Genomic DNA, 54,869 nt, shown 5'->3' on the forward strand with positions numbered 1-54,869 from the left:
GACGATGGAAAAGAACGTCCGCCGCTGCATGCACAAGATGAAGGCCTTCGTCCGCTTCCGCGACCTGCGCCGGGACGGCCCGCGCCGCAGCTTCGCTGCCTGGTTCGAGCCGACACACCACAGCCTCGAGCCCACCGCGCCCTTCTTTGCCCGCCGCTTCGCCGACATGGACTGGATGATCGCCACGCCCGAGGTCACGGCGGTCTTCGAGGATGGCCGCCTGAGCTTCCGCGAGGGCGCCCCCCGCCCCGACCTGCCGGAGGACGCGACGGAGGACCTCTGGGGCACCTATTTCCGCAACATCTTCAACCCTACCCGGGTCAAGGTGCAGGCAATGACCTCCGAGATGCCGCGAAAATACTGGAAAAACATGCCCGAGGCGCGGCACATCCCCGATCTTCTCGCCACCGCCGAGGCCCGCGTGCGCGAGATGGCCGAGGCGGCTCCGACTCTGCCGCCCCTGCGGTCGGAGCGGATCCGGGAACGGCTCGCGGCCCCCCGCGTTCAGGCGAGGATGACCTTCGAGGAGCTTCACGCCCGCGCCGCCGAGGAGAACGCCCAGGACCTGCCGGGTTACGGCCGCCTCGTGATGGGCGAGGGCCCGCCGGACGCCCGGCTCATGGTGGTGGGCGAACAGCCCGGCGACGTCGAGGACCGCATCGGCCGCCCCTTCGTCGGCCCCGCGGGCCAGATGTTCGACGCCTGCGCCGCCGCCGCCGGCATGGATCGTGGCACTGTCTACGTCACCAACGCGGTCAAGCGCTTCAAGTACGAGATGCGCGGCAAGCGCCGCCTCCACCAGAGCCCCTCGGCCGGCGATATCGAGCACGCCCGCTGGTGGCTCACCCGCGAGATCGAGCTGATCCGCCCCCGGCTGATCCTCGCCCTCGGCGGGACCGCAGCCGAGACGCTGACGGGCGCCCGCAAGAACCTGCTGAAGCGGCGCGGCACAGTGGAGGACACCGCGGCGGGACCGGTCTTCGTCTCCGTCCATCCTGCCTTCATCCTGCGGCTTCCCGATGCCGCCGCGAAGGAGTGCGAGCGGCTTCGGTTCACCGCCGATCTCGCCGCCGCACGGGAGATGGCAGAGGGCGACTAGGACACCGACACATAAACCCGCACCCAGATGCGTGTCGCTGCCAGTTTGACGAGGGCGAGGAAGTTGGCGTCGTGTTTCTCGTATCGGGTACCGATGGCTCTGTAGTGTTTGAGCTTCGAGAAGAACCGCTCGATCCGATTTTGGCGTCTGTAGTCCTCCCGATCCAGCGGCGGCGGGTCAGTCCGGCGGGGGATCGGGCGGATGACGGCCCGGGCGCCGAAGTCGGCGAGGTGTCGCGCAGGCGGTTGCTGTCGTAGGCTGGCATCCGCCAGCAAGGTCTGGCCCGGTCCGAGGGTGCCGAACATATCGTCGACCGAGCGCCCGTCATGGGCCTGCCCGGCGGTGAGCTTCAGCGTGATCGGCAGGCCCTTCGCATCGGTGACTGCGTGGATCATCGTCGTCCGGCCGCCCCGCGAGCGCCCCATGCAGACGGCTCGAAGGTCAGCCAGACCGGCGGTGCCGGCGGGCGCGCCGCCACCCTTTTCGCGTTGGCACCGTGCTGGTGGACACGGATGGACGAGCTGTCTACCGACTGCTCCGATCCCTCGTAAGCCGCTGAGACTGCGTCGAATATCCGATCCCAAACCCCTAGGCGAGCCCACCGCACGAAGCGGATGTAGCAGGTCGTATAGGGGCCGTAGCGCTCGGGGATATCGGCCCAGGGCGACCCGGTCCTCAGGCGCCAGTAAATGCCGTTCAACACCCGCCGGTCATCGACCCGCGGCACCCCGCGCGGCTTGTTCGGCAGAAGCGGTTCGATGATCGACCACTCGAAGTCGGTCAGCTCGTAGCGACGATGGGACATGCTGCTCTCCTCTTTGCAGGAAGTGAATCAGCAACCCGATCCACCAGATGCCGGGACTGAACACCTAGACCGCCGCTGCCCTTCCCCGCCCTGCCCGTTTATCTCCTTGGCCGGCACTAATCACGGGGGAGGTGTACCCTCCTGATCCGACAAGGTCTCACGGGCACTAAAGCCCCAACGCCCGAGGGAGGTCAGTTCGTCGTAACGCCAAGGGGTCAGTTCCTGATGTCGCTGGAAAGGGCTCAGGGCTGCCCCGATCAAACTAGGCCATTCCTATACGCCCGTTAAACCTCGGCCTGCGAGTATCCGGTCATCCGCAAGCGCGGAAATCATGCAACACGGAGACTTTCATGGACGACGATCTACCCCTTGGCACCCAGGCCAGACACAAGTTCGCATTGGCGCTGGAAGCCTACCGCATTCTCGGACGCGACCCGGACCTTCAGACGAACGTCATCGATATCCTGAGCGACCTGCTGCATACGCTGCACCGTCATCAGATCGATTTCGAAGAGGTGCTCTGGTCCGCTCGGATGCACTTCGAGGAAGAGTGCCAGATGGACGCCGACGGAGGGCCGGACGGGCTCTGAGCATCGAGGTCGTCCACGCAAGGGTCTGCGAACAGGAGGAGCGCCGGCGGCCACCCGCGCCTGCTTCATCGCCGGGTATCGAGCGTCGCTCGGAAGAGGCATCCTCCGTTCGGCGGACGCGGCGGGATCGAGATCGGCGCGTGACGCTCCAGCACCTTCGTGGCTCTTCGCGAATCCGCCATGCCGTCAACGTTCAAGGCGGCCTGCGACCCTGTCCGTGCCGCGTCGCATCCCGGCGGGGGCGGGGCTGCCGTGGCGCCTCGACCTCGAGGAGGGCCTCGGCTCGCCGACCGGGACGTCCCGGGCCGCGGGTGCCGTAGCGGCTCTGGGAGCGTATGCCGAGATGGCCGAATGCGCGCGCGATCTCGTCCGGTTCGAAGCGACCGGAGGCTCGCATGTCGGTCGCGACGGCATGACGAAAGACATTCGGCGTGATCGCTGCGTCGAGTGTCGGAAAGGCGGCCTTGCCGATCCGTCGGACGATCTTGCCGAGTGCGACGACGGCGCGGCGGCGGCGTGCCGCGGGATGCAGCCAGTGGTCCGGCGACGCCTCGGCGGCGCGCCCGATGTCCAGAGGGACCGGCGGTCCTCGGTCGGATCCAGCGGGGCGAGAGCTTACTTCCCTGATGTGCCGGTGCAGCCAGAGGGCCTCCGGTGCCACGCAGTCGAGCGTCAGCATCCGCCACGGCTGCCAGCGGTCCGCTTCCAAGGCCGTGTCTAGGTCCGACGGCTGCATGACCGGGAGTTCAGCCGCCTGCGCGTCCCTCGGTCGGAAGACCTTGCTTCCGCCGATACGACAGCGGAGCCGCTGTTACGACAGCGGAGCCGCTGTTGCGCGCCCTCAGAGCCGTGATCTGGTGGTCATGGTCCTGTCTCCGTCTGTCATGACGCAGCAGTCTACAGGTTCATGGTTTAGCCGCGGTTCAGCCTGACGGCCCTGCGGGACCGGCGACGTGTGCGGGTGCTTCAAAAACCGCGGCTGGGTGCGACCCGGCCGCCCGACAACGGCCTTGACACGGCTCCGCCTGCTGGTCGCTCCGGCGCATCAGGCCGGTCTCACCCGGTCGTCCGCGCAGGGCGTTCGGACGCCGATCCGGGACCAGGTCCTTTCCCCATCGACGCAGGCTCAAGGGAACGAGAGCGCATCCCTGGGTCGGAGCAACTCGAGCAGCACCACAAGCTCGTCGTGTGTCGCGCCCGCCTTGCGCGCGACAAGCTCTTCGAGCTTGTCCGCGACATCCGGCGCAGCCCACACGAGCGCCCCTTCGACGATGTCGAGGACCTCGCCGCCGACCTGCTCCGGCGGATCTTCCGCGAAGAGCTCCGGCTCGGCGCGCGCCATGTCCTTGCGACACTGAAGTTCCGCGTCGGTTCTGTCTTCTGCCCAGCCAGCCCAGCCATATTGGCCAGCATCCCGGTACTGAAACTCCCATTCCATCAGGATCGAGTAGATGTTCATGATAGATTCCTTCTTTGTAAAATAGTGTTCTTCGTCAGAGCGTTGGTCGGGCCCTGCCTGGCGTCGTGTCCTGTTCGACATGCGGTTGGGCCGGATCCCCGCGGCCGATGGCATGCTGCAAAGGCGTTGACCCGTCACGTGTCCCTTAGCGGCCGATAAGACTTCTCCACGCGCACTTCCTCGGGTGACCGGGACACGTGACGAAGGAGTTCTGGCGTAAAGTCGAAGGGGAACTCCGGCACCGTCACGCGGCCTGCTCGTGCAATTTCGTTGAGGAGTTTCGGTCTGTCGGGATAACCGCCAGCGCCGTCGCATCCGAACAGCGTGTGGCATTCAGGTCGATCGCCTTGCTCACGGCTGCGCCACGACCTCCAGATCGGAGGGCCGTTAATGATGACGTGTTCGTATAGCCAGCCCGAAGAACTCGTCCGCGGTTCGATCTGGCTTACGCGACCCGAGCGTGGATGTGTCGCCGCGGACCACCGCGGGAACGCGACCGTGAGTTCGCGCGCCTCGGCCCTGATCGCGATCTGCCCGGTGAGATCCTCGATGCGACATCCCGTGCCGAGCATCAGCGCGATCGCGACGCAGATCGGCTCGTCCTTCTCTTGGGCAGCCATCACCGCGCGCCAGAAAGCATCCGCGAGGAACAAGAACCTGTTCTTACGCCGTGCGATGCACCGAACCCAGTCCAACCGTCCTTCCCGCGTGTCGCTGCCGGGTTCGCGCAGAAGGGTCCGACCGAACACCCCGAGCACCGGATCCACGGGTCGTCGCGGCCGCTGGTCGAGGAGGAAGCGGGTACTCCGCGCGAGCATGACTGCGTCGTCGATAGAAAGAGCCGTTCCGCCACTGTCGAGCCACCTCGCTGCGAGACACCGAACCTTATGGCGCGCGTGTTTCAGGAGCGCCACGCGAAGCGCCTCACGATCGTCGACAATGGACCGCCGAGGCGGATCGCTCTCCTGGAAGGCTTCGTAGATGTCTCTCGATCCGTTTCGAACGACGACCGTTGCGATCAGGCGACGGTCTTCCTTCGTCACCTCACTGCCGATCTCGTCGCGGAGATCGAGGCTTTCGGCATAATCAAGTGCCGCCGCGATGGAGGCTGGTGCCAGCATCGACCGATCGACGGGAGCGAGGGCGGGGTTGTGTATCATGGAACTGTCTCCTTCGTGATGGAGCAATCTACAGGCCCATGGTTAAACCGCGGTTCAGCTTCACGACCGGAGCCGCGAAGGCGTGGATCACGTGGTCGTGCCCCCATCTCACCGAACACCCCGGCAGTTGCGGTTTGAGCAGCAATTTTTCTGAGTCAGACATGTGCCGAGATCAAACACCTAGCATGGTGTGGTCCAAGTGCTCTGACCCCCAAACCGCACCATGGATACAAACGTGGGCTGCCACCTTGGCTGGATGTAAAGAATTGGGTTTTTGCCTTGACTATATCCCGGGGGAGTCCGGCGCAGCCGGACGGGGGCAGCGCCCCCTCCCGCCCGGGGCCGCCCGGGGGGCGGCGCCGGGCTCAGGGCAGCGCGCCGAAGGCGCACCGCAACCTTGCCCCGCTCAGGTGTTGAAGAGGAAATGCAGGACGTCCCCGTCCTTCACCGTGTAGGCCTTGCCCTCGGCCCGCATCTTTCCTGCATCCTTCGCCGCCTGCTCGCCGCCCAGGGTGACGAAATCCTCGTAGGCGATGGTCTCGGCGCGGATGAAGCCCTTCTCGAAATCGCCGTGGATCACGCCGGCCGCCTGCGGCGCGAGCGTGCCCGCCGGGATCGTCCAGGCCCGTGCCTCCTTGGGACCCACGGTGAAATAGGTCTGCAGGTGCAGAAGCGCGTAGCCCGCGCGGATCAGCCGGTCGAGGCCGGGCTCCTCGAGCCCCATCTCCGAGAGGAACATCTCTTGCTCCTCGGGTTCGAGCTGGCTGATCTCCTCCTCGATCCGGGCGGAGATCACGACGTGGGAGTTGCCCTCGGCCGCGGCCATCTCGGCCACCCGGGCCGATTGCGCGTTGCCTGCGCCTGCCGCCTCCTCCTCGACGTTGCAGACGTAGAGCACCGGCTTCGTCGTCAGAAGCTGCAGCATCCGCCAGGCCTTCGCGTCCTCGGCCTCGACCTCCACCACCCGCGCCGGACGGCCCTCCTCAAGCACCGCCCGGGCGGCGTTCAGAAGCCGCTCCTGCTGGACCGCCTCCTTGTCGCCGCCGCGCACCTTGCGGACGATGTTCTGCAGCCGCTTCTCGATGCTCTCCAGATCGGCCAGCATCAGCTCCGTCTCGATGGTCGCGGCATCCGCGACCGGGTCCACGCGGCCCTCCACATGGGTCACGTCGCCGTCCTCGAAACAGCGCAGGACATGGGCGATGGCGTCCACCTCGCGGATGTTGGCGAGGAACTGGTTGCCGAGCCCCTCGCCCTTCGAGGCGCCCTTCACAAGCCCCGCGATGTCGACGAAGGTCATCCGCGTCGGGATCACCTGTTTCGACTTCGCGATCGCGGCCAGCCGGTCGAGCCGCGCATCGGGCACGGCGACCTCGCCCACGTTGGGCTCGATGGTGCAGAACGGAAAGTTCGCCGCCTGCGCCGCGGCGGTGCGCGTCAGCGCGTTGAACAGCGTCGACTTGCCCACGTTGGGCAGGCCCACGATCCCCATGCGAAAGCCCATGCGCCTCTCCCGGTGCTCAAGACGCGCCTCGCTTACGGGCGCGGCGGGCCGGGTGCAAGGCCGGTTGACCCGGGGCGCCGGCGCGCCACCCTCAGGCCGGGACAGCTACAGGAGTGACCCATGCCCGATCTCGCCATCGTCATCGGCGCAGGCCCCGGCCTCGGCGCCGCGATCACGCGCCGCTTCGCGCAAGGCGGCTGCGCCGTTGCGCCCGTGGCCCGGGATGCAGGCCGCCTCGAGGCGCTTTGCGCGGAGATCGAGGCCGCGGGCGGTACCGCCCGCCCCTTCGCCGCCGACAGCGCCGATTTCGACAGCCTCCGCGCCGCCATCGCCGGGGCGAGCGCCTGGGCCGGCCCACCCGCGGCGCTGATCTACAACGTCAGCCGCTTTCTGGCCGTGGGGCCGCTCGACCTCGAGCCCGAGACGCTGGACTCGGAGTTGCGCATCTCCGCCACGGCGGCGCTGGCCGCGACGCAGGCCGTGGCGCCCGCGATGCAGGCGGCGGGCCGCGGCACGGTGCTCTGGACCGGGGGCGGGACGGCGCTCCGGCCCCAGGGCGGGTCGGGCTCGCCTTCGCTGACCTCAGGGAAATCCGCCATGCGGGGCCTCGCCCTGGCCTCTGCCAAGGCGCTTCACGGGGCCGGGATCAACTTCCGCACGATCACCATCAACGGGGCCATCAAGGAGGGCACGCCCTTCGCGCCCGACCTCATCGCCGAGGCCTTCTGGGCCGCCTTCGATGCCCCGCGCGAGGCCTGGGTGGCCGAGGAGACCTTCGACGGCGGCTGAACCGCTTGGCGGGGCGGCAGAGTCGTGAGACGATCCGCGCGACCCTGCCAGAGGACCCCGGCCATGCAGCCCATCCCCTACCTCTTCTTCAAGGACACCTGCCGCGAGGCGTTCGAGGCCTATGGCCGGATCTTCGGCGCGGAGCCCGAGATCATGTCCTTCGCCGACATGCCCGTCGACGAGGCCGGGGCCATGCCGGGCATGCCCGCGGAGGCCGTGATGCACGCGGCCCTCCAGGTGGGCGAGGGCTGGATCTACGGCAGCGACGACCCTTCGGGCCAGTCCCCTGCCATGGCCGGCTGCAACGTCCACGTGGAATTCGCCACCGAGGAGGAAACGCGCCGCGCCTGGGACCTGCTGGCCGAGGGCGGAGAGATCCGCATGACGCTGGAGCCGAGCTTCTGGGCACCGCTCTTCGGCGCGCTCACCGACAGGTACGGAACCCGCTGGATGATCGGCCAGGCCCCGGCGGAGGGCTGAGGCGCAGGGCCGCGCGCCGCAGGCGCGCGCGGATCGCCCCGGCGCAGCCGGGGCGAAACCCGGACGCGCAACCCTGCCCTTGCACTCCGCCCGGCGATGGGGGACATCTCCCGCCGCAGCGGCGAGGGGACCAGCCATGACACGCATCGACGCCACGTTCGCGCGGCTCAGGGCCGAGGGGCGCAAGGGCTTCGTGGCCTACATCATGGCAGGCGACCCGGACCCCGAGACCTCCCTCGCGGTGCTCAAGGGCCTGCCTGGTGCGGGTGTCGACGTGATCGAACTCGGCGTGCCCTTCACCGATCCCATGGCGGACGGCCCGACGATCCAGCTTGCCGGGCAGCGCGCGCTCGAGGGCGGGCAGACCCTGAGAAAGACCCTCGACATGGTCCGCGCCCTGCGCGCCGAGGACGACAGGACGCCCGTGGTGCTGATGGGCTATTACAACCCGATCTACATCATGGGGGTGGAGACGTTCCTCGCCGAGGCTGGGGAGGCGGGCGTCGACGGGCTCATCGTGGTCGACCTGCCGCCGGAGGAGGATCCCGAACTCTGCATTCCGGCGCAGAAGGCGGGGCTCAATTTCATCCGCCTCGCCACGCCCACGACCGACGACCGGCGCCTGCCGACCGTCCTGCAGAACACCTCGGGCTTCGTCTACTACGTCTCGATCACCGGCATCACCGGGGCCGCCGCAGCCCAGGCCGCGGATGTCGGCCCCGAGGTGGCGCGGATCAAGGCGCAGACCGACCTGCCGGTGATCGTCGGGTTCGGCATCCGCACGCCCGAGGCGGCGGAGGCCATCGCAGGCGTCGCGGACGGCGCCGTCGTGGGCTCGGCCATCGTGGAGCGGATCGCGGCGGGCGACAGCCCCGAGGAAGTGCTCGCCTTCGTGAAGACCCTCGCCGACGGCGCGCACCGGGCCTGAGCCGAGCGGACGCGAGACCGCCTGTCAGGGAGAAAGAGCGGCGGCTCAGCGGCGGCGGAAGGTCAGGTAATGAGGCACCCGCCCCTCGCGCAGGGCTTTTTCCTCGTAGCGGGTGGAGATCCAGTCCGCCCAGGGCTCCCGCCAGTCCGCGGACTTTTCCGCCAGCCACTCGAACCCCGCCTTCGGCACCTCCTCCAGCGTCTGGCGGACGTAGTCGGGAATGTCCGTCGCGACGCGAAACTCCGCCCCCGGCTTCAGCACCCGCCGGAGGGGGCCAAGGAACTGCGGCGTCACGAACCGACGCTTCCAGTGCTTCTTCTTCGGCCAGGGGTCCGGGTAGAGCAGGAAAGCCTTTTCGACACTCCCCTCAGGCAGCACGTCGAAGAGATCGCGCACGTCGCCCGGATGCACGGCGAGGTTCTCAATCCCCGCCGCCCGGATCTTGCCCAGAAGCATCGCCACGCCGTTGATGTAGGGCTCGCAGCCGATGATCCCGACGCCCGGGGTGCGCTGTGCCTGGTGGACCATGTGCTCGCCGCCGCCAAAGCCGATCTCGAGCCAGACCGGCCGCCCGCCGAACCGGGCGCCAAGGTCGAGCGGATGGCGTTCGGGGTTGACGTCCCAATCCACGGCCCCTGGCGACAGCGCGGCGAGATCCTCCTCAATATAGGCCTCCTGGGAGGCTCGCAGCCCCTTGCCCTTGGTGCGCCCGTAGAAATTACGCCAGGGTTTCGCATCCGCCATGCCGTCAGCCCCTTGCCGCGCTGCCTGCGGCGGTCTCAGGTCGCGTCCGCCGGGTTCGGCATCGTCTCGGGCCGGGGCATGCCCAGCACATGATAGCCGCCGTCCACATGCACGATCTCGCCCGTGGTGCAGGCGCCCGCATCCGAGCAGAGCCAGACCGCCGTACCGCCAACCGCCGAGAGGGTTGCATTGGCGCGCAAGGGCGCGTTGGTCTCGGCATGCTTGAAGGTCCGGCGCGCGCCGGTGACGGCGGCACCCGCGAGCGTCTTCATCGGGCCGGGGCTGATCGCGTTCACGCGGATGCCGCGCGGGCCGAGGTCGTTGGCGAGATAGCGCGTCGCCGCCTCCAGCGCCGCCTTGGCCACGCCCATCACGTTGTAGAACGGTATCACCGACCGCGAGCCCATGTAGGTCAGCGTCACGAGGCTGCCGCCTTCGGGCATCAGGTCCGAGGCGCGGCGCGCCACGTCGATGAAGCTGTAGCAGGAAATGTTGAGCGAGTTGAGGAAGTTGTCCCTGCTCGTATCGGCGAAGCGGCCGGCAAGCTCGGTCTTGTCGGAATAGGCGATGGCATGGACGAGGAAGTCGATGGTCCCCCACTGCGCCTTCAGCTCGGCGAAGGCCGCGTCGAGCGAGGCATCGCTGGTCACGTCGGCCTCGATGATCAGCTCCTTGCCGATGGAGGTCACCAGCGGCTCCACCCGGCGGCGCAGCTGGTCGCCCTGGTAGGTGAAGGCGAGATCCGCCCCCGCCTCGTTCAGCGACTTCGCGATGCCCCAGGCAATGGAGCGTTCGTTGGCGACACCCATGATGAGACCGCGCTTGCCAGCCATTGAAATGGTCATGGGGCTAGTCCCGCAGTTTCGAGAGGAGCATCGACCCGTTCGTGCCGCCAAAGCCGAAGCTGTTGGTCATGACCGTGTCGAGGCCCGCGTTCTCGACCGTCTCGGTGGCGATCACGCCGGGCGCCAGCACAGGGTCCAGCGTTTCCACGTTGATCGAGGGCGCGATGAAATCGTCGCGGAGCATCAGCAGGCAATAGATCGCCTCCTGCGCGCCCGTGGCGCCCTGGCTGTGGCCGGTCATCGACTTGGTGGAACTGATCGGCGGCGTGCTGCCCTCACCGAAGACGCGGCGCACCGCCTCCACCTCGCCCACGTCGCCCACGGGCGTCGAAGTGCCATGGGCGTTGATGTAGCTGACCTTGCGATCGTCGGGCAGGGATTTCAGCGCGCCGCGCATGGCCCGCTCTCCGCCCTCGCCCGACGGCGCCACCATGTCGTGACCGTCCGACGTGGCGGAGAAGCCCGTGACCTCGGCATAGATCGTGGCGCCGCGGGCCTTGGCCCGCTCGTAATCCTCGAGCACCACCATGCCGCCGCCTCCCGCGATCACGAACCCGTCCCGATCCGCGTCGAAGGCCCGGGAAGCGCGTTCGGGCGTGTCGTTGAACTTCGACGACATGGCGCCCATTGCGTCGAAGAGGCAGGAGAGCGTCCAGTCGAGCTCCTCGCCGCCGCCCGCGAACATCACGTCCTGCGCGCCGAGCGCGATCTGCTGGGCGGCCATGCCGATGCAGTGCAGCGAGGTCGAGCAGGCGGAGGTGATGGAGAAGTTCATCCCCTTGATCTTGCTGGCCGTGGCGAGGTTTGCGGAGACCGTGGAGGACATGCATTTCGGGACCGCGAAGGGCCCGATGCGCTTGGTTCCGCCCGATTTCAGCACCGTCTGGTGGGCGGTGAGCATGGCGGAGGTCGAGGGCCCGCCGGATCCCGCGATCAGACCGGTCATCGGATGGCTGACCTCGGCCTCGGTCAGACCGGCATCGGCGATGGCCTGCTGCATCGACAGGTAGGCATAGGCCGCGCCCGGTCCCATGAAGCGCAGGGTGCGCTTGTCGACATGCTCGGCGGGATCGAGCTTCAGCGTGCCGGCGATGCGGCTGCGAAACCCGTGCTCTTCCATCTCGGGTACCGCCTCGACGCCCGACTTCCCGACCCTGAGCGCGGCTGCGACCTCTTCGGCGGAATTGCCGATGGGCGAAACGATCCCGAGCCCGGTGACGACGACTCGTCTCATCTGCGAACCTCCGGTTCGACGCGGCGCATGGGCAACTCCCTTGGCTTGAGGTCAGCTCTCGGACAGAGCCACCTTCATGTCCTTGACCTGATAGATCATCTCGCCGTCGGCATGGACTGTTCCGTCCGCCACGCCCATGGTCAGGCGCCGGGTCTGCACGGCCTTTGTGAAATCCACGCGGTAGGTGAGCATCCTGCGGTCGGGCCGGACCATGCCCGTCAGCTTCACCTCGCCCACGCCGAGGGCATAGCCCCTGCCCGGCCAGCCCCGCCAGCCCAGGTTGAAGCCGGTGAGCTGCCACAGGCCATCGAGGCCGAGACAGCCCGGCATGATCGGGTTGCCCGGGAAATGGCACTCGAAGAACCACAGGTCCGGCGTGATGTCGAACTCGGCCGTGACATGGCCCTTGCCGTGCTCTCCGCCATCGCCCGAGATGTCCGTGATCCGGTCCATCATCAGCATGGGCGGCAGCGGCAACTGGGCGTTGCCGGGTCCGAACAGCTCACCGCGGGCGCAGGCGAGAAGCGCCTCCTTGTCGAAGCTGGTCGGGTAGTCGGCCATGCGCAGATAGCTCCCCAGGGCGGTGCCGTGATCTCGGCTGCGGCCTTAGCACCCCGGGGCAAAGAGTGGCAAGGGCGGCCCGGAGTGGCGCCCTTGCCGGGCGCGACACCGGTGACGCATTGAAAATCGCTCGCATTCGGTCATATGGTAAGGACGTTGGAGGGTGCGATGACGCAATGTGAACAGGCGACCATGCGCGGGGAGAACTGGCTCTCGGGGGCCGGACTTCGTCCGACGCGCCAACGCATCGCCCTGGCCTCGCTCCTCGTGGGTGACGGTAATGACCGGCATGTCACGGCGGAAAGCCTCTTCGAGGCCGCACAGGCCACCGGCGAAAAGGTGTCCCTGGCCACGGTCTACAACACGCTCAAGGCCTTCTGCGAGGCGGGCCTGGTGCGCGAGATCGTGGTCGACGGGTCAAAGAGCTATTTCGACACCAACATGACCGACCATCCGCATTTCTTCTGGGAAGACCGGTCCGAACTGACCGACGCCCCCGCAGAAGAACTCGAGATTGCGCGCTTGCCGGAAGCGCCCGCGGGAGCGGAAATCTCCAAGGTCGACGTCGTCATCCGCCTGCGCCGCCGCTGACCCGCGGGCGGTCGGTCGGGCCACGCGTCGGTCCGGCGGACCCGAGGGACCCCGGCTCTGCCGCCCTATCGCAAGGCGGAGAACCGGGGAGAGCGCAAGTCAGGCCGCCTTGATCTCGACGACCTCGATGTCGAAGATCAGATCCTTGCCCGCCAGCGGATGGTTGGCGTCGAGCGTGATCGCGCTGTCGCTGGCCTCGACCACCGTCACCGGAACCACCTGGCCCTGGGGGGTCTGCATCTGCAGTCGGGTGCCCGGATCGACCGGGATATCCGCGGGGATCTGGTCGCGCGGGATCGACTGGCGGGCATCCGGATCGGTCTCGCCATAGGCGTCGGCGCAGGGCACCTCCACCTTCTTGCTCTCGCCCACGGCCATGCCGGGCAGCGCCGCGTCGAGGCCGGGAATGATCTGGCCCGAGCCCACCTGGAACTCCAGCGGCTCGCGGCCGCGCGAGCTGTCGAAGGTCTCTCCGTCGGTCAGGGTTCCCGTGTAGTGAATGAGCACGGTATCGCCGGTCTTTACCTGCGTCATGGGTCTCTCCATTGGTGGGGGTTTTGCATGAGGTGGAGGCCGCCAGTCTCGACGGGTGCTCCGGCTTTGCCTCTAGAAAGCTAGGGAAGGCCGTCGCGGAATGCAAATGTCGGGTCTTCCGGCCCCGAACGGCGCGTGGTTAGGTCGCGCCATGGCAACCCGCGTCTGCATCTTCGATGCTTATGGCACCCTGCTCGATGTCGACGGCGCGGCGCGGGCCGCGGCAGCGGAGCCCGACAGCGCGGCGCTGGCCGCGCACTGGCCCGACATCGCCCGGGACTGGCGCGCGAAGCAACTGCAATACACCTGGCTGCGCAGCCTTGCCGGGCATCCCTGCGACTTCTGGCAGGTGACCTGCGACGGGCTCGACTGGGCGCTGGAGGCGGCGGGGCTGCAGGGCGATGCGGCGCTGCGCGCGCGGCTGCTCCAGCTCTACCGCGTGCTGCCCGCCTATCCGGAGGCGGGCGCGATGCTCGAGGCGCTGGCCGGGCGGGGTATTCCCGCCGCCATCCTGTCGAACGGCGACCCGGAGATGCTGGAGGAGGCGGTCGCGGCAGCAGGGCTCGGCGGCGCGCTCGCCGCGATCCTCAGCGCGCGGCGAGCCGGGGTCTTCAAACCTTCGCCCCGGGTCTACGATCTTGTGGGAGAGGCGTTCGACGCGAGGCCTGACGAGGTGCTCTTCGTCTCGTCGAACGGCTGGGATGCCGCCGGGGCGGCGGGCTACGGGTTCCGCACGCTCTGGGTAAACCGTGCGGGCCAGCCCGCAGAGCGGCTCCATGCGATGCCCCATCACGAGGCCCGCGATCTCAACGCTGTCACGGAACTGATCTAAATGCCCGATTTTCGTACCTCGGACGGCGTAAGCTTGCACTTTTTCGACGAGGGTGCGGGACCGCCAGTCCTGTGCCTTGCCGGTCTGACCCGCAATGCCGACGATTTCGCCCATGTGCTGCCGCATCTCGGTGAGCACCGGGTGATCCGGCTCGACGCGCGCGGACGCGGTCGCTCCGAGAGGCCTGCGGATTTCACCACCTACAACGTCCTGCGCGAGGGGCATGACGCGATGGAGCTGATCGACCACCTGGGGCTCGACCGGGTCGCGATCATCGGAACCTCCCGCGGGGGCCTGGTCGCGATGACGCTGGCCGCCAGTCACCGGGAGCGCCTGAGCGCGGTGGTCCTGAACGACATCGGGCCGATCGTTGGGGTTGCGGGCCTTGCACGGATCATGGGCTACGTGGGCCGGGAGCCGGACCTGCCCGACCTCGCCGCCGGGGCAAGGGCGCTGGCCGAGGCGGAGGCCCGCAGCTTTCCGGACGTCCCTCCGGATCGCTGGGCTGCGGAGGCCGCGGCGCGCTGGGAGGAGACGCCGGAGGGGCTGCGGAACCGCTACGATCCCGCGCTGCACACCGCGCTGATGCAGCAATCCGCGGCCGGCGCTCTCCCGGATCTCTGGATGTTCTTCGAGGCCCTGCGCGAGGTGCCCACCGGAGCGATTCGCGGGGCGAACTCGGACATCCTGTCGGCGGAAACGCTGGAGGAGATGCAGCGCCGCCATCCGGGCCTCGTCAGCGCCACCGTGCCGGACCGGGGACACGTTCCGTTTCTCGACGAGCCTGCGTCGCTCGGCGTGATCTCCCGCGTGATCGGAGGCTCCGCTTGAATATCGACATGATCCGCGCCGCCGCCCGCCGTCTGTCCGGCCGGGTGCGACACACGCCACTCCTGTCCTCGCCCGTGCTCGACCAGATCGCGGGGCGGCGGGTGCTGGTGAAACCCGAATGCCTGCAACATACGGGGTCGTTCAAGTATCGCGGAGGGCTCTCGGCCGTCAGCGCCCTGCCCGACACCGTCCGCGCCCGCGGGGTGCTGGCCTATTCCAGCGGCAACCATGCCCAAGGGGTGGCCCGCGCCGCGGCGGAGCACGGGGTTCCGGCGGTCATTGTGATGCCGTGCGATGCACCTGCGCTCAAGCTCGCCAACACTCGCGCTCTCGGCGCCGAGGTCATCACCTACGACCGGCCCGGAGGCGAGAATCGCGAGGCCATCGGCGAGGCGCTGGCAGAGGAGCGCGGTCTGACGCTGATACGGCCCTATGACGCGCCGGAGGTCATCGCTGGCCAGGGCACGGCGGGGCTGGAGATCGCCGCCGATGTCGCGGCGCTGGGGATCGAGACCGCCGATGTGCTCATCTGCTGCGGGGGGGGCGGGCTGACCTCCGGCGTCGCGCTTGCGCTGGAGGCCGAGGCACCGGGTCTGCGAGCGCGGCCGGTGGAACCCGAGGGGTTCGACGATGTCGTGCGCTCGCTGGTCAGCCACAGGATCGAGCGCAACGAGAGCCGCGCGCGGTCCATTTGCGACGCCATCGAGACGCCCGCGCCGGGGGAGCTGACCTTTCCGATCATGGACCGGCTGTGCGGGCCGGGCCTGACCGTGACCGACGACGAGGCTCTCGCGGCCATGGCGCTGGCCTTCCGCGACCTGAAGATCGTGCTGGAGCCGGGCGGCGCCGTGTCGCTCGCCGCGGCTTTGGGGCGTCCTGACGCGATCCCGGGCGACGCCGTCGTGGTCCTTGCCTCTGGCGGCAATGTCGATCCCGCCCTCTTCGCCCGGGCTCTCGGCACGTTGACATGAGGCCGTCGGACCGGTCGGGACCCGGCGCGGGGGAAAAGTCTGTTGACTCGATGACACCGGTGCTGTTTTGTCGCGGCTCAGGGAGGAGGGTCACATCGCTCCTCGAGACCCTGCAAGGGTATCGGAGCCGTGACCAAGCCGGTTCGGGCCGGGCCGTCAACGCCGGCCCGAACCGCGCATCGAGATCGACGAGAACTCGTTTCCCGCTCCTCGCACCCCCTTGCCGCGGCGCAGAATGACCGAGCATCTCATCCGCAATGGAGACGTGACGCTTCGCGCCCAAATCGACGGGAGCGAGGATGCCGATGCGACGCCGGTGATGTTCGTCAACGGGCTCTGCTCGACGCTGGAGAGCTGGGATGGCGTCGTGGCCCAGCTGCCGCCCGTGTTGCGGGTCGTGCGGTACGACCTGCGCGGCCACGGGCGCAGCGATGTGACGCCCGCCCCCTACGCCATGGGCGCGCTGATCGCCGACGCGGAACGGGTCGCCGATGTGCTCGATGTGCGCGGCGCAGCCGTCGTTGGCCTGTCGCTTGGCGGGCTGATCGCGCAGGGTCTGGCGGTGAAACGGCCCGACATCGTGCGCACCCTGGTTCTGTCGAACACCGGCGCCAAGATCGGAACCCGCGACCTCTGGGAGGAGCGCATCGCCAAGGTCCGCACGCATGGGCTCGCCACGCTGGCCGACGAAATGATCGACCGCTGGGTGTCGCCCGGCTTCCGCGGCGCGCCGGAGGTCGCGGAGCTGCGTCGGAGGATCCTCGGCACCGCGGTCGAGGGCTATTGCGGCTGTGCCGCCGCCATCGCCGGAACCGACTTTCTGACCGCCACGTCCGGCCTCCGCCTGACGACGCTGTGCATCGCGGGCTCGGAGGACCGGGCGACGCCGCCCGACATGCTGCAGGAACTCGCCGGGCTGATCCCCGGCGCCCGGTTCGAGCTGATCCGGCGGGCGGGCCACCTGCCGCATCTCGAGCAGCCCGAAGCCTTCGCCGACCTGCTGATCCGGTTCCTGTCCGAGACCGGCGACCTTCCCGGCCGGGCCTGAGCGGGGATGGCTCGTTTGGACCGGATAATGCCGGTTCCAGACCAGACCCCGCCCCGCCGGAGACGCTGAGTTGACGCCATGAAGACCATCACAGCCGCCGTCTGCCGCGCCTTCCAGGCGCCGCTCGTCCTCGAGGAAATCGAGATGCGCGACCCCCTCGCCGGAGAGGTCGAGGTGGTGCTCGAGGCGGTCGCGATCTGTCATTCGGATCTCGTCTATGCCGATGGTGGCTGGGGCGGCCCCCTGCCCGTGGTTCTGGGTCACGAGGCCGCGGGGCGGATCAGTGCCCTCGGCGCCGGTGTGCGGGGGCTGGCCGAGGGCGACCGGGTCGCGGTCACGCTGCTGCGGAGCTGCCAGCACTGCACGCCCTGCGCCACCGGCCGGGTCGCTCTGTGCGAAGGGCCGAGATCGGCGGCGGTCGGGCCGCTCACCGCCCGGGACGGCAGCCCGATCTGGCAGGGCATGGCCTGCGGCGCCTTCGCCGACCGGGTGGTCGTGGACCAGGGCCAGGTGGTGAAGGTCCCGGACACGACAAAGCCCGAGGCGGCCGCCCTGCTGGCCTGCGGCGTGATCACGGGCGTGGGGGCGGTGGTCAACACGGCCCGGCTGCGCGCCGGGCAGGACGCAGTGGTGATCGGCGCGGGCGGCGTCGGGCTCAACGCCATCCAGGGCGCGCGAATCGCGGGCGCGCGCCGCATCGTGGCAGTGGACCTGTCGCCCACGAAGCTGGAGACCGCGCGGGACTTCGGCGCGACCGACACCGTCCTCGCGACGGACGAGGCCCCGTGGGAGCGGGTGCACGAGGTCCTGGGGCGCGGCGCCGACGCGGTCTTCGTCACGGTTGGGGCGATCCCCGCCTTCGACGCCGCCCCCCGCTATCTGGCCACGGGCGGCCAGGTGGTGATGATCGGCCTGCCCCACAGCGGCGCGCTGTCGACCTACGAACCGGTGATGCTCGCCTCGCTGGGGCAATCCATGGTCGGCTCGAAGATGGGCGACGCGGTGATCCGGCGCGATATCCCCTGGATGCTCGACCTCTACGAGCAGGGCCGGCTGAAGCTCGACGAGCTCATCTCCGCGCGCTGGCCGCTCGAGCGGATCAACGAGGCGATGGCCGACACCCGCGCCGGTGCCGCCCGGCGCAACGTGATCGTCTTCCCCGCCTCCGGCTGATAGGCAGGCGGCAGCCACCGGAGGGGACCGCCCATGAAGCTCCGTGATCTCGATGTCCTCGTGACCTCGCCCCCCGATCCGGGCTGGGGCGGGCGCTACTGGATCCTCGTGAAGCTGACCACCGACGACGGGATCACCGGTTGGGGCGAATGCTACGGCGCCTCGGTCGGACCGGAGGCGATGACTGCGGTCATCTCCGACGTCTTCGCCCGCCACATGGAGGGCGAGGACCCCGCCAACCTGGAGCTGATGTTCCGCCGCGCCTATTCCTCGGGCTTCACCCAGCGCCCGGACCTGACGGTCATGGGCGCCTTCTCGGGGATGGAGATCGCCTGCTGGGACATCCTCGGCAAGGCGGCGGGAAAGCCCGTCCACATGCTGCTGGGCGGCCGCATCACCCCCCGCATCCGGCTCTATTCCTACCTTTACCCCGGCCCGGATCACCCCCTGCCGGAGTTCTGGATCGACCCGGACATGGCCGCCGAAAGCGCGGCGGACCTCGTGGCGCGCGGCTACACGGCGGTGAAGTTCGACCCCGCAGGACCCTATACGATCCGCTCGGGACACATGCCCGCGCCGCGCGACATCTCGCGGTCCGTCGCCTTCTGCCGCGCGATCCGGGAGGCGGTGGGCGACCGGGCGGACCTGCTCTTCGGCACCCACGGGCAGTTTTCCGTCGCGGGCGCGCTGCGGATGGGCCAGGCCATCGCGCCCTTCGATCCCCTGTGGTTCGAGGAGCCCGTGCCACCCGACGATCCCGCCGCCATGGCCGAGGTCGCGCGGGGCCAGCCCGTGCCCGTGGCCACGGGCGAGCGGCTGACCACCTCCGCCGAGTTCGCGGCGGTTCTGAAGGCGGGGGCGGCACGCATCCTGCAGCCGGCCCTCGGCCGGGCGGGGGGTCTCTGGGAGGGGCGCAAGATCGCGGCTCTGGCCCAGGCCTTCGGCGCGGAGGTGGCACCCCATCTCTACGCGGGGCCGGTGGAATGGGCGGCGAACCTGCATCTTGCGACCGCGATTCCCAACTGCCTGATGGCCGAGACCATCGAGACGGAGTTTCACCGCGACCTGATCAAGGCCGGCATTGTCGTGCAGGACGGGCATGTGGAGCTTTCCAGCGCGCCGGGCCTCGGCATCGAGGTGGACGAGACGCTCGCCTGCGCGCATCCGTGGACGGGCAAGGGCCTCCATCTGGAGATGCAGGAGGCGCAGGTGAACTACGGGGCGGAGAATGTGTTCGGGGGCGGCGGCGTACGGGACTGAGCCTGCCGCGGCTTTCCTTTCCGCCGAACCTTGTCCAGTCTCGCGCCATGACCGCCACGGTTCCCGCAACCCCTTCGCGCCTGCGCCGCCTTGCCGCGCGCCTCACGGGACGTGCGCTGGTGCTCTTCGTGCGGCTCATAACGGCCGCGCGGGCGGAGTGGGAGGGCGTCGGGCCGGTTCCGCATCAGCGCGTCTATTTCGCCAACCATGTCTCCAACGGCGACATGCCGGTGATCTGGTCGGTGCTGCCCCCGGCGATCCGGCGCAGGACTCGCCCCGTGGCGGCGGCCGACTACTGGCTGAAGACCCGGATGCGGGCCTTCATCGGACCGGAGGTCTTTCGCTGCGTGCTGGTGGACCGGCGGGCGGAGCACCGCACCGAGGACCCGATGACCGCGATCCTGCGCGCGCTGGACGAAGGCGCCTCGCTGATCCTCTTTCCCGAGGGCAACCGCAACATGACCGCCGACCCGCTCCTGCCGTTCCGCGCCGGGCTCTACAACATCGCCCGCGACAGGCCCGAGGTGGAGCTGGTGCCGACCTGGATCGCGAACCTCAACGCGATCCTGCCCAAGGGCGAGGTGATCCCGCTGCCGCTGATCTGCACCGTGACCTTCGGCGCGCCGGTGGCGCTCCGTCCCGGCGAGGACCGGGCCGCCTTCCTCGCCCGGGCGGCAGGCGAACTCGCCGCTCTCGCTCCCTCGCCCGAGCGACTTGCCGACGCCGGAGAGGCCGCCGGATGAGCCCCTCGGCCAATGATGTCCTGACCCTGGCCGCCGCGGTGGTGCTGGTGCTCTCCGTCCTGACTCTCGCCGGCGAGTTGCTGCGCGCCCGGGTGACGGACGACCGTGCCCACCCGATGATCGAGACCTACCTGACGCGCGTCCAGTCCTGGTGGGCGATGGTGGCGCTCCTCGGGCTCGCGGTGCTGATCGGCAAGAGCGGGGTGGTGGCGCTCTTCGCCATCGCCTCCTTCGCGGCGCTGAGGGAGATGGTGACCTACACGACGAAGACCCGCGCCGATCACCTGTCGCTCGCGCTGGCCTTCTTCGTGGTGCTGCCGCTGCAATATGCCTTCGTGGGCTTCGGGATGCAGAGCCTCTTCGGCACGTTCATCCCGGTCTACGCCTTCCTCCTCCTGCCCGTGGTCTCGGCCCTGCGCGGCGCGCCCGGCGGCTTTCTGGTTCGGGTCTCGGAAACGCAATGGGCGCTGATGACGGCGGTTTTCTGCCTCAGCCATGTGCCCGCGCTGATGACGCTCGATATCCCCGGATACGCGGGGCGCGGCGTCTTTCTGATCGTCTTCTTCATCATCTGCGTGCAGGGGGGCGACCTGATCGAGCATGGCTTCGGGCGCAGGCTTGGCCGGGTGCAGGTTGCGCCGGGCATCTCTCCCAAGACGCGCGAGGGCATCGCGGCGGGTATCGCGGGCGCCGCGCTGATCGGCGCGGCGCTGGCCTGGGCCACGCCCTTCGGAGTGGCCGGTGCGATGGCCATGGCGGCGACCGCCTCGGCGGTGGGCATGGCCGGAAGCCTCGTCTTCTCCGCGATCAAGCGCGACCGGGGCGTGAAGGACTGGTCCCACCTGATCCCGGGCCAGGGCGGGTTCATGGACCAGCTCGACAGCGCGATCTTCGCGGCCCCCGTGTTCTTTCACCTCACGGGACAGATCTGGGCCGTCTGAGCGGATCGAGTTCTCTGGAAGAGTTCGGAGCTACGGACCACAGGTTCCGCATTCGCTGCGGGCGCGAGACGGGCGCGGCCCGACACTCCTCTCACTGCTGGTAGTACTTGTTTCCGTATCTTGCGTATGCGCCGTATTTTCCGCCGTATCCGTATCGTTTCATGCCGCGGGGGTCGATCTTGGTGAGGGCGGTTCCGGCGACGTGGAGGTTGACGGACCTCAGTTCGCGCAGGCCGTCGAGGACCTGCGGGCGAGGGGTGCGGTCCCACTGGACGCAGTAGACGATGGCGTCGCAGGTCTGGCCGATCACCCGCGCGTCGGGGACCACCAGCACCGGCGGCGTGTCGATCACGATGTAGTCGTAACGCCCGCGCAGGGTCTCCAGAAGGTCCCGGAACCGCTGCGAGGCGAAGGCGTCCGCCGCGTTCACCGCCGATTTCTCGCCCATGATCACGTCCGCCCGGATCCCCGCCTCCGCCGCCGGCACCACCGCCGCCTCGAGCGCGGCCTCCCCCGACATCAGCGACAGAAGCCCGGGACGGCCGGTCTCGGGGAAATACTGCGAGAAGGTCCGCCGCCGCACGTCGCCCTCGAGCAGAAGCACCCGCTTGCCCTCGAGACCCCCGAGATTGTGCGCCACCGCGATCGCATCCGTCGTCTTGCCCTCCCCCGGAACCGAGGAGGTGAAGGCGATCACCTGCGGCGGCGTGTCGATGTTCGACATCAGGATCGAGGTCCGGAGGTTCCGGATCGCCTCGGTCGCCGCCGCGTTCGGCTTGTCGTTCAGATAGGGCACCAGCTGCCGCCGCCGCCGGATCGGGATCACCGGGATCTGCCCGATCACCTCGAGCCCCGTCGCCGCCGAAAGCTCGTCCGAGGTCCGGAACCCGTTCCGCAGCGCCTCGCGCAGGAGCACGATCCCGCCCCCCAGCATCAGCCCCAGGATCAGGCTCAGCGCCAGCACCCGCGAGGCCCGCGGCTCCACGAGGCTGCCGCCCGTCGCCTCCGACAGCACCCGCGCATCCGCCTGCTGGATGCCCTGCTGGACGGTCGTCTCCCGCAGCCGCGTCAGGAAGGTCTCGTAGAGCGTCGAGACCGCGTCGCGCTCGCGCATCATCTGCTGCAGCCGGCCGATCTGTTCGGACTGCTCCGCGATGTCCCCGTCGAGACGCGCCGCGGTATCCTCGAGCGCCGCGAGGCTCGCCTGCGACCGCGCGAGATCCGAGCCCGCCCGCTCCGCGATCTGGTCGTAGCGCGCGAGGAACGCGCCGTCCGCCGCCAGCACCTCCGCCGCCGGCCCGCGCTCCGCCAGCCGCTCCAGCGTCGGGTCCGACGCCGCCGCCAGCAGCGCCTCGAGATCGCCCGCCGTGCGCGCCGCCTCGAGCTCCGCCACCCGCGCGGCCGCCGCCGCCGCGTCCGCCCGCGCCAGGTCGAGCCGCCCCCGCGCCTCCCGCGCTTGGGTGTTGAGCGCCGCCAGACCCTCGGGGCTCACGAAATCCGCCTCCGCCCGCAGCGCCTCGATCGCGTCCTCCCGCTCCTGCAGCTCCGCCTCGAGCTCCACCAGGCGCTCCGACAGCCAGGTCACGGCACCTTCCGTCGCCTCCAGCTTCGAGCGGACCTGGTCCTCGAGATAGACCGCCGCAAGCGTGTTCGCGATCCGCGCCGACTTCCCCGCGTTCTCGGTCACCACCCGGATCGTGAACACGTAGGTCCCCCGCAGGATCGACGGCGAGATCGCCCCGCCCAGCGCCCCGATCGCGCGGTTGCGCGCCGCCTCGGGCGTGTCCGGCCCGGGCACCGGGATCGGCCGGCCCAGCACCTGCCGCGCAAGGTTCTTCAGATCCTCCGTGGAAAACGCCGGCTCCGGCCGCAGCCGCGCGTTGAACTCGGCATCGGACGTCAGATCCAGCCGGTCCACCACCTGCCCGAGCAGCACCCGCGACTTCAGCAGTTCGAGCTCGGTCTGCATCGCCTGGCTGTCCGACGAGACCCCGGAGACCACCTCCTGCAGGTCCACCACCTGCGCCCGGTCCACCTCCAGCGCCAGCGACGTGCTGGCGGCATATCTCGGCACCGCGAGCTCGTAGACGTAATAGCCCCCGATCAGCAGCGTCAGCGCCGCGCAGAGCCCGATCAGCCATTTGCCGCGCCAGAGCGTGCGCACGAGGCCCAGAAGGTCGATCTCGTCGTCCTCGGGCACCGGCGGCGCCGCCATCTGCGGCTGCACCGGTCCCCTGGCCTGCGCCCCGTAGCGCCTGTCCGATACCTCGTTCAAGACCTGTCCCCGGTGCAGCACCCCGGATCGCCCCCGGGGTCAGTCCGGTCTTGCACGAACGCCGCCACGCTTCAAGAACGCCGCGCCCGGCGCCCGCTCACGTTCCCGCCCGCGTGAGCACCACCTTCAGCGTGCGCCACACGATCCATGCGTCCATCCGCAGGCTCGCATGCTGGATGTAGTAGAGATCCGCCGAGACCTTGCGCCGCGTCTCCCGGATGCTCGAGACATAGCCCACCTCGGTCTGCGCCAGACCCGAGATCCCCGGACGGATCATGTGACGCTGCCGGTAGCGCGGGATCGACGCCAGATAGGTCACCGCGTGGTCATAGAAATCCGGCCGCGGCCCGATCAGGCTCATCTCGCCCGCGAGCACGTTCAGCACCTGCGGCAGCTCGTCGAGCCGCATCTTCCGCAGCACCCGCCCCAACGGCGTGATCCGGTCCTCCTCCAGCGGATCGTCCGCCGCCCGCGTCACCGCCTCCGCGGGCCGCATCGTGCGGAACTTCAGCGCCATGAACGGCAGACACCCCCGCCCCATCCGCGGCTGGCGGAAGAACAGCGGCCCCGGGTTCCAGAACGGGTTCAGCGCCAGAAGCGCCAGCGCCACCACGCCGACCACCGGCGCAAGAACCGCCGACCCGACGATATCCGCCCCCCGACGAATGTAGGGATACGCCCGACCCGTCACGCTGCACCCGTGACGAAACCCCCGAAACGAAGACGACGAAACAGCAGAAAAATCGTCCCGAAAAGACGCATCAATATCAGACATGGCCAATCCGAGATCAGAGGGCAGACATGCCGGAGCGCAGAACTGGCGACCGGGCGGGCAGAATACGATCAGGCTCACCGTCACGTTACTGGTCTGCTGCCGCAGATCAAGAGGGAGTGAGGCCGGTCCGCTCCTTTCCGCTGGGGCATCGCCGACCGGCAGCGGGATCTGCCGAAATCGGATGCACCTGCAGAACGCAACCGCAAGGGTTCCAATGGCTACGGGCGGTTGACGTCCTGCCGCGCTGCGGCAAAGATCTTCGTTGCCCGGGGCCGCTCGGCATGGTCTGACTGGCGCCGCGCAAGGAGGGAGCACACGGCATGACTCCATTGAACTGGTTCGTGGCGCAACTCAAACCGAACGGGCTGAAGGACGCGGAGACCCATCTGTCCCGGCAGGGATTTGGTGTGTTCGTGCCCTCGCGGATGGAAACCCAGCGCAGCGGGACCAAACTGAAACACGTCAAGAAGCCACTCTTTCCGGGCTATGTCTTCGTGCAATTCGATCCGCTGGACCGGCGCTGGTCCGCGATCAACAGCACGCGCGGGATCTCGAGGCTCCTGATCGGCGACCGCCGCGCTCCGACCCCCCTGTCGCGAGAGATCATCGCCAGTCTGATGGCCCGTTGCGACGACGATGGTCTGCTGGTCCCCGTGGAGTCGCTGAAGAAGGGCGATACCGTGCGGATCGTGGCCGGCCCGTTTGCCAACGCGATCGCGACGATCGAGACCCTGTCGGACAAGGAGCGGATCACGCTCCTCCTGGAACTGGTAGGTCAGACGGCGACCGTCCACACCAGCCAGCGAAACGTCGAGCCGGTCCGCAACTGAATCGTCCATGCCCTCCGTCAGGGGCCGCGAGGAGCAGGCGCAGACCCGCCCCTCGCGCGGGTGGTTCACTGCGTGTCGGAGGGCGCGCCGCCGTCGTCGTCCCGGGTCAGACCTGCGATCAGGGCGACACCGCCGCCGGCGACAAGCACGATACCTTCAGGGCCCAGGGTGCCGATCAGCGGGACGAACCCGGCCAGTTCGTCATCCTCTTCCACTTCGACGATCGGAGCGGGCGTGTCGCTGCAGGTGACGGAGAGGTTCGTATTGTTGTCGATGTAGCGCGCGGTCGCGACGAGAAAGCCGCTGCAGACATCCGCGGCCTGGGCCAGTTCGACCGGATCAGGCAGGCTGCCGTCCTGGGCGAAGGCCCCGGAGGCGACGATGGCGAGAACGGCAGAAGCCGAAGTGACTTTGCGAAAGGACATTGGGCAACTCCAATTGCGGGACGATCTTATCCGACCGTAGCCTCGAGCCGACGCGGGGTCAAAGCTTCGGTTGCCGAAACGGCCTGTGAAGCTCAGAAAGGCTTCCGAACTGCCTGCCTGTTGCGCATCGCCGTGTCCCGGGGGCAACGGCGGCGTCCGCGGTTTCGGCGGTGCCCGTGCAGGGGTTCATCCCGGGACCGTCGAGGGTATGCTCGCGAAGGGGGTAGCCGAATGTCGACGAGAGGGCGTCAAGCCGCAGGGTTCAACGGGGCGCTGGCCAGGGCGCAACGCCCTTGGCCGGGCGTCACTCGTGCAGTGGCAGGCCGAACTTCCTGTGCCGGTTTGCTTCTGGCGGCTCTTGCGATCTTGGGTGCTGCCTCCTGCAGCAGGCAGGGCCCCGGGGCGGGCGAGATCCGGCAGCTTCTGGCAAGGGCCGGGGTGGACCGACTCGACCAGCCCCTGATTCTCGCCGATCTGCCGGTCCTGGGAACCGCGGCGACGCTGCTGCCCGCGGGCAGCAACGGCGACGTTGTCACCTGGCAGGCCGCGGGTGGCGCGCAGATCTCGCTCGAGCAGGGGGTTGTGGTGGCGACACGAGGTCTCGGGTTCGACCTGATGTCGGCGGATGCCTCCGCGACGGTCGCGCGGCTGTCCGGGCCGCCAGAGGGGGGCACCTACGAACGGTTCGCGAGCTATCTCGACGGAGAGAACAAGACCGTCTTCCTCGCCATGGTCTGCCGGATGCAGCCCGGCGGCCGGGAGGTCCTGCCGATACTGACGTCGCGCTACGAGGTTCAGCGCATCGAGGAAACCTGCGCCCTGCCCGACGCGACGATGACGAACGATTACTGGCGACAGTCAGACGGGACGATCCGGAAGTCGAGGCAATGGGTGGGACCCGGCGTCGGCTATGTGGAGATCGAACTTCTGGCGGACGGGCGTTGAAGCAAAGGATGACATCCGCATGAGCACGACACTTCCCCGGATCGCCCGCACCGCTCTTCTGGTGGCGGCGACGGCGCTGGCCGGTTGCGGCCTGACCTACAATGCCCAGGCGGTCCGGGCGACCGCGGGCGACGACGTGGCCGTCCGGGTGGTCGAAGTCACGCCGCAGACGGTGCTTCTGGCCAATCGGGAACCCTACACGCCCCTGAGCCTGCCCGCCTCGTTCTTTCAGCAGACGGGCCTCGGGTCCGGCCTGCGGGGCGCCGGGGCCTTGCCCGACGCGCCATTCGTTCCGGATGCCCGCCCCCAGACGGCGGAACTGCGCCCGCCGCCGCCGGTCAGCTCGCAGCCCTACCGGCTGGGCGTGGGCGATGTGGTGCTGCTGTCGACCCCGCAGCGAGGGGGCACGGTGGAGCAACTGAGCGGCCTTCTCGCAGCCCAGAACCAGCGGCAGGGCTATACGATCCGCGACGACGGGGCGATCGCCATTCCGGAGGTGGGAACGATCCCGCTTGCGGGCCTGACGGTCGAACAGGCCGAGAGCCGCATCTTCGACGAGCTGGTGCGCAGCCAGCTCGACCCGACCTTCAGCCTCGAAGTGGCCGAGTTCAACTCGCAGCGCGTCTCCGTCGGCGGCGCGGTGGCCACCACGCAGTTCGTGCCCATCGGACTCACCGCGCTGACATTGGGCGACGCGATCACGGCGGTGGGCGGCATCACCGCCCCCCAGGAAGAATTCGCCACGATCCGGATCTACCGGGACGGCACGCTCTACGAGATTCCTCTCGAAGCCTACCTGACCCGGCCCGACCTGCAGCGCACAACGCTGGTCGAGGGCGACTCCGTCTTCGTGGACACGACGTACGATCTCGCGCAGGCGCAGGCCTTCTACGAGCAGCAGATCAACATCATCGGACTCGAGCGCGGCGCCCGGTCCGCCGCCCTTGCAGAGCTACAGGCCGAGATCGGCCTGCGGCGCGGGGCTCTTGAAGAGGATCGGGAGCTCTTCGAGCGGCAGCTTGGGCTCGATGCCATCGACCGCGACTATGTGTTCCTCGCGGGGGAAGTGGCCGAGCAGAGCCGCATTCCCCTGCCGTTCAACCAGCAGTCCCACCTTGCGGACGTGCTTTTCGGCGCGGGCGGCATTCCTCCGGCGAGCGCCAATCCCGCGCAGATCTACGTCCTCCGCGCTTCCGCCGATCCCACGGCCTTCGGCGCGGTGACGGCCTGGAACCTCGACGCCCGCAATGCGGCGGCGATCACGCTCGCCACGCGGTTCGAGATGCGGCCCAACGACATCATCTTCGTTGCGCCGCAGCCGATCACGACCTGGAACCGGGCGCTGCAGCAGCTCTTCCCGACGCTGATCAACCTCGGGACTGCGGCGGTGAACTGAGCGTCGCTGCCCGTTAGAGGCCCTGTCCATCCGGGACGGGGTCCGGTGCGGCCGAACTGAACGCGCCCACGAAGCGGTCGCGGAACCCGTCCATCGGCAGGGCCGGCATTTCCGCCGGCGGCACCACGCCCTCTGTCCAGCCCCAGCCGTCGAGGTGGCGCAGCACGTCTGGCGGACCCAGGATGTGCATCGGCACGTCGAAACTGTCACTGCCCGAGATGTGCGGCGCGGTCTGGTGGTCTCCGACGATCAGCAGCAGCGGATCGCCACCAGCCCGCTCGGCGGCATAGGAAAAGGCGACCTCGAGCGCGTAGTCCACGGCTGCACGGTACTGCTCGCGCACGCGGTCGGGATCGGCCCAGACGACCTCGGGCGCATCGCCTTCCCCGTCCCACCTGACGTAGATGCCCCCGTCGCCGATGCTGTCCCAGTCCAGCAGCTCGGGCACCGGCGTCCACGGGGCATGGGAGGACACCAGCGCGACCTGCGCGAAGAGCGGCGGGGCGGACGGATCGGCGCGCAGCAGCCGCTCCATCGCGTCGAGCGTGAACTGGTCCGGCATCGTGACCCAGTTGAAGGGCGGCCCCCGGTAGCCGAGGTCGCGGGAGGCGAGGACCTGCCTAAAGCCCATCCGTGGCCCCTCCGGCCAGTCGTAGGTGATCGCGGGCATGACTGCCGCCGTCCGGTAGCCGGCCTGCTGCGCAAGGTGGTAGAGCGACTTGCGCGGGCTGGCGAGATAGGCGCGGTAGCGCGTCTGGTCCGGGATCCAGAGGCCCGAGGCCAGCGTCGCATGGCTGAGCCAGCTTTGACCGCCGACCATGGGGGCGGTCAGCCAGCCCGAGCGTGCCGCCAGCCCTGCCCTCTCGAGCTCCGCTCCGGCGTCGCGCAGCGTCTCGATGTGCCGCGCGGCGTAGAACGGCACGTCGAAACTCGCGCGGCCATAGCTCTCGATGTAGAGGATGAGCACGTCGCGCCCGTCGAGCCGGTCGAAGAGGCCCGGAACCCCGGCGAGACGGTCGGACCGCGCCGCCCGCGAGAAGAGGCGCAGGTCTGCGAACGTCGCGCGGGCCATCTCGATCCGCTCCAGTCCGACCCGTGCCGTGAACGCCGCCGCCGGTATCCGGACCGGCAGATCCCAGGCGCGCCGGGCCGCCCCGATTTCCATGATCGCCACACCGCACGCCAGCACGGTGGCTGACCCCAGCGCGACGCGGACGCGGGTCCGCCCGCCCCATGGCTCGACCGAGGCCCAGACGCCGGTTGCCCACCAGAGCGCCCAAGTCACTGCAAGGACGAGCGCCACAGCCGCACCCGCCACGAGGATCGCGACGGTCATCCCCACGATCCCGGATCCGAGCCGCCAGGCCGCGGGCAGGAGATGAAGATCGACCACCGGATTGAAGCCGCGACCATAGGCGAGGAAGGTGGCGTAATCGGCAAGCTTCAGAACTGCTATGATCATCAGGATGGCCACCAGCATCCCGCGCCCGTAGACGGTCACCCGAGCCCGGGCAGGCAGCGCCATGAGCGCGAGCAGGATAACCGGCAGTTCGAGCGGAAAAAGCGTCAGCGCGCCCCAGGTCATCGCCGCGGGATGGTTCGGCTGGATCAGGACAAGATACAGGATCGCAGCCGAGAGCAGGCAGCGCAGCACCGCCCTCATCGGGCCCGCGCCGCCCCCAGCCAGCGGATATCGACGAGGAAGGACCACGCAAGCAGCGCCGCCACCAGAACGGCGGCAAGTTCGCTCGCGCGCCCCGGCAGCGCCGGTGCCTGAAGGGCAAGTAGGGTGCCCAGTTGCAGGACGCAGACGATCTTGCGGCTGTGCCTTTCGGGCAGAGGTGCCGCGAGCCAGGGCCAGATGAAGGTCGCACCCCAGAAAAGATAGCGCGCGCCGCCGAGCAGCAGCACGGCCGGTCCGGCGGTGCCGCTCGCCCAGGCGAGGACAGCGAGAAGCAGCGCGACCGCGGAATCCGTCTCCATGTCGAACCGCGCTCCGAAGGCGGATTGCAGCCCTGCCCGGCGCGCGAGCCAGCCGTCGATGCCGTCCAGACAGAGGACCACGAGGCCGATGCCGAAGACCGTCCAGCCCAGACGCGGATCGGCCAGGGCATCGGGCGCGGCCAGGGGCATTGCCAGCAGACAGGCGAGCGAGCCGCGCAGATGGGTGACCGCGTTGCAGGCTCCGAGACGGGCATGGCCGAAGGTCCGTCGTCCGCGCATCCACAGCATCGTCAGGACGCCGGCCGTCAGCGCGGAATTGAGCCAGATCGCGATCGGGAGGCCCGGAGCGATGGCCGGAAAGCTGGCACCGAGCATGATGCCGCCCCCGGTCACCAGCGCGAGGTGGATGAGCGCCACGCCCAGAAGCCCGGCAAGGGGGCCGGCGCGGTCCGGAGCGCATCGCGCCGCGGCGAGGGTCTGACGGAGGGAGTCTTCCATCCCCGGCACTTATGGCCCCGGGCTGGAAGTCAAGTCGCCGTTGCACGACCCGGCCGGAGGACTAGCTCTCCTTCAGGCCATTGGGGGTGCGATGATGGAGAGATCAGGAACCGGCTACAGGCGCACCGCGCGGGTCCTTCACTGGCTGGTCGCCATCGTGGTGATCGCCACGCTGCCCGTCGGGATGCTCATGCTCGAGGAGAGCGTCCCCCGCGAGACCCGCGACGCGCTCTTCATCTTTCACAAGAACGTGGGCGTGGTGATCCTGCTGCTGGTGCTGGCCCGCCTCGCCTATCGCGCCTGGCGACCGCCGCCGCCGATGCCCGACCATCTGCCCCGCTGGCAGGTCAGGATCGCCGGGGCGACCCATGCGGGGCTCTATGTCCTGCTTCTCGTCATGGCAGTCTCGGGCTACGTCCGGGTAGAGGCCGGGAACTTTCCCATCGAGCTGCTCGACGCCCTCGGCGTTCCGGCGCTCGTGCCCGTGAACGAGACACTGGAGACCACGGCCCAGGCGATCCACTTCTGGACTCGCTTCCTGCTCGTGCCGCTCATCGTTCTGCATGTGGGCGCCGCTCTGCATCACCGGTTCGTGCTTCGGGACGGCGTGTTCGCCCGGATGTGGCCGCCGCTCGGGCGTTAGCCCTCCGCTCGCACCCGCGCCCTGACGGGCCGGTGGTCCGAAGCGGCCCGGATGCCGGGACCGTCGAGCACCTCGAGGTCTTCGACGCAGCCCGGCGCGCTCAGCACGCGGTCGAGGGGCAGCAGCGGACGGGTTGCCGGAAAGCTCGGCCGCGCCGGCCCCTCGAGCGGCAGCAGTGTCAGGCCCGGACGGAAGGCCAGCCCGCCCCACGGCCGCCACTCGTTGAGATCGCCCAGAAGGATCGTCTGCATCCGGGGTCTGCGCATCAGGTACTGGCCGATGGTGCGCATCTGGACGAGGCGGAGAGGCTGGCCCAGGGACAGATGGGTCGTCACGACCCGCACCGTCCGGCCCTTCAGCCCGATCTCGAGCGAGACCGCGCCGCGATGGCACCGGCCCGGAAGGTCGATGAGATCGCCGTGACGGATCGTGGCGGCGGTCGGCAGAAAGAGGATCGCGCCAAGAAAGCCGTGGCTCTCCACGCTCCACCTCAGCGCGGGGTCGCCATGGGCCCAGCCGAGCCCGGTGGCGGCCTCGACGCCGGCGATGTCGAGAATGCCCCGGTGCGGACGGGGTTCCTCGTCGGCCTCCTGCAGGGCCAGGATGTCGGCGGTTCCGGGCGGGCAGACCTCCTCTCCGAGGACCGCCAGCACGCGTTCCGGGTCCACGCGCCCGTCCTTGCCGCGCGCGCGGTGGATGTTCCAGGACACTGCCGTCAGGCCTTCGGTCACCCGCGCACCGCCCCTCCGCTGACCGCGCGGACAATGAGCCGCTGCACCGCCACGAACAGCGCCAGCGCCGGCAGGATCGCGACAAGGCAGGCAGCCGCCAGAAGCTGCGTCGTCGAGGCGCTGGTCGAGCCCGCGAAATTGAAGATGGCCACGGAGATCGGCACCTTGCCGGTGTCCGTCAGCAGGATGAAGGGCACGAGGAACTGCGACCAGCCCATCATCGTGTTGAGGATGAAGGCCGCCGCCACCCCCGGCCCGGCGAGCGGCAGGGTGATCCGGACAAGCGTCTCGGCACGGCCGCATCCGTCGATCTCGGCCGCCTCTTCCAGGGAGCGCGGTACACGGTCGAAGCTCGACTTGAGCACCCAGACGGACAGCGGCACGCCCAGCGCGACATAGACGCCGATCACGCCCAGATGGGTGTCGAGCATCCCCAGCGCGTCCATGTAGCGATAGAGCGGGATCAGCACGACGAGCGGCGACACCATCTGCACCAGCAGCACCGCCACCATGAGACCCGTCCGCCCCCGGAACGAGAAGCGGCTGAACGCATAGGCCGCCGGGATCGCCGCGGCGACCGCCCCTGCCCCGCCCAGGGCGCAGATCTTCAGGGAGTTCCAAAGATGCAGCCCGAAGGACCGGTCGGTCAGCACGAGGCGGAAGTTCTCGAGCGTCGGGTCCTCCGGCAGGTAGCGGGCGGCGCCCAGATAGACCTCCTGCGGGGTGCGCACGGACAGCGACAGGAGCCAGGAGAGCGGGACGAGGAACAGCGCCGCGATCAGCAGCGCGACGAGGTAGGTGGCCCGGTCGGCGGCGCGCGGGCTCATGTCCGCCCCCGGCCCAGCAGGGCGATGTAGACCAGCGTCAGCGCGGTGCTGATCGCCACCAGCACGAGCGCGAGCGCGCTGCCGCCGCCGAGGTCGTAGTTGTAGAAGACCCTGTTGAATATATGGAGCGACAGCACCTCCGTCGCGCGCCCCGGTCCGCCGCCCGTGAGTGCCAGGATGCTGTCGAAGGTGTTCAGCGTCTGGATCGTCACCAGCACGGTGTTCACGAGGATCGCTCCCTTCAGCTGCGGCAGGGTGATGTAGACGAACCGCGCGAAGGGCCGCGCCCCGTCCACCTCCGCCGCCTCGTAGAGGCGCGGGTCGATGGCCCGGCGTGCAGCGTAGAAGACGACCATGGAAAAGGCCGTGCCCTGCCAGACATTCGCCAGCACCGCAGAGACCATGGCCATCTCCGGGTCCGAGAGCCACGCCACGCGCGGCAAACCGATCAGCGCGAGGGTGGAGTTGATCGCGCCGAAGGGTGCCTCGGAAAACAGCGTCTGCCAGATGATCCCGTTGGCCACCCCCGGCACGACCCAGGCGGCGAGGACGATGGTGCGGAGCGCCGTCATCCCCGGAAGCCCGCGCCGGTCGCCCCGCGCCACGAGAAGCGCCACGAGAAGCCCGGCCAGTTGCAGCCCCACCACGCTGGCCACGGTGAACACGACCGTGTTGCGCAGGACGACGCCGAGATCGCGCGCCTCCAGCATGGCCGCATAGCCGGAAAGCCCGTAGCTCTCCGCCGGCCGCAGGAGCGTGGCGTCGCTGAAGCTCAGCCGCACCACGTCCGCGACGGGAATGACGTAGACCGTCCCGAGAACCAGCGCGATCGGCAGCAGCCAGAGAAGCGGCCGCGCCGCCACGCCGGGCCTCAGAGCCGCTCGTAAGCTGCGAGCGAGGCCTCGAAGGCCGCATCGAGCGCCGCCTCAGGCTCGGCGGCGCCGGACAGGACGTCGCCCATCAGGATCTGGATCTGGTTCGAGATCTCCGGGTAGATCGCCGCCCCGGGGCGCGGACGCCCGTTGACCAGCGCCTCTGCGAAGAGATCGAACTGCGGGCCCTCGAAGGCGTCATAGGTCTCGTACTGCGCCGCCGAGGTGGGCAGCAGGCCCTGCACCGCATTGCCCGCGCCGGAATAGATCTCCTTCACCATCTCCGCGCAGAGCTGCACCTTCTCGGGATCGTCGCTGAGCGCGGCGATGGTCCAGCCGCCGGTGCCCGTCGCCCGGTCCTCTGCGGTCGGCCCCGGAAGCTCGGAGACCGCCCAGTCGGCGAAACGCTCCTCGGACAGGGTGCCCGCGAGCTGGCCGTACTGCCAGTTGCCGCCCACGAACATCGCCGCGGTCCCCGCCGCGGCCGCGGCGTTGAACTCGTCATAGTTGTTGATCGTGGTCACGCGGCCCGGCGCGGCGCCGCTCTCGACGAGGGACCGGTAGTAGCCCAGCGCTTCGAGGAAGGCCTCCCGGTTCTCGCCCTCCCCGAAGACCGGACGCCCGTCCTCGTCCACGAGTTCACCGCCTGCGGCCCAGAAGTTGCCGAGCCAGTCGAAGGTCGTCCCCTCCCAGCGGGCGCCGTTGAAGAGGATGCCCTCGAGCCCCGCCTCGCTGGCGGCAACCGCCGCCGCCTCGAGTTCGTCCCAGGTCTGCGGCGCCTCGGGCACCACCGCCGTGTCGCGGTAGAGGACGCGCAGGTCCGTGAACCACCACCAGGCCACCAAGTTGCCGTCCGCGTCGGTCACCGCCTCCCGCACGAAGGGAAAGAGATCGGCGATCTCTTCCTCGGCCCAATGGTCGTTCATCGGCGCCAGCACCCCCGCCGCCTTGAAGGTGGCGAGCTGCGAGCTGTCGATCATCGCGCAGTCCGGCCCGCGCCCGGCGCGCGCCTGTTCCAGCATCCGCGCCTGTTCCTCGCCGATGTTGTCGGTGGCGAGCTGCGTGTCGATCCGCCAGTCGGGACGCGCTTCGATGAACTCCGTGAAGAGCGCCTCGAAGGCCGCCCGCATCTCGAGGTCCGAGGAATAGAGGTCGTAGGCCGTGAGCCGGAAGGACATCGCGTTGGGCGCATCGGGAAGGCCCACGCGGTCGCGCGTGATCAGGTCCTGCGCCGCAAGCGGTGCGGCGGTGAGGGCGATCGCGGCGACGGAGGTGGAAAGGCGAAGGGTCATGGCGTCGGTCCTTTTTCGGCAGTCGGTCAGGAGGGTGAACCTAGCGGCGCTGACCGGTTTTCAAATGCACCCGAGCGAAGCGCCGTTCCCGTCCCGGGGTCGAAGAGGTGCAGATCGGCGGCATGCGCCGTCAGCGCGGCCCTGAGACCGGGCGCCAGCCTTGCCCGCGCATCGTGCCGGACCCAGACCTCGCCCAGGCCCTCGGCCGTCCAGAGCGCCAGGGTTTCGGCGCCGAGGGGTTCCAGAAGGTCGAGACGCGCGGGCATCGCACCCTGTGCGCCGGGATCGGCGAGGCGCAGCGCCTCGGGGCGCAGGCCCGCCATGACGGGCCCGTCGGGAAGCCCAGCCGGGACATCCGGCAGGATTCGCCGTCCCTCGGCGTGCAGAGCGCCCGCCTCGAGGCGCGCCGGAAACAGGTTCATCGGCGGGGAGCCCACGAAGCCCGCCACGAAAAGCGACGCGGGCCGGTCGTAGACCTCCATCGGCGTGCCGACCTGCTCCACCCTGCCCGCATTCATCACCACGACGCGGTCGGCCATGGTCATCGCCTCGGTCTGGTCGTGGGTGACGTAGAGCGTCGTCGTGGGAAACCGGGCGTGCAGCCGCTTCACCTCGGTCCGCATGGAGATCCGCAGCCGCGCGTCGAGGTTCGAGAGCGGCTCGTCGAAGAGAAAGAGCCGGGGCCGCCTGACAATGGCGCGGCCCATGGCGACGCGCTGACGCTGGCCGCCCGAGAGCTCGCCCGGTCGGCGGTCAAGGAGGTCGTCGAGCTCGAGGATCCGCGCCGCCTCGGCCACTGCGCGCCGGGTCTCCTCGCGGCTCGCCCCCCGCCGGCGCAGCCCGAACCCCATGTTCCGGGCGACGCTCATGTGCGGGTAGAGCGCATAGTCCTGAAAGACCATCGCCACATCCCGGTCCGCGGCGCCGAGCGCGGTCACGTCACGGCCGTCGATGCGGATGCGTCCTTCCGTCGGCGCCTCGAGCCCGGCGACCATGCGCAGGGTGGTGGACTTGCCGCAGCCGGACGGCCCGACCAGCACCACGAACTCGCCCGGCAGCGCCTCGAGGTCCAGCGCGGAGACCGCGACAGAGCCGCCGTCGAAGCGCTTGGCGATCCCCTCGAGGTTCAGACGGGCGCCCTCGGCCGCGCCGGCCCGGCGCAGCTCCTCGGCGGTCGTCTTGTCCATCCTCTTCGGTCTCCCCGCCTCGGCTTGAGTGCGGAAGTAGCCTTCCCGCCCGAAGGTTCCACCCCGGCGGACCGGCGCCGCCGCAGCCACCGCCCTTGCCCCGGCGCCTGACCGGGCGATATCTCTTCGATGCCCAAGACTTCAGACGCCCCTGCGGCCCGTTCCGGTCGCGGCCTTCTGCGGATCGCCGTGCCCCTGGGCATCGTCATCCTGCTCTGGCAGATCGTCGACCTGGAGGAGGTTGGATCGCTTCTCGGGCAGGTCGATCCGTGGGCCGTCTCCCTCGCGCTCGTTCTGGTCCTTGTGCAGAATGCGGTCTCCGCGCTCCGCTGGCGCCTGACGGCCGCACGGCTGGGACTCCGCATCGGACGGGGCCGGGCTCTGTCGGAGTACTTCCTGTCGCAGCTTCTCAACATGACCCTGCCCGCCGGCGTTCTGGGCGACGCGGGCCGCGCGCTGCGCAGTCGGGCCGAGGCCGGGCTGGTGCCGGCGGGACAGGCGGTGGTGATCGACAGGCTGACGGGCCAGGTGGCGCTTTTCTCGGTCCTCGGCGCGGGGCTTGTCCTCAGCGCCGCGGGTCCGGGTGTCGACTGGCCCGACTGGGTCGTGACCGTGGTCCTGTGGTTTCTCGGCGCCGGGGCGGCGCTCGCGGCGGCGCTCTGGATTGGCGGACAGGCGCGGGGGCGCATCGGACAGCTGTCCCACGACAGCCGGGCCGCGGTCGGCCGGGCCGTGCTCGCCGCCGATGTCTGGCCCTGGCAGGCGGCACTGAGCCTCGTGATCGTGGGCTGCAACCTCGGGGCCTTCGCCCTCTGCGCCGCGGCCACGGGGACGGTGCTGCCCTTCGTCGCGGTGATTTCTGTGGTGCCGCTGATCCTCGTGACCATGATCCTGCCGGTGTCCGTCGGCGGGTGGGGCGTGCGCGAGGGGGCGGCCGCGGCCCTCTGGCCCACGCTGGGCGCGGCGGCTGAGGCGGGGATCGCCGCCTCGGTCGTCTTCGGTTTCGTGATCCTCGCGGCCTCGCTGCCGGGGCTCGGCGCCCTTCTGTGGCCCGCTCAGGCCCCGCCGCGAGAGAGCGCCCCGGCAAAGGCGTCCCGCCGGCGCGCCACCTCGGGCAAGGGGCCTGACGATACGCCCCGCGGAGGCCGCGACGACCACCAGACGATGAGCGGCGCGAAGACCATCGGCAGAAAGACCGGGACGACGAAATAGAGCGAGCCGAGCGCCACCGCGACAGTGAGCGCGAACCCCGCAAGGCCCAGCGTCGCGATCCAGCGCGAGGCCTCCCAGGCGCGGGCGAGATCGAGACCCTCTCCGGCCGGCGGATGGGCCGGCCACCCCCCGTCGCGTCCCGTCAGGACCTCCAGAACCGCCCGCAGTTGCCAGGCGAGCAGGATCGGCGCCAAGAGAGCAGAAAACAGGAGCTCGCCCAGCGCCGCACCCGCCCGGCGCAGGCGGTCTCGCTGCCCCGGCCGGAAGAGGTCATGCAGCAGGGCCGCGACGCGGGGCAGCACCAGCAGACCGATCACTGCGAAGATCAGCCCCTCGGACCCCGCCAGCGTACCGGTCTGGGGCGCCGCCCCCGTGGCCAGCGGCCGGAGGAGACTGGCCAGCAGGAAGAGGCTCCACAGCGGGGCCATGGCGTAGGTCGCGACGTTGAGCGCGAAGGTCACCCGGCTCCAGAAGGCGAGACCCTCGAGCGGGATCAGCCGGGCGTGCTGCATGTTGCCCTGGCACCAGCGACGGTCCCGGCGGGCGTGGGCCACGATGTCCTCTGGTCCCTCCTCGAAGGAGCCGCCCAGATCGGGGTCGATCCGGACGTCCCATCCCGCCCGGACCAGCAGCGCCGCCTCGACATAGTCGTGGCTCATCACCGGCCCTCCGAACGGCGCCGGGCCCGGCAGTTCGGCGAGGCCGCAATGGGCGGCGAAGGGCGCCACCCGGATGATCGCGTTGTGCCCCCAGTAGGGACCCGCCCTGCCCTGCAGCGCGGCGAGGCCCGCGGCCTGGAGCGGCCCGGAGAAGCCCGAGGCGAACTGCATCGCCCGTCCAAAGCGGCTGCGGGCACCGATGACCCGCGGCACGCTCTGCAACAGGCCAAGCTCCGGCGCCCCCTCCATCCGGCGCACCATCTCCACGAGGGTCTCCCCCTCCATCAGGCTGTCGGCGTCGAGCACCGCCGCATAGCGGTAGCGCCCGCCCGACCGGCGCAGGAAATCGGCGATGTTACCGGCCTTTCGCCCGCGCCGGTCCGCCCTGCGCCGGTACATCAGGGGTATCGGTCCCGGCGCCTCCGCGACCAGGCGCGCCAGCCCCTCCGCCTCCGCGCGGCCCGCCTGTGGGCCGCTGTCCGACAGCACGACCATCTCGAACAGATGCGCGTGGTCCGTCGCCATGAGCGACGCCCGGACAGCCGCGATCCGGGCAAGCGCCGGACCGGTCTCCTCGTCGCACAGGAGGATCAGCACCGCCGTTCGCCCGGCGACCGAGCCCCGGGGCGGCGGCGCAGGCCGCACTGCGAGCCCCGCAAGGGCAAGCGCGCTGCCCCAAGCGAGCCAGGCGCCCGCCACGAAGACGAGCGCGGCGCGCAGCCAGTCGATGGCCGCCGGATGAGGCACGCTGCCCATGAAGGCCCAGGCGAGGCCCGAGGCCACGACGACCACGGTCACTCCCGCAAGCGCCCTCAGGCGAAGGGTGGCGGGATCAGGACCGCGCACGGCGCAGGATCAGCCGCAGCAGCCGTCGCAGGGGCCGCCGCCGCGGACGGACGAGCAGGTGCTCGGGCATCGCCATGGGCGCGGTGACGGGCACAGGAAGGTCCGGCGGCGCGGGGCTCACAGGGTCGCCCGGCCCGGCGGCAGCCTTGCGCGTATGCGGGCCGCTCCCGGACTTCCTATGCGGATGTAGGCCGGGACCTGACGGGCAGGCGCACATGGCGCGGGGCGGATCGTTCTGCTGCATCGGGAGCCAGATAGCGTCGCCGCCCCGGGCTTCAAACCTGCCCCGTCCGGCAACGGGATCCGGGCAGGGCCTGCCGCAAGGATCGGAACAGGGGCGGGGCGGTCGTCGTTCTTCCCCCAATCGCGGCCCGACCGGGCGCGACGTCGAGACATGACCCTGGAGGACCAGACATGACAGACAGACTGAAGATCGCAGCCAGCGCCCTCGCCCTCGTCGCGGGCGCGCCCGCAATGGCGCAGGACGACATGGCGCAGGATCAGCCGGAAATGTCGCAGGACCAGGTCGAGGTGCTGTCGGGCTGGAACTACGACACGCTCTACGAGACCGGCTGGAGCGTGGAGAACATGTTCGACCTGACCGAGATCCGCGACGCCAACGGCGAGGATATCGGCGATGTCGAGAACGTGATCTTCGCCAATGACGGCGAGGTCCTCGGGATCATCGCCCAGGTCGGCGGATTCTGGGACATCGGCGACACCCACGTCTATGTGCCCTGGGACCAGGTCGAGATCGGTGACACGATCCAGGTCGCCACGATCCCCGTGACCGAGGAGACCGTCGATGACTACACCGTCTTCGGCGAATACTGGTTCGAGGAAGAGACGCTCACCGAGGCCGAGACGGAAGAGACCGGGCCGGTGAACGACGACCTCGAAGCGGGGTCCGGCATCTTCAAGGCGACCGACATGATCGGCAGCTATGCCTACCTCACCGACGGTGTCCGTTACGGCTATGTGGCCGACCTGATCGTGCAGGACGACGCGGTTTCGGCCATCGTGACCGATGCGGCGGCCTACGGGACCGGCGGCTACTACGCCTATCCCTACGCCTGGCGCGGGACGGTTCCGACCGCCGGGCCGCGCTACGATATGCCGTACGGCCCGCAGGAAGTGGATACGCTCGAGGCCTTCGATTACGAGCAGCTGCAGACCCGCGGCACGGTGGACTGACCGAAGGTCCGTCAGGGGGCGGCGGTCCGTCCGGGCCGCCGCCCGCCTCCGACGCGCAACACTTGACCGGAGCCGATCAGGCCGCCTCCCCACCGGGTCGCGGCCTGGTCGCTTTCCGGAGGGTGTCAGCCCATCTTGTCCGACGCATAGGCGCCGGGGCTTGCCGGAAACACCACCGTCTTGCCGTCATTCAGGAACGCCCGCCGCTGAGCATGGGCGTGGACCGCGCGCGCCAGCACCTGCGCCTCCACGTCGCGCCCCAGCGAGACGTAGTCCGAGGCACTCTGCGCATGGGTCACGCGCACCGTGTCCTGTTCGATGATCGGCCCCTCGTCGAGATCGGCGGTGACGTAATGGGCCGTCGCCCCGATCAGCTTCACCCCCCGCTCGAAGGCCTGCTTGTAGGGGTTGGCACCCTTGAAGCTCGGCAGGAAGGAATGGTGGATGTTGATGATCCGCCCCGACATCGCCTGGCAGAGCCCGTCCGACAGCACCTGCATGTACCGGGCCAGCACCACCAGCTCCGCCCCGGTCTCCGCGACAAGCTCCAGAAGCCGCGCCTCGGCCTCGGCCTTGCTTTGCGGCGTCACGCGGATGTGGTGGAAGGGCAGGTCGTGGTTCACGACGACCTTCTGATAGGTCATGTGGTTCGACACGACGCCGACGATCTCCACCGGCAGCGCGCCGATGCGCCAGCGATACAGGAGGTCGTTCAGGCAGTGGCCGAAATTCGAGACCATGATCAGCGTCTTCATGCGCTCATCGGGATCGTGGATCCCCCAGGTCATCCCGAAGCGCTCCGCCACCGGCGGAAAGCCCGCGCGCAGGTCGTCCGGCCCGGCCTTTCCCTCGATCACGAAGGCGATGCGGGCGAAGAAGCGTCCGGTCTCGATGTCGTCGAACTGCGCCGCATCGACGATGTTGCACCCGTTCTCGGCGAGATAGCCCGCGACAGCGGCGACGATGCCCGCGCGGGACTCGCACTGGACGGTGAGGACATGGGTCTTGGCGCGCATCAGGGGCTCGTCGGATCGGGGAAAGCTGCCGTCCGGACATGACCCGATCCGCGCCCCGAGGCAAGGCGGAGACCGACCAGATGCGCGCGGCGAACGACCTCGGCACGACCGGCCGGGAACAGGCCGCGCGCCCGCCGGTTTTCCCGTTGCACCAATGGAAAGGAGGCGACCTATGGACGGCTTCTGGTTCTGGTTACTTCTGCTCTTTCTCCTGATCGCTGTCTTCGCCTGGCCGACCTGGCCCCATACCCGCGACCGCTGGCCCTATCGCGCAGGTGGCGGCTCTCGCTACGCGATCTCGGCCACGGCGGTGGCGCTGATGCTTCTGGTCATCGTGCTGTTCTGGCTGGGCCTTCTGGCCATCGCCTGGCCCTGGGCTGCGGTCGAGCCGGTGCCGCCGGTGACCCGGTGACGTCGGACCCCGGCCGCCCCGGCCGGCCCCACCCCCACACCGAAAGGAGATGACCATGCTCGCAGCCTCGAAGATCACCGGCCTGCCGATCGCCGCGACCGACGGCGAGATCGGCCGGGTGGACGACCTCCTGTTCGACGACGCCTCCTGGGCCATCCGCTGGGCGGTGGCCGACACCGGCAAATGGCTCACCGGCCGCCGTGTCCTTCTGCCGAAGGACAAGCTCGCGGGACCCGACCCCGTCTCGGAGGGCTTCGCGGTCGAGATCACCCGCGACGCCGTCAAGGACTCGCCCGGACTGTCCACCGACGCGCCGGTCTCGCGGCAGATGGAGCGCGAGGTCTTCGGCCATTACGGATGGACGCCCTATTGGGACGGCGGCTACGGCTATCCCATGGCGGCGGGCGTCGCCACCGGCGCCGCCGCGCCCGCAGCCCCTCTCGGGATGCTCCCCGAGGACGCGCCCTCGGAGGCGGAGGCGACGCGCGACGAGCCCTCGGGCGATCCTCACCTTCGCAGCGTCGCGGAGGTGACGGGCTACGGGATCGAGGCCACCGACGGCGGGATCGGCCATCTCGAGGACCTGCTCCTCGATCCCGAGGACTGGTCCGTGCGGTTCATCGTGGTGGACACGCGCAACTGGTGGCCGGGCCGCAAGGTGCTGATCTCGCCGCGCTGGCTGAGGGAGATCGACTGGACCGAACGCACGGTGCGGGTCGATGCCACCCGCGAGGCGGTGAAGTCGAGCCCGGACTACGATCCCACCTCTCCGCCCGGACCCGAGGAGGAGGCGCGGCTTCACGCCCATTACGGCCACGTCTGGCCGTAGTGCGGGCCTCGCCCTCTCAGCAGCCGTCCGGGACCAGCGCCTCCGTCCGGCCCGTCAGGCGGTAGGCAACAAGGCCGATCCACTCCTTCACGACGGTGTTGAGCGTCCGGAGGCGCTCCGCGAGATCCCAGCCGAAAGGCAGGTTTCCTGCACCCCGGTAATCCACCGGATAGGGCACGACGTCGCGCCATCCCGCCGCGCAGAAGGTGGCGACGGACCGTGGCATGTGAAAGGCCGAGGTGACGAGAACCCAAGGCCCCTCCGCCGCACCGACGAGCTCCCGCGTCAGCGCCGCATTCTCGGCGGTGTTGCGCGAGGCGCCTTCGAGCAGCACCCGCTCCGGGGCCACGCCCGCCTCGGCGAAGAGCCGTTCCGCGGCATCGGCCCCGCTCACGCCTTGGTCGAGCAGGCTGCCGCTGCCCCCGGTGAAGATGAGCCGCGCCCCGGGATGGGCCCGCGCCAGCGCCAGCCCCGCGAGAAAGCGGTCGCCCGCCTCGTTGACCTCGGGCAGGCCGGTCGCCTCCGTGGTCCGCGCGTCCTCCGCCCCTCCGAGGATGATGATCCCGGCAGGGTCCACGACCTCGGGCCGGGCCGGGAACCTCTGCTCCAGCGGCCGGATCAGCAGCTCCCCGAGGGGCAGGATGCCGATGCCGAGGAGCAGGAGGAGGCTCGTCAGCAGGGTCCTCTGACCGAGGCGCGGGCGATTCCGCCGAAAGGCCAGGAGAGCTGCGACGAGCAGCAGGACGATCCAGCTCTCGGGCCGCGCCAGGGTCCAGAACACCTTCGAGGCGATGAAGAAGACCGTATCCAGACCCCGTCCCCCGGTTCTCCGCGTTCGCCGCCTGCGAGGCACCCTGCCCCGGCGGTCGTGCACGGGGCCAGCAGGACGAGAGATAGAACAGGGTCACGGACCGCACCATCCCTGATGCGCTGTCGCGGCTCGCGCCGTTTCGGAGGATATCCCCGAGGGGCCTATTGCGTGTCGGACGGACCGCCGCTGTCGTCGTCCTGCGACAGACCGGCGATCAGAGCGAGTCCGCCGACGCCGAGCGCCAGGGCCCCGCCCGGGCCGAGGGTGCCGATGAGCGGGAGCGCCCCCACGGCGTCGTCATCCAAGGCCCCGGCGGGAAGGGGCGCGGTGCCGCAGGTGACCGCAAGCCCCGCGCCGCCGTCGACGTAGCGCGCGGACTCGACGACGAAGCCGCCGCAGACGTCGGCGGCCTGCGCCAGGCCAAGAGCATCGGGGAGGTCGGCGGCAAGGGCGGCGCTCGCGGAAACGGCGAGGGCAGAGCCCAGCGCGAGGGATTTCGAGGGGATCATGATGGTGCACTCCTTCGTCTGGCCTCAGGCGTTCTTCGGCGTCCCGGCCAGCGTGCAGGCGCCGCGACCCGAGGTCCGCGATTGCGACCGAGACCCCGAACCGCCCACTCGACACGTCAGGGCCCTTGGGTTCCGGATCCGTCCTCGCCCTCCCGGGTCGCCCGTGAACGGGGCAACGGCCGGGTTGTTCCCGAAGAACGACGCGAAAATCTCCCGCAACCCGAGAGACTTGGGCCCTCTCCACACGCGCCGCGGCCGCACGCGCGGGTCCGTCCGGATGCCGACTGCGACGCGATAACTCGGCCGCGCTGCCGATGCCCCCTTGAGTGAACGGTATACATCCGTATCCTGCGGAAACCTGGGGAGGGGCCAATGGGACAGCAGCCGATCCCGATCGAGATCGACGCGGAGGTCTTTGCGCGCTCGACAACGCTCTTCGATCTCAAGCGGACGGTCCTGGCTCCCGAAGCCATCGCCGCTCTCGCAAGCGACATCGTCAGGGGCCTTGCCCAGGGGGGCCTCGCCCGCCCCGCCGCGGCTCTGCCCGACATTGACGAGTCCGAGAGCGCGGCCTTCTGCGCGCGGCTGATCGAACCCGATCCGGACGGCGCTCTGCGCTTCATCGCCGATCGCCGGGCCGAGGGGCTGAGCCGCCGCGACGTCTACCTCGGCTATGTGGGCGCCGCGGCGCGCAAGCTGGGCGCCGACTGGGAGGCGGACCGGCTCAGCTTTGCCCAGGTCACGATCGGCACGGGCCATCTCTACGCGCTCATGCGCGCGCTCAAGACCGAGGGAGGGACCGGTCCGCAGGAGGTCGCGCTGCGCAAACACGCGCTCTTCGCCACCGTCCCGCGGGAGACCCACGGGATCGGTATCACGGTCGCGGCGGAGGTGTTCCGCGGCGAAGGCTGGGAGATCGACCTCGAGATCGGTCTCGACCATGACGGGATCATCGCCGCGGCCCGGCAAACCCGGGCGCAGGTGATCGGCCTGTCGCTCAGCACCGAGGAGCGGTTGCAGGACCTGATCCGGCTGGTGCTGGGCCTCCGGCTCGTGGTTCCGGGGGCGATCATCGGCGTGGCGACGGGGGATGCCTTCGACGACGACAAGGTCGCCATGTTCGCCGACATCGACCTGCTGTTCGCGGATGCGCCCACCGCCTGTGCCGATCTCGAAAGGCTGATCCGCGCCAGGCGGTGAGAGGGCGCGGAGCGGGCGGAACGGGGACACCGGGACATGCGGCGCTGCCGCCCTCGCCCGCTCCCGCGCTAAAGCGCGGGTTCGTCAGGCGGTCCGGTTGCGTCCGCCCCGGGATGGCGCCCGTCCGCGCGAGAACCTGCCGCGCGGGCAGTGCCCACGTCCCGGCGCCCACAGCGCCGCATCGGGCAGCGCGGCACCATTGGCGGCGCGCCTTGTGCGGACCCCAGGAAATTCGGAAGCCGGGGACCTGAGTGAAGCCCCGACGGCATCTTGGACCGAGACCGCTCACTGCCTGCCCCCCCGTCTCAATCCCCTTCCGCGGCTTGCGCCTGCACCTCGCCGGGCGCTTCCACTGTTGCCGCCTTTTCGCGACCTTCGACGGGATGACGCAGGACGAGTTCCCCTGGCTCGGGCTCCGACTGGACCGGACCGGGTCCCTCGCCGTGGTCGGCGCGGCGCGCATGCGCTCCCGGCAGATCCGACGCACCAAGAGGCGACCGGCCTGTCATGGAAGGGCCGAGCCATGACCGGCAAGCCGCCGCGACCGCTCCTGCCTTGGCTCGACGAACTCGGTCACGGCACCCGTATCCCGTGGCCTCCGGGCAACGACCGCCCGGCTCCCGACGGCCGCCGGAGAGCAGGGGTTCAACCCGCCGTGAGAGCAGGTAAGGTCTGCGGGTGGGAGCGGCATGAATGCATGCGAGAACCGTCAAGATTGCCGGAGTGGTCGTGGCCTTGGCCGCGGCAGGGCCGGTCCATGGGCAGTCCGGCCCGGGCTACAACACCTATGGTGCGCCGGGGCTGATCGACATGCCCTCAGCGCTGATGCGGCCGGACGGGGAACTGGCGTTCACAAGCAGCCATTTCCGGAACCAGACACGGAACACGCTGACGTTTCAGTTCGCCCCGAGACTGACGGGGAGCTTCCGGTATTCGCCGCTCTACGACATCCGGGGTGGGGGACCATCCGGCACCGGGGATGTATTTGACTTCATCTTCGACCGAAGCTTCTCGCTTCAATACCAGCTCTTCGACGAAACGGACCGGCGACCGGCCCTTGCCATCGGCCTCAACGACTTCCTCGGAACCGGCATCTACAGCTCCGAATACCTCGTCGCGACGAAGACCTTCGGCGACCGGTTCCGGGTCACGGGGGGGATCGGCTGGGGCCGGCTCGGGAGCGCCAACGGGTTCGACAACCCCTTGGGGGTGTTCTCGGACGAGCTGAAGGACCGCGACGACGTGGAATTCCGGGGCGGCGGAGAAGTCTCCAACGTCGCGCTCTTCTCAGGAGACGCCGCCTTCTTCGGCGGCGTCGAATACCGGCTCAACGATCGCACCTGGCTCATCGCCGAATATTCCTCCGACGACTACGCCCCCGAGGACGGCACGGCCTTCGACCAGAAGACCCAGTACAACTTCGGCATCTCCTATCAGGCCAACGACTACATCAACATCGCCGCCAACTACCTCTACGGCAGCGAGTTCGGCATCCGCGCCACCTTCGCGCTGAACCCGCAGAACCGGCCCTCGGGCTCCGGTCGCGATCCCGGCCCGCCGCCCGTGCGGCCGGTGCCGGCCTCGAGCCCGCCACCTGGCCTGCCCGCCTCGGTCATCCAGTCGACCGAAGCCGCCCTCGCCGCCGAAGGCCTCGGCCTCCACGGGATCGCGCTCCAGGGCGATCGCGTGACGGTCGAGATCGAGAACACCCGTTACTCGGCCACGGCCCAGGCCATCGGGCGCACCGCCCGGGTGCTGACCCAAACCATGCCGGCCGGTGTCGGAACCTTCACCGTGACGCCGATTAACCGCGGCATCCGCGGCACCTCCGCGACCATCGCCCGCGGCACGATGGAGCGCTACGAATTCGAGCTCGACCAGACCTGGGAGAGCTACGCCCGGACCCGGTTCGACGAGGGGCCAGACCCCTTGGCACCCCTGCCCGGCCGCTACCCCGCCTTCAGCTACAGCATCGCGCCCTATCTCGCCGAAGCGCTCTTCGACCCCGACGATCCGCTCCGCGTCGATGTGGGCGTGTCGCTCCTGGCCAGCTACGAGCCCGCGCCCGGCCTCATCGTCAGCGGCGAGGTCCGCCAGCGGCTCTTCGGCAACCGCGACGAGTCCACCCGCGAATCCACCTCGGTCCTGCCCCGGGTCCGCAGCGAGTCGAACATCTACCAGCGCGAGGGCGAGACCACCCTGCACCGGCTCTATGGCGCCTACTACTTCCAGCCCGGTGAAACGGTGAGCGCCCGGATCACCGCCGGCTATCTGGAACCCCAGTTCGCCGGCGTCTCCGCCGAAGTCCTCTGGTCACCGCCCGCCTCGCGCCTCTCTTACGGGGTCGAGATTAACTACGCCCAGCAGCGCGCCTTCGAGCAGGATTTCGACCTGCGCGACTACGACATCGTCACCGGCCATGCCTCGGTCTACTACGACATGGGGAACGGCTATTTCGCGCAAGTGGATGCCGGCCGCTATCTCGCCGGCGACTGGGGCGGGACGCTGTCGGTCGAGCGCCGCTTCGACAACGGCTGGGAGATCGGCGCCTTCGCGACCCTGACCGACGTGCCCTTCGAGGACTTCGGCGAGGGCTCCTTCGACAAGGGCATCCTGCTGACCATCCCCGTGGACTGGATCACCGGCCAGCCCAGCCGCGACACGATCAATCGCACGATCCGCCCCGTGCAGCGCGACGGCGGCGCGCGGCTTTCGGTGCCGGGGCGGCTCTACGGGATCTATGCGGACCAGTCGGTCGAGGATTATACGGCCGACTGGGGCAGGTTCTGGCGGTAGAGGAAGACCCCCAGTCCCTTGCCGGTCACGGGGTCGGACTCCGGCGTGCCATCCGAACGGACGCCCGTTGAAGAAGCAGAGGTCAGCGACCTCGCAGATCCCGCACACTCGCCACCAGATCCTCGACCTTCGAACGGTCGACCGGACCGGACCAATGTCCGGTGCTCTTGACGCTGGAGCCCACGACCGCGCCGTCGAGGAGCGCCATCAGGGCCGGCGCGTTCTCCGCCGTCAGCCCGCTGCCGCCGATGACCGGCAGGGTGGTCCCGACGCGGATCGCGGCGATCTCGTCCTCGGGGATCGTGTCGCCCGTCCGGTTTCCCGTGGCGATCGCCACGTCTGCATCGAAGAACTCGGTGTCCCGCGCCAGCTCGGACACGCTCCGGTCGGACGTGACCGCATGGGCGCCGTGCTTCACATGGACATCGGCAAAGATCGCCACGCTGTCCGCGCCGATCATGCGGCGGAACCGCAGGGCCTCGCCGCTCAGGCCGTCGAGGAATCCCTCGTTGGCCACGTATCCGTTGACCCACTGATTGACCCGCACGAACCGCGCTCCAGTGGCATGGGCAACGGCGATGGCACCGATGGCGTGGTTTGCCAGAAGATTGATCCCGAAGGGCAGCGCCGTCCTTTCCGAAACCGCCTGCACGATGGCGCTCATCGCCGCGATGACCTCGGGGCCGATGTTCTGCGGCTTCACGAAGGGCACGTCGCCGTGGTTCTCGAGCATGAGCCCGTCCATGCCGCCCTCCTCGTAAGCGCGCACATCCTTCAGCGCGATCGCGATCAGGTCCGAGACCGGCGCACCACGGTAGCGGGGGGTTCCGGGCAAGGGCGGAAGATGGACATTGCCGATGAGCGGCTTCCTGCGGCCGAATATCTCCGACAGCACGTCGCATTGGGTGGGCATGAAGTCTCTTCCTTCCAGGTCAGGCGGCCGTGACACGGTCGGTCACCGCGGCAAGTCGCGCATTTCTTTCCTCGGCCGAGGGTCGTCTTGTGGCCAGCGCGCCGAAGGCCTCGACCACGAAGGAGGCCGAGACCGTTCCCATGGCGCCGCAGTCCGCAAGGGGCCTGCCTGACGACAGCCCGGCCAGGAAACCGCCGCAATAGGCGTCCCCTGCCCCGGTCGTGTCGACGACCCGGGCGGGCCAGGCCGGGACATGGGTGAGGCGGCCGGTGCCGCCTTCGGCGATCAGCGAGCCTTTCGCCCCGATCTTTCCCACCACGTGTGTCCCGCTCTCCTGCGCCGTCCGGCACAGCCAGTCTTCGATCCGGTCCGGCGCCCAGATCCGCTGGATCTCGAGCTCGCTGGGCAGAAAGGCATCGATATCCGCCAGAAAGGCGAGATCGGCATAGCGTGTCGCGTCGATGAACGCGTCCGACAGGATGTCCATGGTCAGGACGCGCCCCGCCGCCCTCAGCCTGCGCGCGGTGGCGATGGAACTGTCCGGTCCCTGTGGCGCGATGTGAAATCCCTTGGCCTGCTCGTAGCTCTCGGGCATAGGCCCCCGCTCGGCATCGAGGGACAGCGGGTCAGACGACCCCAGCTTTCGCACCTGCTGCTTGTGCACGTCGCTCTCGTGCAGGAGCCACAGCTCGAGTCCGTTGCCCCGGGCGTCGGCGATCCCGGCGGTGTCGAGGCCCCATGCCCCGATCTCGCGGCGGCTGGCTTCGGCATGGGTCTCACCCGCCGGCGCATGGACGCCGACCCTGCCGCCCCAGATCGCGGCCCCGATGGCGGAATAGAGCGCGCCGCCACCGGGCCGGGCCATGGAGGTCGTGCCGTCCTCGAGCACGATGTCGTCGGTCGTCAGCCAGCCTGTCGTCACGAGGTCGATCATGCGGCCGGCCCTTCGAGTTCCTCGTAAAGGAGGGACATGTAGACGAGCGCCCGGGAGAGGCTGACGAAATCCTCCAGATGGGCGGTCGGCAAGGCCCTGTCGAAATGCCGGTCGGCGCCCGGAAAGCCCAGGATGACGATGCCCGGACTGCGCTGCATCACGGCGACATCGTCGCTCCGCGAAGTGTATAGGTTCGAGGTCTCGCGCACCGTGGCGCCGCGTGCCTCGAGCCCGGCGGTAAAGGCCCTCACGGCGGCATAAAGATGCGGCGGCGTCACGGCGCCGCGGGCGCGACTGGAGAACTCGCTCAGCACCGCGCCCGAGCCCGGGACCCCTGCCCCGTCCGGACCGCCGTTCCCCTCGGCCGCCGTCTGCTGCATGTCGATCACGACCGACAGGCGCGGGGTAGGCGCCGCCGCCATCAGGCGGGTCGCGCCCCGGCTGATGGACTGGTTGCCCGCCGCGGCCGGCCCCTCTTCCTCGTCGGGCATGGCGAAGAAGGCGCTCGTCCCAAAGCGGGCCAGGACCGCGGCCGCCACGGCCATGACCGCGACCCCGCCCGCATTGTCGAAATGGCCCGTCAACAGACCGTCGTCCGCCGCCGCGAAGGGCGTGACCGGCACGACCCTGTCTCCCGGGCGCAGGTCGAGGGCGCCGTCGGGGAGGAAGAAGGGATCGCCACCTTCCGACAGGAGGCGGCCCGCGGCACGGGTGACGAAGGTCCCGGCCTCGAGATCGTAGCGCAGGACCTCGGCCTGCCGCTCCCCATCCCGGGTGAGGTGGTAGCAATAGGGGACCAGCGGATACCGGCCGTCTTCCGGGGGCTGGATCAGATAGCTGATGCTGTCGAGATGGGCGATGTACCAGAGCCCCGCCGCCGCCCCGCCACCACAGGACAGGGTCACGGCCCCCGTCCGCTCATGGTCGGGGTTCAGGCGCAGCGCGTCGCTTTCCAGGGCGCCATCCTCTTCCAGCAGCGTCCGCAGCACCGGCGCGCGCATCAGCGCCGCCGCGCCGGAGGGCGCCGGTGTATCGGCCAGCGCGCGAAGATAGCGCGTCAGACGCTCCGGGGTGCAGTAGCTCTCCACCTCCTCGCGGATGGCGTCACAACGCTCCAGCGCGCGGGTCACCTGCGCCATGGTTGGGTTTCGAGTGACTTGGGAATGGGTCATGCCCGGCTCGACCGCGCCATGATGAAGACCGCCACCACGATCAGCGCGCCCTTGAAGAGTTGCTGCACGAAGGGATCGACCCCGGTCAGGTTCAGGATGTTCGCCAGCACCCCGATGATCAGGGTCCCGATCAGGGTGCCGGTCACCGAGCCCTTGCCCCCGAAGAGGCTGGTGCCCCCCACAACCACCGCCGCGATGGCGTCGAGTTCGTAGGCCTGCCCCGCGATGGGCGTGCCCACGCTGAGTTGCGAGGCATAGACCAGTCCGCTGATCCCAGCCACGCCGCCCGAGATGACATAGACAATCGTGGTGTAGAGGCCGACAGGTACGCCCGACAGCCGCGCCGCGTCCTCGTTCGAGCCGATCGCATAGACGGACCGACCAAAGGGGGTCTGCGTCAGGACGAACCCGCTGACGAGCAGCGTTCCGAGCAGGATCAGCGTCGGGTTTGGAACGCCGAAGGTATAGCCGTTGCCGAGGTTGAAGAACGCCTCGTCGAGGATCGGGATCGGCGTGCCGCCGGTGTAGATGAAGGCCAGCCCTCGGGCGAAGGACAGCATCCCGAGCGTCATGATGAAGGGCGGGATCCCCGCGAAGGCCACTCCGAGCCCGTTCACGAGGCCGAGCGCCATGGCCGCCAGGATGCCGAGCGGGATCGCAACCGCCATGCTCTGGGTCTCGAGGATACCCGCGAAGAGCACCACGGACACCCCGAGGATCGAGCCCACGGAGAGGTCGATGCCCTTCGTGAGGATGACGAAGGTCATGCCCACGGCGAGGATTCCCACGATCGACACCTGCCGCAGCACGTTCATCAGGTTCGGCACGCTGAGGAACCGATCGTTCAGGAAGGACGACACGATGATCAGCAGGATGAGCGCCGCCAGCACGCCGGTGCGGCCGATCAGGGCCGAGAAGATCTGCTGGCGGCTCCGGGTCCCGGCGCCGTCCCGCGGACGGGAGGACGGTGTGGTCTCTGACATCTTTACCTACTCCGTGGGCATCTCAGGCCATGGTCGCCGCGCGCATGATCGTCTCTTCGGAGGCCTCGGCGCGCTGCAGTTCGGCTGCAACGCGGCCCGAGCGCATGACGATGATCCGGTCCGACAGCCGGATGACCTCTTCCATTTCCGAGGAGATCACGAGGATCGCGGCGCCCTCCTCGGCCAGGTCCTCGATGAAGCGATAGATCTCCCGCTTGGCCCCGATATCGACGCCCCGGGTGGGCTCGTCGAAGATCAGAACCTTCGGCCGACCGGCAAGAGCCCGGCCCAGAAGCGCCTTCTGCTGGTTGCCGCCGCTCAGGGTGCTGATCGTCGCCTGCATTCCGGACAGTCGGATATCGAGCTCCTCGATCTGCTCGCGCACGAAGGCCCGCTCGCGGCTCAGACGCAGGACGCCGAAGGAGGTAAACCGGGCGAGGTTGGAGATCGTCATGTTCTCGCGCACCGGCCGGTTCGGGAGCAGGCCGAAGGCCTTCCGGTCCTCGCTGACATAGGCGATGCCCCTGCGCGTCGCCGCCCGGGGGCCCGAGAGCCGGACGGCCGCGCCATTGAGCCGCATCGTGCCGCCGCTGTGCTTTCTCACGCCGAAGATCGCCTGGGCGACCTCGGTCCGGCCCGCGCCGATCAGCCCGGCAAGCCCGACGATCTCGCCCGCGCGCACCTGAAGCGAGATCGCCTCGAAGGCGCCCTCGCTCGAGAGCCCCTCCAGCTCCAGCACCACCTCGCCCCGCTGACGCTGCTTGCTGGTGTAGCTCTCGAACTCGCGCCCGATCATGCGCGAGACGAGCCAGTCGTGATCGACGTCCCGGACCGGCTCCGTGCCCGTCCGGCTGCCGTCGCGCAGCACGGTCACCCTGTCCGCGATCCGGAAGATCTCTTCGAGATGGTGCGAGATGAAGACGACGCCGATCCCCTCGGACTTCAGCCGCCCGATCAGCTCGAAGAGCGTGTCGACCCGGTTGGCGTCGAGCACCGCTGTCGGCTCGTCGAGGATCAGGAGCTTCGCCCGCACCGAAATCGCCTTGGCGATCTCGATCATTTGCTGCTGCGCGATGCTGAGCCGACCGACCGGGATAGTGGGGTCGATGTCGATGGAGAGCCGCTTCAGCAACTCGTCGGTCCGGGCCCGCATCCGGCGGTGGTCCAGCATACCAAAGGCGTTCCGCAGGAAATGCCCGAGAAAGATGTTCTCGACCGTCGTCAGGTGCGGCGCCAGCGACAGCTCCTGATGGATCACGACGATACCGTGATCGAGGGCGGCCTGGGGCGACGAGAGCGAAATCTCGCGTCCCTCGAGACGCATCGAGCCGCCATCGGCCCGATGCACCCCGCCCAGGATCTTGATCAGGGTGGATTTGCCCGCGCCGTTCTCGCCCACGATGGCATGGACCTCGCCCGGCGCGACGCTGAGATCGACGTCGCGCAGCACGACATTGTCGCCGAACCGCTTGGTCAGGCCCCTCGCATCGAGAAGTAGGTCTGTCATGGTTGCGCCGCGCATAGTGGCCCCCCGGCCAAAACCGGGAGGCCGGACCCGGTTACTGGCAGGGATCGAGCGGCGGCGCGAAGTCGCCCCAGCCCCGGCCGATCCATTCCTCGGCATTGGCCTCGGTCACCGTGGGCGAATCCGGCAGCGCGAGCTGCACGCCCGGCTGGCCGTATTCCTCGGCCCCGGGGATCTCCATGCCCATCAGGGTGTAGAGCGCCGCGCGCATCCCGATGTCGCCGATAAACGGCGTGTAATTGCCATCCGCCCGGAAGGTTCCGTCGCGCACCGAGGTGAACCCGGCGTTCGAGCCGTCGAACGTGTAGTGCAGGATGCCGTCTTCGCAGCGGCCTGCCCGCGCGATGGCGAGCTGGGCGCCCCAGGAGGATTCCTCGGCATGGGAGAAGACCGCGTCGATGTCCGGGAACGCCGTCAGGAAGTCTTCCATGATCGGCACCGCCGGTTCGCGGATCCACTCGCCGTCGCCCACGGCCAGCACCTCGATGCCGGGATGGTCGGCGAGGACGTTCTTCATGCCCTGATCGCGGTCCACCGCGGGCGAGGAGCCCTGCAGGCCGGTGATGACGACGATGTTGCCCTCGCCGCCCAGATCCTCCGCCATGACCTCGGCGACACGCTCGCCCATGGTCACGTTGCTCTGGCCGATGAAGAGCGTCTTCTCCGTGGGCACGTCCCGGTCCATGACGATGAGCGGGATGCCCTCGTTCATCACCGCCCGCGCCGCAGGCATCAGGGCCGCGGATTCCACCGGGCTCAGCAGTACGGCATCGACGCCCCGGGCGATCAGGTCGCGCACGTCGTTGTTCTGCTTGGCGACATCGACGTTGCCGTCGAGCACGATCATGCTGACGTTCTCGTGCCGGCAGGCCTCGGCCTGGGCGGCCTCCAGCATGGCGATCCGCCAGGGATGGTTGAACCCGGTCTGCGAGAAACCGATGACGATCTCGTCTGTGGACCCGTCCACTTCGATCGGCCCCGCCTCGAGCGGCAGGACATCGGTGAAGGGCAGACCCTCGTACTGTTCCAGGAGTTCGGCGCAGGTCTTGCCGGAGATCGGCATCGTCTCCTGTGCGGCGGCACCCGAGGCTGCGATGGAAGCGGCGACCAGTGCGGTAGTGGCGACCAGGTGTTTCATGAGATTCCCCATTGATCAGAGCGGTGGCCACCGTTCGGCGATGGCTCGTTGCAGGGTTGGCACCGGGGACGGTTTTCCGCCTCCGGGGGTCTCGCCCTGCGGCGGACATCATGGTCCTTCGAGGGCGCAACAGGGATGACTGTGACCGATTCGAGTTGCTATGACAAATGGTATGACGTTCGGACGTTCTGATGGATGACTGGAAGCACCCTCTCGACACCGATGGACCCACGCCGATGTGGTTCCAGATCGCGGAACGTCTGCGAAATGCCATCGAAACAGGCATGTTCGGGCCGGGGGATACCCTGCCGTCCGAAGCGGAGCTGAACCTCCAGTTCGGCGTCAGCCGCGCGACTTCGCGCAGCGCGCTCAACGATCTCGAGACGCGCGGCTACATCGTGCGGCGATCGGGGCGCGGCTCCATCGTCCTGCGCAAGCGGGTCGATCAGCCGGCCGAAGCTCTGTCGGGATTTTCGGAAGACATGCGCCGTCGCGGCCTCAGACCCTCGTACCGGGTGCTGAAGGTCGGCCGCGAGGCGGCGACGGCAAGCGTCGCCGAGGCGCTGGAGGTCAGACGCGGCGCCAAGGTGTTCCTCTCGCACCGTGTCCTGCTCGCGGACGACGAGCCCATCGGGCTCGCCCTCTCATGGCTGGCCCCCCGGCTCTTCCGGAACCAGGGGCCGCCCACCGCCGAAGAACTCGAGACGGGCTCGCTCTACGGCTGGCTGCAGTCGACATGCGGCGTCACCATGGGACGCGCACGGACGTATATCGAGTCCGCCGCGGCGGACCCTGTTCAGGCCGAGATCCTGGAGGTGGAGGAAGGGTTCCCCCTGCTCCTCGCCCGGCGGAATTCCTACGACACCGACGACAAGCCGATCGAGCATGTCGATCTGAGCTTCCGGTCCGACCGGTATCGGTTCCAGTTGGAGATGCGACGGTAGGAGGTCAACCCGCA

At 69.3% G+C, this 54,869-nt stretch carries 54 protein-coding genes and 1 pseudogene (1 of these 55 only partly in view); 25 read left to right on the plus strand and 30 right to left on the minus strand.

What is annotated here, in order from left to right:
• A protein-coding gene (locus EAT49_RS17535) for a UdgX family uracil-DNA binding protein (RefSeq protein WP_123643607.1) crosses the window boundary here: on the plus strand, positions 1 to 1,099 show its 3' portion. The gene continues 320 nt to the left of window position 1, outside the view; the window shows 1,099 of its 1,419 coding nt (coding positions 321–1,419); its start codon lies off the left edge, out of view; the stop codon is at positions 1,097 to 1,099.
• Here the strand turns inward: EAT49_RS17535 and EAT49_RS17540 are convergent.
• Positions 1,096 to 1,904, minus strand: a protein-coding gene (locus EAT49_RS17540; RefSeq protein WP_425459538.1) for an IS5 family transposase whose coding sequence is annotated in 2 segments (ribosomal slippage) — positions 1,096 to 1,575 and positions 1,578 to 1,904 — 807 coding nt in all. Because the reading frame shifts where the segments join, the coding sequence is not laid out codon by codon here. The genes EAT49_RS17535 and EAT49_RS17540 overlap by 4 nt on opposite strands.
• A gap of 350 nt (positions 1,905 to 2,254) precedes the next feature.
• Between EAT49_RS17540 and EAT49_RS17545 the strand changes: the two genes are divergently transcribed.
• Positions 2,255 to 2,494, plus strand: coding sequence for a hypothetical protein (locus EAT49_RS17545; protein WP_123643608.1), 240 nt, complete (start codon positions 2,255 to 2,257; stop codon positions 2,492 to 2,494).
• Positions 2,495 to 2,687: 193 nt separating this feature from the next.
• Here EAT49_RS17545 and EAT49_RS17550 read toward each other — a convergent pair whose 3' ends face one another.
• The 4 genes from EAT49_RS17550 to ychF form a co-directional block, all read right to left on the minus strand.
• Complete coding sequence (locus EAT49_RS17550) at positions 2,688 to 3,203, minus strand: site-specific integrase (RefSeq protein WP_123643609.1); 516 nt, start codon at positions 3,201 to 3,203, stop codon at positions 2,688 to 2,690.
• 417 nt (positions 3,204 to 3,620) lie between these two features.
• Positions 3,621 to 3,953, minus strand: a complete 333-nt coding sequence (locus EAT49_RS17555) for a hypothetical protein (RefSeq protein ID WP_123643610.1) — start codon at positions 3,951 to 3,953, stop codon at positions 3,621 to 3,623.
• A 134-nt stretch (positions 3,954 to 4,087) separates the two neighbouring features.
• Positions 4,088 to 5,113, minus strand: a complete 1,026-nt coding sequence (locus tag EAT49_RS17560) for a hypothetical protein (protein WP_123643611.1) — start codon at positions 5,111 to 5,113, stop codon at positions 4,088 to 4,090.
• 406 nt (positions 5,114 to 5,519) lie between these two features.
• Positions 5,520 to 6,617 carry a redox-regulated ATPase YchF gene (gene ychF / locus EAT49_RS17565; RefSeq protein WP_123643612.1) on the minus strand — a complete coding sequence of 366 codons (1,098 nt, stop codon included), beginning with the start codon at positions 6,615 to 6,617 and terminating at the stop codon, positions 5,520 to 5,522.
• A gap of 120 nt (positions 6,618 to 6,737) precedes the next feature.
• Between ychF and EAT49_RS17570 the strand changes: the two genes are divergently transcribed.
• From EAT49_RS17570 to trpA, 3 genes are all read left to right on the plus strand, one after another.
• The gene (locus EAT49_RS17570; protein WP_123643613.1) at positions 6,738 to 7,406 is read left to right on the plus strand and encodes an SDR family NAD(P)-dependent oxidoreductase; all 669 of its coding nucleotides are present in this window, start codon (positions 6,738 to 6,740) and stop codon (positions 7,404 to 7,406) included.
• Positions 7,407 to 7,469: 63 nt separating this feature from the next.
• Positions 7,470 to 7,886: a VOC family protein gene (locus EAT49_RS17575; RefSeq protein WP_123643614.1), complete on the plus strand. Its 417-nt coding sequence runs from the start codon at positions 7,470 to 7,472 to the stop codon at positions 7,884 to 7,886.
• A 136-nt stretch (positions 7,887 to 8,022) separates the two neighbouring features.
• On the plus strand, positions 8,023 to 8,814 hold the full coding sequence (gene trpA / locus EAT49_RS17580) for a tryptophan synthase subunit alpha (RefSeq protein WP_123643615.1): 792 nt from the start codon (positions 8,023 to 8,025) through the stop codon (positions 8,812 to 8,814).
• Between the two features lie 45 nt (positions 8,815 to 8,859).
• On the opposite strand, the gene trmB is transcribed toward trpA, so the two are convergent.
• The 4 genes from trmB to fabA are packed head-to-tail and all read right to left on the minus strand — an operon-like array spanning position 8,860 to position 12,198.
• Positions 8,860 to 9,558 carry a tRNA (guanine(46)-N(7))-methyltransferase TrmB gene (gene trmB, locus EAT49_RS17585; RefSeq protein ID WP_123643616.1) on the minus strand — a complete coding sequence of 233 codons (699 nt, stop codon included), beginning with the start codon at positions 9,556 to 9,558 and terminating at the stop codon, positions 8,860 to 8,862.
• Positions 9,559 to 9,593: 35 nt separating this feature from the next.
• Positions 9,594 to 10,403, minus strand: a complete 810-nt coding sequence (locus tag EAT49_RS17590; RefSeq protein WP_123643617.1) for an enoyl-ACP reductase FabI — start codon at positions 10,401 to 10,403, stop codon at positions 9,594 to 9,596.
• A 4-nt stretch (positions 10,404 to 10,407) separates the two neighbouring features.
• Positions 10,408 to 11,637, minus strand: a complete 1,230-nt coding sequence (locus tag EAT49_RS17595) for a beta-ketoacyl-ACP synthase II (protein ID WP_123643618.1) — start codon at positions 11,635 to 11,637, stop codon at positions 10,408 to 10,410.
• 51 nt (positions 11,638 to 11,688) lie between these two features.
• Entirely contained in the window at positions 11,689 to 12,198 is a 510-nt protein-coding gene (gene fabA / locus EAT49_RS17600) for a bifunctional 3-hydroxydecanoyl-ACP dehydratase/trans-2-decenoyl-ACP isomerase (protein ID WP_123643619.1), read from the minus strand.
• Between the two features lie 168 nt (positions 12,199 to 12,366).
• Between fabA and irrA the strand changes: the two genes are divergently transcribed.
• Entirely contained in the window at positions 12,367 to 12,789 is a 423-nt protein-coding gene (irrA, locus tag EAT49_RS17605) for an iron response transcriptional regulator IrrA (protein ID WP_185020811.1), read from the plus strand.
• A 99-nt stretch (positions 12,790 to 12,888) separates the two neighbouring features.
• Here the strand turns inward: irrA and EAT49_RS17610 are convergent, their stop codons facing one another.
• A complete protein-coding gene (locus tag EAT49_RS17610; protein ID WP_123643620.1) occupies positions 12,889 to 13,323 on the minus strand; it encodes an FKBP-type peptidyl-prolyl cis-trans isomerase in 435 nt (144 codons plus the stop codon).
• Between the two features lie 151 nt (positions 13,324 to 13,474).
• Here EAT49_RS17610 and EAT49_RS17615 point away from each other — a divergent pair, with 151 nt between their 5' ends.
• From EAT49_RS17615 to EAT49_RS17650, 8 genes are all read left to right on the plus strand, one after another.
• A complete protein-coding gene (locus EAT49_RS17615) occupies positions 13,475 to 14,155 on the plus strand; it encodes a haloacid dehalogenase type II (RefSeq protein ID WP_123643621.1) in 681 nt (226 codons plus the stop codon).
• Positions 14,156 to 14,188: 33 nt separating this feature from the next.
• Positions 14,189 to 14,986, plus strand: coding sequence for an alpha/beta fold hydrolase (locus tag EAT49_RS17620; protein ID WP_342773829.1), 798 nt, complete (start codon positions 14,189 to 14,191; stop codon positions 14,984 to 14,986).
• Between the two features lie 8 nt (positions 14,987 to 14,994).
• Positions 14,995 to 15,957, plus strand: a complete 963-nt coding sequence (locus tag EAT49_RS17625; protein ID WP_123643671.1) for a threonine ammonia-lyase — start codon at positions 14,995 to 14,997, stop codon at positions 15,955 to 15,957.
• Positions 15,958 to 16,192: 235 nt separating this feature from the next.
• Positions 16,193 to 17,005 carry a 3-oxoadipate enol-lactonase gene (gene pcaD, locus EAT49_RS17630; protein WP_123643623.1) on the plus strand — a complete coding sequence of 271 codons (813 nt, stop codon included), beginning with the start codon at positions 16,193 to 16,195 and terminating at the stop codon, positions 17,003 to 17,005.
• Between the two features lie 78 nt (positions 17,006 to 17,083).
• On the plus strand, positions 17,084 to 18,178 hold the full coding sequence (locus EAT49_RS17635) for a Zn-dependent alcohol dehydrogenase (protein ID WP_123643624.1): 1,095 nt from the start codon (positions 17,084 to 17,086) through the stop codon (positions 18,176 to 18,178).
• 33 nt (positions 18,179 to 18,211) lie between these two features.
• Positions 18,212 to 19,438, plus strand: a complete 1,227-nt coding sequence (locus tag EAT49_RS17640; RefSeq protein WP_123643625.1) for a mandelate racemase/muconate lactonizing enzyme family protein — start codon at positions 18,212 to 18,214, stop codon at positions 19,436 to 19,438.
• Positions 19,439 to 19,485: 47 nt separating this feature from the next.
• Complete coding sequence (locus tag EAT49_RS17645) at positions 19,486 to 20,181, plus strand: lysophospholipid acyltransferase family protein (RefSeq protein WP_123643626.1); 696 nt, start codon at positions 19,486 to 19,488, stop codon at positions 20,179 to 20,181.
• Entirely contained in the window at positions 20,178 to 21,122 is a 945-nt protein-coding gene (locus EAT49_RS17650; RefSeq protein ID WP_123643627.1) for a phosphatidate cytidylyltransferase, read from the plus strand. The genes EAT49_RS17645 and EAT49_RS17650 overlap by 4 nt, the downstream gene beginning before the upstream one ends.
• A gap of 91 nt (positions 21,123 to 21,213) precedes the next feature.
• Here EAT49_RS17650 and EAT49_RS17655 read toward each other — a convergent pair whose 3' ends face one another.
• A complete protein-coding gene (locus EAT49_RS17655; protein WP_246003896.1) occupies positions 21,214 to 23,397 on the minus strand; it encodes a Wzz/FepE/Etk N-terminal domain-containing protein in 2,184 nt (727 codons plus the stop codon).
• A 97-nt stretch (positions 23,398 to 23,494) separates the two neighbouring features.
• A complete protein-coding gene (locus EAT49_RS17660; protein WP_246003897.1) occupies positions 23,495 to 24,088 on the minus strand; it encodes a sugar transferase in 594 nt (197 codons plus the stop codon).
• A 404-nt stretch (positions 24,089 to 24,492) separates the two neighbouring features.
• Here EAT49_RS17660 and nusG point away from each other — a divergent pair, with 404 nt between their 5' ends.
• The gene (nusG, locus tag EAT49_RS17665) at positions 24,493 to 25,002 is read left to right on the plus strand and encodes a transcription termination/antitermination protein NusG (RefSeq protein ID WP_123643629.1); all 510 of its coding nucleotides are present in this window, start codon (positions 24,493 to 24,495) and stop codon (positions 25,000 to 25,002) included.
• Between the two features lie 65 nt (positions 25,003 to 25,067).
• Here the strand turns inward: nusG and EAT49_RS17670 are convergent, their stop codons facing one another.
• A complete protein-coding gene (locus tag EAT49_RS17670) occupies positions 25,068 to 25,427 on the minus strand; it encodes a hypothetical protein (protein WP_123643630.1) in 360 nt (119 codons plus the stop codon).
• A 231-nt stretch (positions 25,428 to 25,658) separates the two neighbouring features.
• Here EAT49_RS17670 and EAT49_RS17675 point away from each other — a divergent pair, with 231 nt between their 5' ends.
• Positions 25,659 to 26,372, plus strand: coding sequence for a YjbF family lipoprotein (locus tag EAT49_RS17675; RefSeq protein ID WP_123643631.1), 714 nt, complete (start codon positions 25,659 to 25,661; stop codon positions 26,370 to 26,372).
• Positions 26,373 to 26,391: 19 nt separating this feature from the next.
• A complete protein-coding gene (locus EAT49_RS17680) occupies positions 26,392 to 27,768 on the plus strand; it encodes a polysaccharide biosynthesis/export family protein (protein ID WP_123643632.1) in 1,377 nt (458 codons plus the stop codon).
• A 13-nt stretch (positions 27,769 to 27,781) separates the two neighbouring features.
• Here the strand turns inward: EAT49_RS17680 and EAT49_RS17685 are convergent, their stop codons facing one another.
• Both EAT49_RS17685 and EAT49_RS17690 read right to left on the minus strand, forming a co-directional pair.
• A complete protein-coding gene (locus EAT49_RS17685) occupies positions 27,782 to 29,431 on the minus strand; it encodes a sulfatase-like hydrolase/transferase (protein ID WP_185020813.1) in 1,650 nt (549 codons plus the stop codon).
• A complete protein-coding gene (locus tag EAT49_RS17690) occupies positions 29,428 to 30,210 on the minus strand; it encodes a CDP-alcohol phosphatidyltransferase family protein (RefSeq protein ID WP_123643633.1) in 783 nt (260 codons plus the stop codon). The genes EAT49_RS17685 and EAT49_RS17690 overlap by 4 nt, the downstream gene beginning before the upstream one ends.
• Positions 30,211 to 30,301: 91 nt before the next feature.
• On the opposite strand from EAT49_RS17690, the gene EAT49_RS17695 reads away from it, so the two are divergent.
• Positions 30,302 to 30,853, plus strand: coding sequence for a cytochrome b (locus tag EAT49_RS17695; protein WP_342773830.1), 552 nt, complete (start codon positions 30,302 to 30,304; stop codon positions 30,851 to 30,853).
• On the opposite strand, the gene EAT49_RS17700 is transcribed toward EAT49_RS17695, so the two are convergent.
• From EAT49_RS17700 to EAT49_RS17720, 5 genes are read right to left on the minus strand one after another with little or no spacing between them, the layout of a single operon-like run.
• On the minus strand, positions 30,850 to 31,584 hold the full coding sequence (locus EAT49_RS17700; RefSeq protein ID WP_246003898.1) for an endonuclease/exonuclease/phosphatase family protein: 735 nt from the start codon (positions 31,582 to 31,584) through the stop codon (positions 30,850 to 30,852). The genes EAT49_RS17695 and EAT49_RS17700 overlap by 4 nt on opposite strands.
• Entirely contained in the window at positions 31,581 to 32,411 is an 831-nt protein-coding gene (locus EAT49_RS17705; protein ID WP_123643635.1) for a carbohydrate ABC transporter permease, read from the minus strand. The genes EAT49_RS17700 and EAT49_RS17705 overlap by 4 nt, the downstream gene beginning before the upstream one ends.
• A complete protein-coding gene (locus tag EAT49_RS17710) occupies positions 32,408 to 33,274 on the minus strand; it encodes a carbohydrate ABC transporter permease (RefSeq protein WP_221181475.1) in 867 nt (288 codons plus the stop codon). The genes EAT49_RS17705 and EAT49_RS17710 overlap by 4 nt, the downstream gene beginning before the upstream one ends.
• Positions 33,275 to 33,282: 8 nt before the next feature.
• Positions 33,283 to 34,575: an extracellular solute-binding protein gene (locus EAT49_RS17715; protein WP_123643636.1), complete on the minus strand. Its 1,293-nt coding sequence runs from the start codon at positions 34,573 to 34,575 to the stop codon at positions 33,283 to 33,285.
• 26 nt (positions 34,576 to 34,601) lie between these two features.
• Positions 34,602 to 35,762, minus strand: coding sequence for an ABC transporter ATP-binding protein (locus EAT49_RS17720; protein WP_123643637.1), 1,161 nt, complete (start codon positions 35,760 to 35,762; stop codon positions 34,602 to 34,604).
• Between the two features lie 129 nt (positions 35,763 to 35,891).
• On the opposite strand from EAT49_RS17720, the gene EAT49_RS17725 reads away from it, so the two are divergent.
• Positions 35,892 to 36,974: a lysylphosphatidylglycerol synthase transmembrane domain-containing protein gene (locus EAT49_RS17725; protein ID WP_123643638.1), complete on the plus strand. Its 1,083-nt coding sequence runs from the start codon at positions 35,892 to 35,894 to the stop codon at positions 36,972 to 36,974.
• Here EAT49_RS17725 and mdoH read toward each other — a convergent pair.
• Positions 36,956 to 38,389, minus strand: a pseudogene (gene mdoH, locus EAT49_RS21625) (glucans biosynthesis glucosyltransferase MdoH); the annotation flags it as partial. The gene EAT49_RS17725 and the pseudogene mdoH sit on opposite strands and share 19 nt — an antisense overlap.
• Before the next feature lie 504 nt (positions 38,390 to 38,893).
• Between mdoH and EAT49_RS17735 the strand changes: the two are divergent.
• Positions 38,894 to 39,673, plus strand: coding sequence for a PRC-barrel domain-containing protein (locus EAT49_RS17735; RefSeq protein ID WP_123643640.1), 780 nt, complete (start codon positions 38,894 to 38,896; stop codon positions 39,671 to 39,673).
• A 125-nt stretch (positions 39,674 to 39,798) separates the two neighbouring features.
• Here the strand turns inward: EAT49_RS17735 and purU are convergent, their stop codons facing one another.
• Positions 39,799 to 40,689 (minus strand): formyltetrahydrofolate deformylase, encoded by an 891-nt coding sequence (gene purU, locus EAT49_RS17740; protein WP_123643641.1) that lies wholly within the window; start codon positions 40,687 to 40,689, stop codon positions 39,799 to 39,801.
• Positions 40,690 to 40,861: 172 nt separating this feature from the next.
• On the opposite strand from purU, the gene EAT49_RS17745 reads away from it, so the two are divergent.
• Both EAT49_RS17745 and EAT49_RS17750 read left to right on the plus strand, forming a co-directional pair.
• Positions 40,862 to 41,101 (plus strand): hypothetical protein, encoded by a 240-nt coding sequence (locus EAT49_RS17745; RefSeq protein WP_123643642.1) that lies wholly within the window; start codon positions 40,862 to 40,864, stop codon positions 41,099 to 41,101.
• A 55-nt stretch (positions 41,102 to 41,156) separates the two neighbouring features.
• Positions 41,157 to 41,930, plus strand: coding sequence for a PRC-barrel domain-containing protein (locus tag EAT49_RS17750; protein WP_185020814.1), 774 nt, complete (start codon positions 41,157 to 41,159; stop codon positions 41,928 to 41,930).
• A gap of 16 nt (positions 41,931 to 41,946) precedes the next feature.
• On the opposite strand, the gene EAT49_RS17755 is transcribed toward EAT49_RS17750, so the two are convergent.
• Together EAT49_RS17755 and EAT49_RS17760 are read right to left on the minus strand one after the other, a co-directional pair.
• The gene (locus EAT49_RS17755) at positions 41,947 to 42,711 is read right to left on the minus strand and encodes a YdcF family protein (protein WP_246003899.1); all 765 of its coding nucleotides are present in this window, start codon (positions 42,709 to 42,711) and stop codon (positions 41,947 to 41,949) included.
• 191 nt (positions 42,712 to 42,902) lie between these two features.
• Complete coding sequence (locus tag EAT49_RS17760; protein ID WP_123643644.1) at positions 42,903 to 43,250, minus strand: hypothetical protein; 348 nt, start codon at positions 43,248 to 43,250, stop codon at positions 42,903 to 42,905.
• 372 nt (positions 43,251 to 43,622) lie between these two features.
• On the opposite strand from EAT49_RS17760, the gene EAT49_RS17765 reads away from it, so the two are divergent.
• Both EAT49_RS17765 and EAT49_RS17770 read left to right on the plus strand, forming a co-directional pair.
• Entirely contained in the window at positions 43,623 to 44,450 is an 828-nt protein-coding gene (locus EAT49_RS17765; RefSeq protein ID WP_123643645.1) for a cobalamin B12-binding domain-containing protein, read from the plus strand.
• 693 nt (positions 44,451 to 45,143) lie between these two features.
• Positions 45,144 to 47,246 (plus strand): YjbH domain-containing protein, encoded by a 2,103-nt coding sequence (locus EAT49_RS17770; protein ID WP_123643646.1) that lies wholly within the window; start codon positions 45,144 to 45,146, stop codon positions 47,244 to 47,246.
• An 82-nt stretch (positions 47,247 to 47,328) separates the two neighbouring features.
• Here the strand turns inward: EAT49_RS17770 and EAT49_RS17775 are convergent, their stop codons facing one another.
• The 6 genes from EAT49_RS17775 to EAT49_RS17800 are packed head-to-tail and all read right to left on the minus strand — an operon-like array spanning position 47,329 to position 53,911.
• Positions 47,329 to 48,159 carry a BtpA/SgcQ family protein gene (locus EAT49_RS17775; RefSeq protein ID WP_123643647.1) on the minus strand — a complete coding sequence of 277 codons (831 nt, stop codon included), beginning with the start codon at positions 48,157 to 48,159 and terminating at the stop codon, positions 47,329 to 47,331.
• A 19-nt stretch (positions 48,160 to 48,178) separates the two neighbouring features.
• Entirely contained in the window at positions 48,179 to 49,093 is a 915-nt protein-coding gene (locus tag EAT49_RS17780) for a carbohydrate kinase family protein (protein WP_123643648.1), read from the minus strand.
• Positions 49,090 to 50,232 carry a M20/M25/M40 family metallo-hydrolase gene (locus tag EAT49_RS17785; protein ID WP_185020815.1) on the minus strand — a complete coding sequence of 381 codons (1,143 nt, stop codon included), beginning with the start codon at positions 50,230 to 50,232 and terminating at the stop codon, positions 49,090 to 49,092. Before EAT49_RS17785 ends, EAT49_RS17780 begins: the two co-directional genes overlap by 4 nt.
• 29 nt (positions 50,233 to 50,261) lie before the next feature.
• A complete protein-coding gene (locus tag EAT49_RS17790; RefSeq protein ID WP_123643650.1) occupies positions 50,262 to 51,248 on the minus strand; it encodes an ABC transporter permease in 987 nt (328 codons plus the stop codon).
• Positions 51,249 to 51,270: 22 nt separating this feature from the next.
• On the minus strand, positions 51,271 to 52,755 hold the full coding sequence (locus EAT49_RS17795; RefSeq protein ID WP_185020816.1) for a sugar ABC transporter ATP-binding protein: 1,485 nt from the start codon (positions 52,753 to 52,755) through the stop codon (positions 51,271 to 51,273).
• A gap of 52 nt (positions 52,756 to 52,807) precedes the next feature.
• Complete coding sequence (locus tag EAT49_RS17800) at positions 52,808 to 53,911, minus strand: substrate-binding domain-containing protein (protein WP_185020817.1); 1,104 nt, start codon at positions 53,909 to 53,911, stop codon at positions 52,808 to 52,810.
• A 191-nt stretch (positions 53,912 to 54,102) separates the two neighbouring features.
• Here EAT49_RS17800 and EAT49_RS17805 point away from each other — a divergent pair, with 191 nt between their 5' ends.
• Entirely contained in the window at positions 54,103 to 54,855 is a 753-nt protein-coding gene (locus EAT49_RS17805; protein ID WP_123643653.1) for a GntR family transcriptional regulator, read from the plus strand.
• The last annotated feature ends 14 nt before the right edge of the window (positions 54,856 to 54,869 follow it).

Source organism: Histidinibacterium lentulum (assembly GCF_003789055.1).
GTDB lineage: Bacteria > Pseudomonadota > Alphaproteobacteria > Rhodobacterales > Rhodobacteraceae > Oceanicola > Oceanicola lentulus.

Bases quoted from the DNA above. Each gene is read 5' to 3' on its own strand.
- EAT49_RS17545 (WP_123643608.1), top strand. From the start codon at position 2,255: ATGGACGACGATCTACCCCTTGGCACCCAGGCCAGACACAAGTTCGCA.
- EAT49_RS17555 (WP_123643610.1), bottom strand. From the start codon at position 3,953: ATGAACATCTACTCGATCCTGATGGAATGGGAGTTTCAGTACCGGGAT.
- EAT49_RS17560 (WP_123643611.1), bottom strand. From the start codon at position 5,113: ATGATACACAACCCCGCCCTCGCTCCCGTCGATCGGTCGATGCTGGCA.
- ychF (WP_123643612.1), bottom strand. From the start codon at position 6,617: ATGGGCTTTCGCATGGGGATCGTGGGCCTGCCCAACGTGGGCAAGTCG.
- EAT49_RS17570 (WP_123643613.1), top strand. From the start codon at position 6,738: ATGCCCGATCTCGCCATCGTCATCGGCGCAGGCCCCGGCCTCGGCGCC.
- EAT49_RS17575 (WP_123643614.1), top strand. From the start codon at position 7,470: ATGCAGCCCATCCCCTACCTCTTCTTCAAGGACACCTGCCGCGAGGCG.
- trpA (WP_123643615.1), top strand. From the start codon at position 8,023: ATGACACGCATCGACGCCACGTTCGCGCGGCTCAGGGCCGAGGGGCGC.
- trmB (WP_123643616.1), bottom strand. From the start codon at position 9,558: ATGGCGGATGCGAAACCCTGGCGTAATTTCTACGGGCGCACCAAGGGC.
- EAT49_RS17590 (WP_123643617.1), bottom strand. From the start codon at position 10,403: ATGACCATTTCAATGGCTGGCAAGCGCGGTCTCATCATGGGTGTCGCC.
- EAT49_RS17595 (WP_123643618.1), bottom strand. From the start codon at position 11,637: ATGAGACGAGTCGTCGTCACCGGGCTCGGGATCGTTTCGCCCATCGGC.
- fabA (WP_123643619.1), bottom strand. From the start codon at position 12,198: ATGGCCGACTACCCGACCAGCTTCGACAAGGAGGCGCTTCTCGCCTGC.
- irrA (WP_185020811.1), top strand. From the start codon at position 12,367: ATGACGCAATGTGAACAGGCGACCATGCGCGGGGAGAACTGGCTCTCG.
- EAT49_RS17610 (WP_123643620.1), bottom strand. From the start codon at position 13,323: ATGACGCAGGTAAAGACCGGCGATACCGTGCTCATTCACTACACGGGA.
- EAT49_RS17615 (WP_123643621.1), top strand. From the start codon at position 13,475: ATGGCAACCCGCGTCTGCATCTTCGATGCTTATGGCACCCTGCTCGAT.
- EAT49_RS17625 (WP_123643671.1), top strand. From the start codon at position 14,995: ATGATCCGCGCCGCCGCCCGCCGTCTGTCCGGCCGGGTGCGACACACG.
- pcaD (WP_123643623.1), top strand. From the start codon at position 16,193: ATGACCGAGCATCTCATCCGCAATGGAGACGTGACGCTTCGCGCCCAA.
- EAT49_RS17635 (WP_123643624.1), top strand. From the start codon at position 17,084: ATGAAGACCATCACAGCCGCCGTCTGCCGCGCCTTCCAGGCGCCGCTC.
- EAT49_RS17640 (WP_123643625.1), top strand. From the start codon at position 18,212: ATGAAGCTCCGTGATCTCGATGTCCTCGTGACCTCGCCCCCCGATCCG.
- EAT49_RS17645 (WP_123643626.1), top strand. From the start codon at position 19,486: ATGACCGCCACGGTTCCCGCAACCCCTTCGCGCCTGCGCCGCCTTGCC.
- EAT49_RS17650 (WP_123643627.1), top strand. From the start codon at position 20,178: ATGAGCCCCTCGGCCAATGATGTCCTGACCCTGGCCGCCGCGGTGGTG.
- nusG (WP_123643629.1), top strand. From the start codon at position 24,493: ATGACTCCATTGAACTGGTTCGTGGCGCAACTCAAACCGAACGGGCTG.
- EAT49_RS17670 (WP_123643630.1), bottom strand. From the start codon at position 25,427: ATGTCCTTTCGCAAAGTCACTTCGGCTTCTGCCGTTCTCGCCATCGTC.
- EAT49_RS17675 (WP_123643631.1), top strand. From the start codon at position 25,659: ATGTCGACGAGAGGGCGTCAAGCCGCAGGGTTCAACGGGGCGCTGGCC.
- EAT49_RS17680 (WP_123643632.1), top strand. From the start codon at position 26,392: ATGAGCACGACACTTCCCCGGATCGCCCGCACCGCTCTTCTGGTGGCG.
- EAT49_RS17685 (WP_185020813.1), bottom strand. From the start codon at position 29,431: ATGAGGGCGGTGCTGCGCTGCCTGCTCTCGGCTGCGATCCTGTATCTT.
- EAT49_RS17690 (WP_123643633.1), bottom strand. From the start codon at position 30,210: ATGGAAGACTCCCTCCGTCAGACCCTCGCCGCGGCGCGATGCGCTCCG.
- EAT49_RS17695 (WP_342773830.1), top strand. From the start codon at position 30,302: ATGATGGAGAGATCAGGAACCGGCTACAGGCGCACCGCGCGGGTCCTT.
- EAT49_RS17705 (WP_123643635.1), bottom strand. From the start codon at position 32,411: ATGAGCCCGCGCGCCGCCGACCGGGCCACCTACCTCGTCGCGCTGCTG.
- EAT49_RS17715 (WP_123643636.1), bottom strand. From the start codon at position 34,575: ATGACCCTTCGCCTTTCCACCTCCGTCGCCGCGATCGCCCTCACCGCC.
- EAT49_RS17720 (WP_123643637.1), bottom strand. From the start codon at position 35,762: ATGGACAAGACGACCGCCGAGGAGCTGCGCCGGGCCGGCGCGGCCGAG.
- EAT49_RS17725 (WP_123643638.1), top strand. From the start codon at position 35,892: ATGCCCAAGACTTCAGACGCCCCTGCGGCCCGTTCCGGTCGCGGCCTT.
- EAT49_RS17735 (WP_123643640.1), top strand. From the start codon at position 38,894: ATGACAGACAGACTGAAGATCGCAGCCAGCGCCCTCGCCCTCGTCGCG.
- purU (WP_123643641.1), bottom strand. From the start codon at position 40,689: ATGCGCGCCAAGACCCATGTCCTCACCGTCCAGTGCGAGTCCCGCGCG.
- EAT49_RS17745 (WP_123643642.1), top strand. From the start codon at position 40,862: ATGGACGGCTTCTGGTTCTGGTTACTTCTGCTCTTTCTCCTGATCGCT.
- EAT49_RS17750 (WP_185020814.1), top strand. From the start codon at position 41,157: ATGCTCGCAGCCTCGAAGATCACCGGCCTGCCGATCGCCGCGACCGAC.
- EAT49_RS17760 (WP_123643644.1), bottom strand. From the start codon at position 43,250: ATGATCCCCTCGAAATCCCTCGCGCTGGGCTCTGCCCTCGCCGTTTCC.
- EAT49_RS17765 (WP_123643645.1), top strand. From the start codon at position 43,623: ATGGGACAGCAGCCGATCCCGATCGAGATCGACGCGGAGGTCTTTGCG.
- EAT49_RS17770 (WP_123643646.1), top strand. From the start codon at position 45,144: ATGCATGCGAGAACCGTCAAGATTGCCGGAGTGGTCGTGGCCTTGGCC.
- EAT49_RS17775 (WP_123643647.1), bottom strand. From the start codon at position 48,159: ATGCCCACCCAATGCGACGTGCTGTCGGAGATATTCGGCCGCAGGAAG.
- EAT49_RS17780 (WP_123643648.1), bottom strand. From the start codon at position 49,093: ATGATCGACCTCGTGACGACAGGCTGGCTGACGACCGACGACATCGTG.
- EAT49_RS17785 (WP_185020815.1), bottom strand. From the start codon at position 50,232: ATGGCGCAGGTGACCCGCGCGCTGGAGCGTTGTGACGCCATCCGCGAG.
- EAT49_RS17790 (WP_123643650.1), bottom strand. From the start codon at position 51,248: ATGTCAGAGACCACACCGTCCTCCCGTCCGCGGGACGGCGCCGGGACC.
- EAT49_RS17795 (WP_185020816.1), bottom strand. From the start codon at position 52,755: ATGACAGACCTACTTCTCGATGCGAGGGGCCTGACCAAGCGGTTCGGC.
- EAT49_RS17800 (WP_185020817.1), bottom strand. From the start codon at position 53,911: ATGAAACACCTGGTCGCCACTACCGCACTGGTCGCCGCTTCCATCGCA.
- EAT49_RS17805 (WP_123643653.1), top strand. From the start codon at position 54,103: ATGGATGACTGGAAGCACCCTCTCGACACCGATGGACCCACGCCGATG.